This is a genomic window from Streptomyces sp. NPDC048566 (assembly GCF_043199735.1).
Taxonomy (GTDB): Bacteria; Actinomycetota; Actinomycetes; order Streptomycetales; family Streptomycetaceae; genus Streptomyces.
Genome location: NZ_JBICWL010000002.1, coordinates 113,060 through 169,526, shown reverse-complemented (window position 1 = coordinate 169,526; position 56,467 = coordinate 113,060). Strand labels below are relative to the sequence as shown.

Below are 56,467 nucleotides of genomic sequence, written 5' to 3'. Positions count from 1 at the left end.
CACGGCTCGCGCACCGGCGCACGCGCCACCTCGACACCGGCGGCCACCAGCTCCGTGTGGACGGCGGCCACGTCCGCCACCTGGAGCCACAGCTTCAGGGCGGGGGAGGGGGGTGCCGCGGACCGGCCGGCGACCTCCAGGAAGCCGCCGCCGAGGAAGTACACGGTGCCGCGCTCGGGCCCCGTACCGAACTCGCGGTAGACGGCCAGACCGAGGGTGCCGCCGTAGAAGGCGCGGGACCGCTCCGGGTCGGTGGGGCGCAGGAGGATGCGGCTGCTCAGTACATGCACCATGCGGCGGCATCATAGGCGCGGGTTACGCTCGGGCGTGCACGAGCCGCGCCACCGAACGGAGAACCGCTCCATGGAGACCGCCGCCACCGGCCTGACCTTCCGCGACGCCGAGGACGCCGACGTGGACGTCCTGGTCGCGCTGATCGAGTCGGCGTACCGAGGCGACGCCAGCCGCGCCGGCTGGACCACGGAGGCCGACATCCTGGAGGGACAGCGGATCGACCCCGAGGGCGTCCGTGCCGTCATCACGGCCCCCGGCAGCCGGCTGCTGACGGTCGAGCGGGACGGCGCGGTCGTCGCCTGCTGCCAGCTGGAGCACCGCGGTGACCACGCCTATTTCGGCATGTTCGCGGTCAGCCCGGCTCTCCAGGGCGGCGGTCTCGGCAAGATGATCATCGCCGAGGCGGAGCGTGCCGTCCGCGCGACCTGGGGCGTCGACGCGATGCACATGACCGTCATATCGGTACGCGAGGACCTCATCGCCTGGTACGAGCGCCGCGGCTACCGCCGTACGGGACGGATGACGCCCTTCCCGTACGGCGACGAGCGTTTCGGCATCCCGCAGCGCGACGACCTGCGCTTCGAGCTGCTGGTCAAGCCGCTCGGCTAGGGCGGGTCGCGAACGTCCCGACCGCCGGCCGGACCGTCGCGGCACGCACCGGGCCCGGCCGGTGCGGCGGGCCCGTGCGTCACCGGCCGCGGGTCACGCGGTGAAGCGGCCGGTGCGTTTGATCTCGGGGTAGTCGGTCGTCGCGCCGTCCAGCTCCAGCGCACGCACCAGTCGCAGGTGGTCCTGGGTGTTCACGACCCAGCCGATGATCCTGAGTTCCGCCTCGCGCGCCTTCTCGACGACCTCCAGGGTCAGCCGGCGGATGTCGAGGCACACCGACTCCGCACCGACCTCCACCGCGCGCTCCACGACGTCCACGCCGAACCGGCCGGCGATGAGCGCGGTGCGGACGCCCGGGACCAGCCGGGAGATCTCGGCGACCGCCTCGTCGTGGAACGACGACACCTCCACCCGGCCCACCAGGTCGCGCCGGTGCATGACCTCGGCGAGCGCCCGGGCCGCCGCGACGTCCTTGATCTCGGCCTGCAACGGGCAGGAGACGGCGTCCAGGACCTCCTCGAAGACCGGAACGCGCTCGCCGCGCCCGGCGTCCAGGGCGCGCAGCTCCGCGAGGGTCTTCTCCGCGACCGGCCCCGAACCGTCCGTCGTACGGTCCACGTCGGCGTCGTGCATGACGACGAGAGCGCCGTCCTTGCTCAGATGCAGGTCGAGTTCGATCACGTCGAGGCCGGCGTTCTGCGCGGCGGTGAAGGACCGGAGGGTGTTCTCGGGCTCGACGCCCATCACTCCGCGGTGACCGATGGTGAGGAAGTTCAAGACGCGACTCGCTTCCGTCGACGGCGGCTCGGCTCGCGCGTGGGTGCGGCGGAGCCGGCCACGCGGCAGGGCCGCAGCCTAACGGCCCGGGGGTGCGATGTACCCGCTCCTACGCCGGGCAAAGAGGATGTCGCACGGGGAGGATCCGCCCCGCGCCGCCGCGCGGGACACCGGGCGGCGGGGAGTCCGCCGTGGCGAAGCCCACGTTCCGCGAGCGCGCCGGGTCGGGGTGCCGCGACGGCCTCGTGCGGGCCGCGCTTCTCGGCGCCGCGTCCCCCGATTCCCTTGTTCTGCGGCGGAGTTGGCTTCCGGAGCGACCCCGCCCGGACGGTCCGCGCGCGGGTGCGGAGAGGGGCTTCGGTGGCTTGCCCGGCGTCGCCTACCCCATGTCACCGTCTTCACTCCCTCCGACAGGAAAAAGAGCGGTGAACGAGAGGGTGCGCAGGATAATCTCTCGGATCCCCTCTTGCGGGAAGGAACCTCGTATACATACGGTGTGCATACGCGAGGTTCTCCTGTGGAGGGTGGGACATGACGGAAATGCTTGTGCAGGTGGGTACGGAGGATCGGATTCCTCCCGTTGCCAGGGTGGTGGAGCACCCGGCATGGCCCGTGCTCAAGGATGCCGTCGAGGAGATCCGGCCCTGGCAGTCGAAGGACGGCTCCATCGACTTCGAGGCCGACGGCGCCCCGGACGCCTCCGACGTCGACCTCGCGGTCCGCCGCGCGATAGACGCCGTCGAGCGCCTCTCGCCGCTGCTGCCGCACGACGCGGCCTACCACGAGGCCCTGGTGAAGGACCTGCGCCGCTGGGCCGACACCGGCTACCGCGTGCCGGACTTCCTGGACTCGCTGCTGGCCTTCCAGCCCGCGGCCCGTCGCGAGGACGGCCTGCAGCACCTGGTCGTCTTCCCCATGTACACGCAGAACGGCAACCCGGACCGCAACTTCGAGGCGGTCGTCCTGCGCATGGTGTGGCCCGACTGGCTGGCCGAGCTGGAGCGCACGCGGTACGACAACCCGCTGTTCTGCGGCATCACCTTCGAGGACTTCACCGCGGGCTACGACACGAACTCGGCGGTGCTCTTCCCGGAGACCATCGCGGTCCGCGAGGCCCCCGAGCGCTTCTCCTGGGGCGGCATCTTCTGCGACCGCGAGGCCGCGCGCTTCCGGGCCGTCACCCACGCCGCCGTGGACACCCTGGGCCTGGAACTGCCCGAGGACATCGCCGCGATGGTCGACGACCAGGCGCGCTGCGAGCAGGCCTTCGTCCTGTGGGACATGGTCCACGACCGCACCCACAGCCACGGGGACCTGCCCTTCGACCCCTTCATGATCAAGCAGCGCCAGCCGTTCTGGATGTACGGCCTGGAGGAGCTGCGCTGCGACCTCACCGCCTTCAAGGAGGCCGTGAAGCTGGAGGCCGAGGGCAACGCGCACGGCCGTGACGTGCAGTACGCGGTGCTGTTCGACCGGATGTTCCGCTTCCCCGTCACCGGCGACCGCGTCCGCAACTACGACGGTCTGGGCGGCCAGCTCCTCTTCGCCTACCTGCACAAGCACGACGTCGTCCGCTGGACCGACAACAAGCTGCACATCGACTGGCAGCGCGCCCCCCAGGTCACCAACGAGCTGTGCGGGGAGATCGAGGACCTGTACCGGGCCGGCATCGACCGCCCCAAGCTGGTCCACTGGTTCAAGGCCTACGAGCTCGTCTCCACCTACCTCGCCCCGCACCCCGGGTCGCGCTGGGCCAAGGGCCCGGACGCCCTCGACCTGTCCCTGCCGCCGCGCAAACTGGTGGACGACGTGCTTCCGGACGAGTTTCCCCTGAGCATGTTCTATGAGGCGCTCGCCAAGAAGCTGAAGAACGTGATCGCCTCCACCAAGGGCATCACGGCGGCGGACTCCGAGCGGATCGCCGCGTGACCGACCGCGGTACCGAGATCATTGCTCAGGAGGCGAAGACCATGGGGAACGGGGCTCTCAGCGGTGCGGTGATCGCGGTGGCCGGAGCGGGTGGACCCGCCGGCCGCGCGGCGCTGCTGCGGCTCGCCGAGGCGGGCGCGACCGTCATCGGCGCGGACAACGACCCGGAGCGGCTGGCGGAGGCCGTCGACGCGGCCCGCTACGCGCACGGCGGCTCCACCGTCGTCGGCGACACCGTCGACCTGCTCGACCTGCAGTCCACCCGGGACTGGGCCGAGCGCATCGAGAAGGACTTCGGCCACGTGGACGGCCTGGTCCACCTCGTCGGCGGCTGGCGCGGCAGCGAGACCTTCACCAAGACCGTCCTGGACGACTGGGACCTGCTCGAACTGCTGCTCATCCGTACCGTGCAGCACACCACCCTCGCCTTCCACGAGGCGCTGCAGAAGAGCGAGCGCGGCCGGTACGTGCTGATCAGCGCCGCCGGCGCCAGCAAGCCGACCGCCGGGAACGCCGCCTACTCCGCCGCCAAGGCCGCGGCCGAGGCGTGGACCCTGGCCATGGCCGACTACTTCCGCAAGGCCGGGATCGCCGAGGGAGCCGACGGCGCCACCTCCGCTGCTGCCATCCTGGTGGTGAAGGCGTTGGTGCACGACGCGATGCGCGCCGAGCGACCGAACGCGAAGTTCGCGGGCTTCACGGACGTCAAGGATCTCGCCGAGTCCATCGTCGACGTCTGGGACCGGCCCGCCGGTGAAGTGAACGGAAACCGTCTGTGGCTGACCGAGAAGCCGTGAACCCTCCGAAGACCGACGCCCGGCGCCATCACGACCCGGCCGTCCGCGGCTTCGCCAGCGACAACTACGCGGGGGCCCACCCCGAGGTGCTCGCCGCCCTGGCCCTGGCCAATGGCGGGCACCAGGTCGCGTACGGCGAGGACGACTACACGGAGAATCTCCAAGGCGTCGTCCGCAGCCACTTCGGCGCGGGTGCGGAGGCCTTCCCCGTCTTCAACGGCACCGGCGCGAACGTGGTCGCCCTCCAGGCGGTCACCGACCGCTGGGGCGCGGTGATCTGCGCGGAGAGCGCGCACATCAACGTCGACGAGGGCGGCGCCCCCGAGCGCATGGGCGGCCTCAAACTGCTCACCGTGCCCACCCCGGACGGCAAGCTCACCCCCGACCTCATCGACCGGCAGGCGTACGGCTGGGACGACGAGCACCGCGCCATGCCGCAGGTCGTCTCGATCACCCAGAGCACCGAACTGGGCACGCTGTACACGCCCGAGGAGATCCGCGCGATCTGCGAGCACGCCCACGGGCACGGGATGCGGGTGCACCTGGACGGGTCCCGGATATCCAACGCGGCCGCGTCGCTGGACGTGCCCATGCGCACCTTCACCAACGCGGTCGGAGTGGACATCCTCTCGCTCGGCGGCACGAAGAACGGCGCGCTGTTCGGCGAGGCGGTCGTCGTCATCAACCAGGACGCCGTCCGTCACATGAAGCACCTGCGCAAGCTGTCGATGCAGCTCGCCTCGAAGATGCGCTTCGTCTCGGTGCAGCTCGAAGCGCTGCTCGCCAAGGACCTGTGGCTGCGCAACGCCCGGCACGCCAACGAGATGGCGCAGCGGCTCGCCGAGGGAGTCCGCGCGGTGCACGGCGTGGAGATCCTCCACCCCGTGCAGGCCAACGCGGTCTTCGCGCGGCTGCCGCACGACGTGACCGAGCGGCTCCAGAAGCGCTACCGCTTCTACTTCTGGGACGAGGCCGCGGGCGACGTCCGCTGGATGTGCGCCTTCGACACCTCGGAGGACGACGTCGACGGCTTCGTCGCCGCGCTCAAGGAGGAGATGGCCCAGCGCTAGCAGGGCAGCCCTCCGCCCCGCACGGCATCAGGCGGTCATCCGGGAGTCCACGGACTCCCGGATGACCGCTTCGCTCTGCCCTCCCGCAGTCCGCAGTCCGCAGTCCCTGTGCCCGTACGTCCGGTGGGCGAGGGAAACAGGGGAAGCCGCCCCGAAGAGTCCAATGGGCTGGACCCTGTGGTGCGGTAGGCTGAACGGCACCCGGCCGCACTCGCCGTCCGCTCCGCCGTCGACCGGCCGTCCCCGTGGGAGACGCCTCCCATCCGCACACCCCGAGGCGAGGCAGACGATGACCCTCACGCTCACCGTGTCCGACGAGGTCCGCGCGCTCGCGCCCGGCTTCACCCAGGTCGCCGTCGAGGCGGACGGGCTGGTGAACGGGCCGAGCAGCGATGCCACGTCGGCCCTCCTGGACGACGCCGCGCACCGGCTCGCGCAGCGTCTGGGGGGCCGGGCTCCGCACGAGGACCCGCACATGGCGGCCTGGCGCGCGACGTACACGGCGTTCGGTTCCAAGCCCTCCCGGACCCGCAACTCCGCCGAGGCGCTGGCCCGGCGCGCCCTCACCGGCGCGGGCCTCCCGCGGATCAACGTGCTCGTGGACGTCTACAACGCGATCAGCGTGGCCCACCTGATTCCCGTCGGCGGCGAGGACACCGACCGCATCCAGGGGGCGATGCGCCTCGTCCGCGCCCGAGGCGAGGAGGAGTTCGTGACGGTCGCGGGCGGCGAGCAGGTCGTCGAACACCCCGAGGCCGGCGAGGTGGTGTGGCGCGACGACGCCGGTGTCACCTGCCGGCGGTGGAACTGGCGCCAGGGGCCCCGTACACGGCTCACGGAGGAATCCACCGCGGCGCTCTTCCTGCTGGAGAGCCTCGCGCCGATGCCCGTCGCGGACGTCGAGCGCGCCGGAGCCGAACTCGCCGAACTGCTCGAGAAGTTCAGCCCCGGGGCGCGCATCACGGTGCACGCCCCGCGCTGAGCCGGGGCGCGCGGTGCGGACGGGAGGGCGCTCAGCGTGCCTCGGCCGCGCGCACCTCTTCCGGAGTCGGCGCGCTGCCGCCGAGATGGGCGGGCAGCCACCAGGTGTCGTCCGGACCCTTGGGTCGCACCGGGTAGGCGCGCTGTGCGGCCTCCAGCAGTTCCTGGACCCGCTCGCGCAGCCGCCGGGTGATGGCGCCCGCGTACTGGTCCTGCGGCGCCTCCACCGGCTCGCCGACCCGGATGGTGATGGGGGTGTGGCTGCGCTTGAAGTTGCGCGGGTGCCCCTTCGTCCACAGGCGCTGCGTACCCCACAGAGCCATCGGGACCAGCGGCACACCGGCCTCCTGGGCCATGCGTGCGGCGCCCGACTTGAAGCTCTTCAGGGTGAACGACTGGGAGATGGTCGCCTCGGGGAAGACGCCGACGATCTCACCGGAGCGCAACGACTCCAGCGCGTGCTGGTAGGCCGTCTCGCCCTGCTTGCGGTCCACGGGGATGTGCTTCATGCCGCGCATCAGCGGACCGGAGATCCGGTGGCGGAACACGGACTCCTTCGCCATGAAGCGCACCAGGCGCTTCTGCGGCAGGGCGGCCAGGCCGTCGAAGATGAAGTCCAGGTAGCTGATGTGGTTGCTGACCAGCACGGCGCCGCCCGAGCGCGGAATGTTCTCCGATCCCTGACAGTCGATCTTGAGGTCCCAGGCCTTGAACAGGGTCTGGGCGAAGGCGACGACGGGACGGTAGACAAGCTCTGCCATGGACGGAGTGGACCCTTCTCTCTGCCTGGGAAGGGGTCTCCCGGCGGGAAAGTTACGCAGCCGTAGGTTTACGGCATTGCGCAGATCGTGCCCGAAGAACGGACGGGTGGCCAGTCCTGGTGCCGTGGAACGGCGAGATCCTTGTCACGTCGCCCACCTGATCCACCTCGGGCTTTTAATCTTCCTTTACGTCGTATGCATCGTGACGCACCGCGCGAGCAGGTACATCTCGCACCCCAGGCAGTACCCGAACGCCGTACGGGGAAACGCCGCCGCGGGCCCGCCCGTGGGGTGGATCGGCCGGCCGCGGGGTTGAACGGCGGGCCGCCCGCCCGCGGTCCCGGACGCCGCGTGCCGGTCCGCGGCCGGCGCCGGGAATCTTCGGGGTCGCCCGAACGCTGGTGCAGGGGACGAGGGCGTACGGAGGGAGAGCGGGACGGTGGCGGTGGGCGGGCGCGACGGCGGCAGGCTGCTGGGTGCGGCGGAGTTGGGGGAGGAGCTGGGTCCACGGGCCACGCTGGTGCAGTTCTCCAGCGCGTTCTGCTCGCCCTGCCGGGCGACCCGGCGGGTGCTCGGCGAGGTGGCCGGCATGGTGCCCGGCGTCTTCCATGTGGAGATCGACGCGGAGGACCGCCTCGACCTCGTGCGCGATCTCGGCATCCTCAAGACGCCGACCGTGCTCGTCCTCGACGCGGACGGCCGGATCGTGCGGCGGGCCGCGGGGCAGCCGCGCAAGGCGGATGTCATCGCCGCGCTGGGCGAGGCCGTCCGAACGGGACGATCATGGTGAGTCATCTCGCAGAACCCCGTACGCACTTGACTGCGCGCACCACCTATCGTCAGCCTGACCGTATGCCCCCGGAACCCCTTGTCGACGAGCGCCCGTCCGCGGAAGCCGCGCCCACCCCGCACACGGACCGTCCGGGCCGTTGAGCAGCCAAGGACCCCTCGCCGCCCCCGGCCCGGCCCGGGCGGGAGGTCTTCCGCACCAGCCCTCGCAGAAGGACGGCTCCATGTCGTTCGTGCCCGCCCTCGGCACCGCGCGGCCGGCCTCTCCCGACCTGCTGCGGTCGGTCTTCCGGCGGCACGCGGCCGGAGTGGCCGTGATCACGGCCGCCGGTCCGGCCGGGCCCGTCGGATTCACCGCCACCTCGCTCACCTCCGTGTCGGCCGAGCCCCCGGTGGTCTCCTTCGGGATCGGCACCGGCGCGTCCAGCTGGCCCGCCATCGCCGAGTGCACCCACGTCGGCGTCCACGTGCTCGGTGCGCACCAGCAGGACCTCGCGGCCACCTTCGCGCTGAGCGGGGCCGACCGGTTCGGCTCGCCCACCCGTTGGAGTAAGGGCCCCGAGGAAGTTCCGGTCCTCGACGACGTGCTCGCCTGGCTGGTGTGCCGGGTCGTGGCGCGGGTACCGGCAGGGGACCACCGGATCGTCCTGGCGGAGGTCGAGCTCGGGGACTCCTCGGGTGTGGGCGGTCCGCTGCTGTACCACCAGGGGCGGTTCAACCGCCTGCGCGACTGAGCGGTAGGCGGCCGGCGTCAGAGGCCGCCGGTTACGCAGCGTTGCGAAGGTCACAGTTCAAAGCGCTTGCTTAGCGGGCACCCAATGGTTGTACTGGCGAGTAATATTTCGTTCGGAGCGCGGGCCGCCCCGACCGGGATCGCCCGCTTCAGGCGCCTATGCTGCCTGGAAGAAGGCAGCCCAGAAATGACGATGCAGTAGGAGAGCCGGCGTGAGCTTGAGGATCGTTGTCACTGTGAAGTACGTGCCCGACGCCACCGGCGACCGGCACTTCGCCGATGACCTGACCGTCGACCGTGACGACGTGGACGGCCTGCTGTCCGAGCTCGACGAGTACGCCGTCGAGCAGGCGCTGCAGATCGCCGACGAGGCGGACGACGCCGAGATCACCGTGCTGACCGTCGGCCCCGAGGACGCCAAGGACGCCCTGCGCAAGGCGCTGTCCATGGGTGCCGACAAGGCCATCCACGTGGAGGACGACGACCTCCACGGCACCGACGCCGTCGGCACCTCGCTGGTGCTGGCCAAGGCCATCGAGAAGGCCGGTTACGACCTGGTCGTCTCCGGCATGGCCTCGACCGACGGCACCATGGGTGTCGTGCCGGCCCTGCTGGCCGAGCGCCTCGGTGTTCCCCAGGTCACGCTGCTCTCCGAGATCTCCGTGGCGGACGGTGTGGTCAAGGGGCGCCGCGACGGCGACACCGCCTCCGAGTCGCTGGAGGCGTCCCTGCCCGCCGTCGTGTCGGTGACCGACCAGTCGGGCGAGGCCCGCTACCCGTCGTTCAAGGGCATCATGGCCGCCAAGAAGAAGCCGGTGGAGTCCTGGGACCTGGAGGACCTGGGCATCGAGGCGGGCGAGGTCGGCCTCGAAGGCGCCTGGACCAAGGTCGACGCCGCCACCGAGCGCCCCGCGCGGACCGCGGGCACGATCGTCAAGGACGAGGGCGAGGGCGGCAAGCAGCTCGCCGAGTTCCTCGCGGGCCAGAAGTTCATCTAGCCGCCGCGGGTCCGGGGCGCGTCCCCGGGCCGGCACAGCGGCCGAGGCCCACCCCGCTTACCGCCCCTCAGACTTCGCAATCCGCAGGAGAGCATTCCCATGGCTGAAGTTCTCGTCTACGTCGACCACGTGGACGGCGCCGTCCGCAAGCCCACCCTGGAACTGCTGACGCTGGCCCGCCGCATCGGCGAGCCCGTCGCCGTCGCGCTCGGCTCCGGTGCCGAGAGCACCGCCGCCGCGCTCGCCGAGCACGGCGCGGTGAAGGTCCTCGCGCACGACGCCTCCGAGTACGCCGACTACCTGGTCGTACCGAAGGTCGACGCCCTCCAGGCGGCCGTCGAGGCCGTCTCCCCGGCCGCCGTGCTCGTGCCGTCCTCCGCCGAGGGCAAGGAGATCGCGGCCCGGCTGGCGCTGCGCATCGGTTCGGGCATCGTCACCGACGCCGTCGACCTGGAGGCCGGGGCCGAGGGTCCGGTCGCCACGCAGTCGGCGTTCGCCGCGTCGTACACCACCAAGTCCCGCATCTCCAAGGGCACCCCGGTCATCACGGTCAAGCCGAACTCGGCCGCCGTGGAGGCCGCCCCGGCCGCCGGCGCGGTCGAGGCCCTCGCCGTGACCTTCTCCGCCGCGGCGACGGGCACCAAGGTGACCTCCCGCACGCCGCGCGAGTCCACCGGCCGCCCCGAGCTGACCGAGGCCGCGATCGTCGTCTCCGGCGGCCGCGGCGTCAACGGTGCCGAGAACTTCTCGGTCATCGAGGGTCTCGCCGACTCGCTCGGCGCCGCCGTGGGCGCCTCGCGTGCCGCCGTGGACGCCGGCTGGTACCCGCACACCAACCAGGTCGGCCAGACCGGCAAGTCCGTCTCGCCGCAGCTGTACATCGCCTCCGGCATCTCCGGAGCGATCCAGCACCGCGCCGGCATGCAGACGTCGAAGACGATCGTGGCGATCAACAAGGACGCCGAGGCGCCGATCTTCGACCTGGTCGACTACGGCGTGGTCGGCGACCTCTTCGAGGTCGTCCCCCAGCTCACCGAGGAGATCAAGTCCCGCAAGGGCTGATCGCCCGGCGCCGTACGAGGCCCCCGTGACCGCGAGCCGGTCACGGGGGCCTCGGTGCATCCTGGGGAGGCCGGTCGCGCGGGGCGGCCGGACCGTCCCACGATCCAAGCGGGTGTTGACCCGCGAGAAGTCCGCCGGATAACTTCGCACTACGGATTGTTGATTCCGTACTGTGGAAAACAGGAGGGTGTGGAATGGGTCAGGGCCAGCAGGAGACGGTGGCGACGAGCCTCGCGGGAGCCGTCGGCGAGGAGATCAGCGCCTCCCTCGCCCCGGTCGACGCCGAACTGGAGCGCCGCTACCCCGGAGACCCCGGCACCCGCCAGCCCGTCCACACCGTGTACGTCCCCGGCGACGCCTTCGCCGCCGGCACCCTGCGGGCCTGGGGCGACCGCGCACTCGACGCCCTCGACGAACACGCACCCGACGCGGCCTCCTTCGCCGCGGTCCTCGGCCTCGCGGACGAACTCGCGGAACCGGTGTACGACCGCGTCCGCGCCAAACTCGAACGCGAGCCCGTCGAGGACCTGCGCGTCGACTTCGAGGACGGGTACGGGCCCCGCCCGGACGCCGAGGAGGACGAGGCGGCGGCCCGCGCGGCCCGGCTGATCGCCGAGGCCTACCGGAACGGCACCGCCGCCCCCTACATGGGCATCCGCATGAAGTGCATGGAGGCGCCGGTACGCGACCGGGGCATCCGGACGCTCGACATCTTCCTGACCGGCCTGATGGAGGCCGGCGGCCTGCCCGACGGGCTGGTGCTCACCCTGCCCAAGGTGACGTACCCCGAGCAGGTCACCGCCATGGTCCGGCTCCTGGAGCACTTCGAGAAGGCGCGCGGCCTGGAGCCCGGCCGGATCGGCTTCGAGATCCAGATCGAGACCAGCCAGTCCATCCTCGCCACCGACGGTACCGCGACCGTCGCCCGGATGATCCAGGCCGCCGAGGGCCGCGCCACCGGCCTGCACTACGGCACCTTCGACTACAGCGCCTGCCTCGGCGTGTCCGCCGCCTACCAGGCGAGCGACCACCCGGCCGCCGACCACGCCAAGGCGGTCATGCAGGTCGCCGCCGCCGGTACGGGCGTCCGCGTCTCGGACGGCTCCACCAACGTGCTGCCCGTCGGCCCCACCGGGAAGGTGCACGACGCCTGGCGCCTGCACTACGGCCTCACCCGGCGCGCCCTGGCCCGCGCCTACTACCAGGGCTGGGACATGCACCCCGGTCACATCCCGACCCGTTACGCCGCCGTGTTCGCCTTCTACCGCGAGGGCTTCGAGCAGGCCGCCGCGCGCCTCGCCCGCTACGCCAACCGGACGGGCGGCGACGTCATGGACGAGCCCGCCACCGCCAAGGCGCTCAGCGGCTACCTGCTGCGCGGCCTCGACTGCGGCGCCCTCGACATCGCCGAGGTCGCCCGCGCCAGCGGCCAGACCCGGGCCGACCTGGAGGCGTTCGCCTCGCCCCGCCGCGGTGACCTGACGGTCTCCGGCCGGTAGACGCCCACCACCGGCCCTCCCCGTCGCACCGTCCCGTATGCCCGTGCGGCAGGGAGGGCCGATGGTCCGGGGTCCCGCGCCACCGGAGCCGTCGCCGCGAGACGCGGCTGGGGGCCGGCGGCGCTGCCGCGCGGACCCGCTGAGCCGGTCCGGGGCACGCCCCCGCTCCACGGGCCGGCACGGCCGGACCCGCCGGCCGAACCGCGGGCCGCCGGTCCTGGCCGCCTCCCCCGGCGACGGCCCGGCGGGCTCGGTCGCGACGCGTCTCGGGGCGCGCGCCCCGCCCTGCCGGGCCGTGCCTGCGTCCGTCAGTCCGCCGGGCGCAGTTCCCCCGACCCGCGGGTGATGAGGCGGGTCGGGAGTTCGATGCGCTCGGGGGCGATCTGGGTGCCGTCGAGCTGGCGGAAGAGACGTTCGGCGGCGGTCCGGCCGAGCGCGGCGGCGTCCTGGGCGACCACCGTCACACCCGGTTCCAGCAGGTCGGCGAGTTCGATGTCGTCGAAGCCGACGAGAGCCACCGGCCGGCCGCGTTCGGCGATCACCCGGACCACGGTGACGGTGACGCGGTTGTTGCCGGCGAAGACCGCGGTCACGGGGGAGGGTCCGGAGAGCATCCGCTCGGCCGCCTCACGGACCCGCTGCGGGTCGGTCACGCCGAGGGACATCCAGCCGTCCTCGACGACTATGCCGGCGTCCTCCATCGCCGCCCGGTAGCCGCGCAGCCGCTCGGCGGCCGTGTGGATGCGCGGCATGTCGCCGATGAAGCCGATGCGCCGGTGCCCGTGCGCGATGAGATGGGCCACTCCGTCCCGGGCACCGCCGAAGCTGTCGGACAGGACGGCGTCGGCGTCGATCCGGCCGGCCGGCCGGTCCACGAAGACCGTGGCGACGCCCGCCTTTATCTCCGGCTCCAGGTAGCGGTGGTCGTCTCCGGCCGGGATGACCACCAGGCCGTCCACGCGCCGCGCGCACAGGGCGAGGACCAGCTCCTGCTCGCGGTCCGGGTCCTCCGCGCTGGAACCGTTGATCAGCAGGGCGCCGTGCGCCCGCGCCACCTCCTCGACCGCGCGGCTCAGCGGCCCGTAGAAGGGGTCGGCCAGGTCCTCCAGCACCAGGCCGATACTGGCGGTGCGGCCCTTGCGCAGCACACGCGCGCTGTCGTTGCGGCGGAAGCCCAGGGCGTCGATGGCCTCCTGGACGCGCCGCTCGGTGTCCGGGGTGACCCCGGGCTCGCCGTTGACCACGCGGGAGACCGTCTTCAGGCCGACTCCCGCACGCGCCGCGACGTCCTTCATGGTCGGACGGTTTCCGTAGCGGTTCTCGGATCGGCGAGCGGTCTCGGCCACGATGTGCTGTCCTGTCCTGTCGTCCACGGGGATGCGTAGGTCCATGGGGTTGTATGAGGATGTGGCGTCGAGCATAGAGCCTGGACAACGTTGTCAGATGCGGGAGACACTGTCCACGCCAATCTCCGGCCTGCGTCGTCCCCAGGGCGCAGCGGTCGAGGGCGTCCGCGGACGCCCTCCGAACGGTGGACGACGGGACCCGATCGGGTCCCGTTTTCGGCCGTTCCCCGACCGGAGGCACCCCGGACCCCCGGCGCGGCGGGCCCGTCACGACACCCCATGGGAGACCTGACTCTGATGCACACCGACCTCGTGGCCGCGCTCGACATCGGCGGCACCAAGATCGCCGGAGCGCTGGTGGACGGCCACGGCCGGATCCTGTCCCGCGCGCAGCGCGCGACGCCCGCGCGGGAGGACGGCGACACCGTGATGCGAGCCGTCGAGGACGTGATCGGCGATCTGTGCGAGTCCCCGCTGTGGGGCAGGGCCAGCGCCGTCGGCATCGGCAGCGCGGGCCCCGTCGACGCCTCGGCCGGCACGGTGAGCCCGGTGAACGTGCCCGGCTGGCGCGGCTACCCGCTGGTGGAGCGGGTCGCCAAGGCCGCCGGCGGGCTGCCCGTCGAGCTGATCGGCGACGGTGTGGCCATCACGGCGGCCGAGCACTGGCAGGGAGCGGCCCGCGGCCACGACAACGCCCTGTGCATGGTGGTGTCGACCGGCGTGGGGGGCGGCCTGGTGCTGGACGGACGGCTGCACCCCGGTCCCACCGGCAACGCGGGCCACATCGGGCACATCAGCGTCGACCTGGACGGGGACCTCTGCCCCTGCGGGTCCCGTGGCTGCGTCGAGCGGATCGCCAGCGGCCCGAACATCGCGCGCCGGGCGATCGAGGGCGGCTGGCGTCCCGGTCCCGACGGCGACACCTCCGCCGCCGCCGTGGCCCAGGCCGCCCGCGCGGGTGATCCGGTGGCCGTGGCGTCCTTCGAGCGCGCCGCACGCGCCCTCGCGGCGGGCATCGCGGCCACCGCGACCCTGGTGGAGATCGACATCGCGGTGATCGGCGGCGGCGTCGGCAAGGCCGGCGACGTGCTGTTCACCCCGCTGCGCCGGGCCCTGGCCGACTACGCGACGCTCTCCTTCGTCCGGCGGCTGACGGTCGCGCCCGCGCTCATGGGCACGGACGCCGGCCTGGTCGGTGCCGCGTCGGCCGCCCTGACCCGCCGGGCGGACGCCTCGACGGCCGGCGTCTGACCGCCGGGACACCCGCGCGTCGCGCCGGGGCCGCACCACCGGTTCCGCCTCCGACCGGAGAAACGATTCCGCCCGGAGCGCGAACCGGTGGAGCGGCCCGCCGGAGCGAAGGAAGGGAACTCCGGCGCACTCCCCGCGCACCAGGGGCGCGGGCGATCGGTCCGTGAGCCGGCGGCGCGGGCCGCGTCCCGGTGGCGGGAGGAGGTTCGCGATCGACCCGTGACCCCGTCACGTCTTCGCAGTTGAACGGGGCATGAAGAAGCGCAGCATGCTCGCCATCGCCTCCCTCGCCACCGGGTTCGTCGTCGCGGCGATCACCCCGTCGCACGCCCTGGACGCGGACGCCCTGGGCGACCTCAACGTCAACGACACGCTCAGCAGCGTCGACCACACCGTCGGCAGCGACAGCCTGGCGGTCGACGAAGGGGCCCTGGGCGGCCTGAACAGCTGACCGTCCCGCGTATCCGGCGCCGGTGCCCCCGTCCCAGGGGACACCGGCGCCGCGCCGTCCGGGCCCCTCATCAGGGGCTGGTTTCCGTGGCAGGGTGGAGCGGGCAAGCCCAAGGGGGCCAACAGAAGAGGGGGAATCGTGATCGTCTGGATCAACGGTGCGTTCGGTGCGGGGAAGACCGCCACCGCACGGGAACTGATCGAGCTGATCCCGAACAGCACGCTCTTCGACCCCGAGATCGTCGGGGGCGCACTGACGCACCTGCTCCCCGCAAAGCACCTCGCCGAGGCCGGCGACCCGCACGACCTGCCGATCTGGCGCCGGCTCGTGGTCGACACGGCCGCCGCGATGCTCGCCGAACTCGGCGGCGTCCTCGTCGTCCCCGCGACCCTGCTCCGCCAGGAGCACCGCGACGAGATCTTCGGCGGTCTCGCCGCGCGGCGGATTCCGGTGCACCATGTGCTCCTCGCCCCGGCGGAAACGATCCTGCGCGAGCGAATAGCCGAGCGCGGTCCCGCTCCGGAGGCCGACGGCCCGCCACGGGCGCGCCAGTGGTCCGCCGACACCATCGAGCCCTACCGCGCCGCCCTCGGCTGGCTCACCGCCGACGCCCACACCGTGGACACCAGCGCGCTCACCCCCTACGAGACCGCCGTCCTGATCGCCGCCGCGGTACGCACCGGGGACGCGCCCGTGTGCGAGATCGTGCAGACCCCGGAGCCCACCGCCGAGACGGTCGCCGCCGGCGTGCTGCTCTTCGACGACCGCGACCGCTTCCTGCTCGTCGACCCCACCTACAAGGCGGGCTGGGAGTTCCCCGGCGGCGTCGTCGAGGCGGGGGAGGCCCCCGCCCGCGCCGGGATGCGCGAGGTGGCGGAGGAGACCGGGCTCACCCTGGAGGAGGTGCCCACCCTTCTCGTCGTCGACTGGGAGTCGCCCGCACCCCCCGGCTTCGGCGGCCTGCGGCTCCTCTTCGACGGGGGCCGACTCGACGCACACGCCGTCCGGGGACTGCTGTTGCCCGGACCCGAGCTGCGCGGCTGGCGCTTCGTCACCGAACGGGAGGCCGCCGATCTGCTGCCGCCGGTCCGCTACGAACGGCTCCGGTGGGCCCTGCGCGCACGCGAGCGCGGCGCCGCCCTCTACCTGGAGGCCGGCATCCCCCTCGGCTGAATCCGCCCACCCGGTCCGGCCTGTGGGGACGGGAGGGCGCCACGGGCCGGGGCCCGGCGGGCGGGCGTCACGGGCCGGGGCCCGGCGGGAGGCGGCCCCGCACCGCCCTGCGGCGGGAAGTGCGCGAAGGGGTGCACCACGGCACTCCCGAGCCGGCAGGGTGACCGGGTGTACCCGTGTGACGGCTGTGGCCGGCCGTCTGCCGTGCGTGTGCGAACCGGGTGGCCCTAGTGGCCCGCTCGGCACGGTGACCGGATGGACCCGTGTGACGGCGGTCGTCGGCCGTCTGCCGTGCGCGTGCGAACCGTGGTGGCCCTGGTGGCTCGCTCGGCAGGGCGACCGGGTGGACCGGTGTGACGGCGGTCGTCGGCCGTCTGCGCGTGCCGACCGTGGCGGCCCCGGCGGCCCGCACCGGCAGGGCGCGGGCCGCCGGGGCCGGCGGGCAGGTGCGGCGATCCGGTCAGCTCGCCGCGTAGTTCCTCAGGAACAGGGCCTCGGCGACCGAGAGGCGCTCCAACTCGTCGGGGGAGACGCTCTCGTTCACCGCGTGGATCTGCGCCTCCGGCTCGCTCAGACCGATGAGCAGGATCTCCGTCTCCGGGTAGAGCGAGGCGAGGGTGTTGCACAGCGGGATCGAGCCGCCCATGCCCGCGGCCTGCATCTCCTGGCCCGGATAGGCCACCGCCATCGCCTCGGCCATGGACGCGTACGCCGGGCTGGAGGTGTCCGCCCGGAACGCCTGGCCCTGGCCGATCTGCTCGGTGGTGACCCGCGCTCCCCACGGCGTGTGCGCCTCGAGGTGCGCCCGGAGCAGCCCGGTGGCCTCGCCCGCGTCCACGCCCGGCGGCACCCGCAGGCTGACCAGGGCCCGGGCCCCCGCGTGCACCGACGGCGTCGCGCCGACGACCGGCGGGCAGTCGATCCCGAGGACGGTCACCGCCGGCCGCGCCCACACCCGGTCGGCGACGGTGCCGGAACCGATCAGCTCCACCCCGTCCAGCACCTTGGCGTCCTCGCGGAACGCCTCTTCCTCGTACTGCAGTCCGTCCCACGCGGAATCGCCGTCCAGGCCGTCCACGGTCGTCGAACCGTCCTTGTCCCGCAGCGAGTCCAGCACTCGGATCAACGCGGCCAGCGCGTCGGGTGCCGCGCCGCCGAACTGGCCGGAGTGCAGGTTCCCCTCCAGGGTGTCCACCTGCACACGCACCAGGGTCATGCCGCGCAGGGTCGCGGTCACCGTGGGCAGCCCGGCGCGGAAGTTGCCCGCGTCGCCGATGACGATGGTGTCGGCGGTCAGCAGCTCCGGGTGCTGCTCGGCGTAGCGCTCCAGACCGCCGGTGCCCTGCTCCTCGGACCCCTCGACGATCATCTTGACGTGCACCGGCACGCCGCCGTTCGCCTTGAGCGCGCGCAGCGCCAGCAGGTGCATGACGACGCCGCCCTTGCAGTCGGCGCTGCCCCGTCCGTACCAGCGGCCGTCGCGCTCCACCAGGTCGAACGGCGGGCTCGCCCAGGCGGCCTCGTCCAGCGGCGGCTGCACGTCGTAGTGCGCGTACAGCAGAACCGTTTTGGCGCCCTCGGGGCCGCGCAGATGGCCGTACACCGACTGGGTGCCGTCCGGCGTGTCCAGCAGCGCCACGTCCTCGAAGCCCTCGGCGCGCAGCGCGTCGGCGATCCAGTTCGCCGCGCCCTCGCTCTCACTCCTCGGATACTGGTCGAAGTCCGCCACCGACTTGAAGGCCACCAGCTCGGTGAGCTCCGCCTTCGCCCGGGGCATGAGCGAGGCGACGGTCTCGGCGACCGGATTCGACGACATGGGCACGCTCCTCGTAGGTGCGACGTTGTACGTCCGTGTACAGGTGACGGTGACGCGCACACGTTCCGGGGTACCGGGACGTGCGCGCTGCCGATCCTCCCACAGCGGCCTGCGGCGACGCCCGCCGTAGGATGCTCGGGACAGGTGCGGCAGACGGCTGGACTGGGAGCAGTAGACCAACGTGAGCAGCGAGAACTCTTCGGCGGACGACGTGCGGCGTACGACGGACGACGAGCAGCGGGTGTGGGACGTCGTGGTCGTCGGTGCGGGGCCCGCGGGTGCTTCGGCCGCCTACGCGGCAGCGGTCGCGGGACGCAGCGTCCTCCTCCTGGAGAAAGCCGAACTGCCCCGCTACAAAACGTGCGGCGGCGGCATCATCGGACCCTCGCGGGACGCTCTGCCACCCGGTTTCGAGCTGCCGTTCAAGGACCGGGTGCACGCGGTCACCTTCTCCATGGAGGGCCGGTTCGCCCGCACCCGCCGGTCCCGGCAGATGCTGTTCGGTCTGATCAACCGGCCCGAGTTCGACCAGCAACTCGTGCAGTACGCGGAGAAGGCCGGCGCCGAACTCCGCACCGGGGCCACGGTCTCCCGCGTCGAGCAGCACGGCTCGGCCGTCCCCGATCGGCGCACGGTCGCCGTGGTCCTCCAGGGCGGCGAGACCGTCCTGGCCCGCGCGGTCGTCGGCGCCGACGGGAGCGCGAGCCGCATAGGGGCGCACGTCGGGGTGAAGCTCGACCAGGTCGATCTGGGCCTGGAGGCCGAGATCCCGGTCCCCGAGACCGTCGCGGAGGACTGGAAGGGCCGCGTCCTGATCGACTGGGGCCCGATGCCCGGCAGTTACGGCTGGGTCTTCCCCAAGGGCGACACCCTCACGGTCGGTGTCATCTCCGCCCGTGGTGAAGGTGCCGCCACCAAGCGGTACCTGGAGGACTTCATCGCCCGGCTCGGCCTCGCCGGATTCGAACCGGCGCTCTCCTCCGGGCACCTGACACGCTGTCGCGCCGACGACTCGCCGCTCTCGCGCGGCCGGGTGCTGGTCTGCGGCGACGCGGCGGGACTGCTCGAACCGTGGACCCGCGAGGGCATCTCGTTCGCGCTGCGCTCCGGCCGGCTGGCGGGGGAGTGGGCCGTGCGGATCGCCGAGGCGCACGACGCCGTCGACGCCCGCCGCCAGGCCCTGAACTACGCGTTCGCGATCAAGGCGGGCCTCGGCGTCGAGATGAGCGTCGGCAAGCGCCTGCTCGCGGTGTTCGAGCGCCGCCCGGGCATGTTCCACGCGGGACTCACCGGCTTCCGCCCCGTGTGGAAGGCCTTCGTGGGAATCACCCGCGGTTCCACCACGCTCGGTGAGCTGATCCGGTCACATCCGATGGCGGGGCGCGCCCTGTCCGCCTTCGACCGGGCGCCGCAGGGCGACAACGCCGGCGAGCCCGGAGCCGGGGACGCCGGGGCCGAGGACACCACGCCGCGAGCCGCCGAACCGCGGGGCGCGGAGGGATAGGACAGACCGGCCGCCGCCTCTGGGCACCGGTCCCCACGACGGGCCGTCGTATTGCGGGCTGCGGGCTGCGGGCTGCGGGCCGGGTCCGGCGAGACCGCCGATGTGCGGTGGCCCCGGACGGTTCGGCGTGCCGGGAGCCGGCGGCGCGTGCCGGTCCCTGACGGAGGTCGGGGAGCCGGGGCCGACGGGCGACAGTCGACGGGGGCCGATCCGGCGGGCCGGTCCCCGCGTCGGCCTTTCGCGGCCGGTTCGCCCTCGGGGCCGTTCCGGCCGGCAGTCCGTTCCGGGCTCGGCCGTCCGCGGTGCTCCGGGAGGCGGCCCGGTCCGCGTCAGCCGGTGACGGTGATGCGGAAGACGGGGTGGTCGGGGGCGATGCGGCGCAGCTCCTCGTCGGAGGAGTCGGGGCCGACCCCGCCGAAGAACACGCCGACCTCGGCCTTCCAGCGCTTGAGGTAGGCGCGCAGCAGCGGGGCCTTCTCGTCGTCGGGGACCTCGACCGCGGTGAAGGCCTCCACCTTCTTGCCCAGGCGCAGCTCCCCACCCCCGGCGGCCCGCATGTTGTGGGTCCACTGGACGTGGCCGCGGGGGGCCACGAGGTACTGCTCGCCGCCCACGGTGAGCAGGTTGACCGGCGTCGTGCGCCACTCGCCGCTCTTGCGGCCGCGGACGGCCAGCACCCGGGAGCCCCAGACGCTGAGGCCGCGCCGGGTCGTCCAGGCCACGGCGCGGTTGAGGACGTTCACGGTGAACCAGCCCGGCTTCTGGACGTGTGTCGACATGGTGACCTTCCGAGATCGCTGGAGGAGCGCCGCTCACTTTTGTGAGCACTGCTCTCGCTTGTTCTGAGTCTGCATGACGGACGGTTGCTGCGCAAGAGCACTGCTCTCGTTTCTGTGCACCGCTCTCGATTTGGAGTGGTGAGTAGTGGTGGTCCTCGTGTGCTCCCCGGTGTGGGAGCGGTCTGCGAGTCGAGCGTCGGGGGCGAGAGCGAGGGGTGGCAACCGGTGCGGGCGGGCCGCGGAGCATCGCTCTGATTGCGGAGCGATGCTCTCGTTTGTGTGCACCGCTCCGAAAACGTGGAAGAATCCTCCGTATGAGCACAGCACGAGGGGCACGCGCCCGAGCCAGGATCGAGGTCACCGCGGCCATCAAGGACGAGGCCCGCAGACAGCTTGCCGCCGACGGCGCGTCCAAACTCTCCCTGCGGGCCGTGGCCCGCGAACTCGGCATGGTGTCCTCGGCGCTCTACCGCTACTTCCCGAGCCGCGACGACCTGCTGACCGCCCTCATCATCGACGCCTACGACTCGCTCGGCGAGGCCGCCGAGTCCGCGCACGCCGACGTGACCGGCGCCGCGCCCCGGGACCGATGGATCGCCGTGTGCCTGGCGGCGCGGCGGTGGGCCCTGGAGCACCCGCACGAGTACGCGCTCATCTACGGCTCACCCGTGCCCGGGTACGTCGCGCCCCAGACCACCGTGCCGGCCGCCGCGCGGGTGGGGCTGCTGCTCATCGGCGTGGTGCGGGACGCCTACGCGGGCCGGGGCGTGGCCCGGACGAGACTGCCCGCCGAGCTGACGGCCGAAGGACGGCGGATGGCCGCGGACATCGCGCCCGATCTGCCTCCCGACGTGGTCGTGCCGCTGGTAGCCGCCTGGGCGCAGCTCTACGGGCTGATCGGGTTCGAGGTGTTCGGCCAGTTCAACCGGGTCGTCGAGGATCGCGAACCCTTCTTCCGGCAGGCGGTGGGGCGGCTCGCGCACGACGTGGGACTGGTGTACCCGGAGCCGGCCGCCACGCCCTGACCCCGACTCCGGACGGCGCCGGCCGGGCCGGGGAAGAGCGCGCCCCGCGGTCCACGACGCGTTGGCCGCGGGGCGCGAGGTGTGAGCCGCGAGGCGTGGGCAGCGAGATATAGGGCGTGGGGCGTGGGCGTATCGGCCGTGGGCCGTGGGCCGATACGCCGTGCGGCAGTGGGGTCCTCGGTGGAGCCCGTGAGGCGTGAGCCGGAGAGGGGCGGCAGGCGGGGCAGGTCCGGGAGCCGGGATCGGTCGGCGGAGTGTCGGCCGGACGTCCGGTGCCGGGTCGGCGCCCAGGACGTCGTTTCTGACGGCTTGCTTCAGGGCCCGGCAGACACATTTCAGCGAGTCATGAACCGGTCCAGCTCGTGGGACTTCCCGCGCAGGTTGGCCGACCACGCGTCATGATCGGAAGGTGGTTGGTTCGAGGTCGAGTTCCAGTCCACCGCAATGCCGGCCCTCTCCGCGAGGACCAGCACCGTGGCGACGAATCCTTCGGACAGGGCGATCACGACGGCGTGGTTGATCTCGCGGTGCCGGACCAGCAGGGCATCGACGAAGGCTTTGAAGTCGGCCGGGTCGATCTGGCACTCGTCGGCTTCCATCGGTCCGATGCCGGAGACCAGATCCAGTTCGGCTTCGTAGAGGGCTACTTGGCGCAGGAACAGCCGAGAGGCGCCGTTGGACGGGTTCCACAGGGTCTGCTCGGCCATCTCGTAGTACTGGCTCACCGGGCCATCTCTTTCCTGGTCACAGGTGCAGCCTAGTCAGCCGGCGGTGGCCGCCTCGGGTTTGTGCCCGTACCCGGCACCGGGGCGAGCGCTGAGCATCCGGTGGCGTGCTCGCCGCCGCGGTCCCGGCCCGGTGCCGTACTTCCTGGGGAGTACGGGTGATCACCTCGCCCGGCGGACGCCCGGCGCGCGCTCGGCCGTCTAGCGTGACGGTCATGGAAGAGCAGCGCACTCCCGCCTCTCCCGCGTGGGGCGGTCCGCCGTGGTGGCGGCACGGGCCGCCCGGCCGGTACCACCGGGGCGACGGGGCGTGCGAGGGGCGATGGCCGTGGCGGTCGACCCTGCTGGTGTCCGCCGTCGTCCTGCTCGGTTCGGGCTTCGCGTCCCACGCCCGCCGGGGTGACCGGGTCGGTCTGGACGTCCTCGCCGTGGTTCTGCTGGTAGCGGGGTGCGGTCTGCTGCTCTGGCGGTGGCGGCATCCGGTGGCGGTCGCGTACGGGACGGCCGCCGTCGCCCTGGTGTACCTCGTCGCCGGCTACCCCTACGGGCCGGTCTTCCTGCCCGTCGCCGTGAGTTGTGCCGGCGCTGTGGTGGCCGGTCACCGCCGTGCGGCCTGGACCGCGATCGGACTGCTCTGGGCAGGGCACCTGCTGGTGTCCCACTGGCTGTACCGCCGGCTGCCGCCGGCCGGAGACGGTCCCGCCCCGTGGACGCAGGAGGCCGCCGTCGCGGCCTGGGTGATGGCCGTCGTGGCACTGTCGGAGCTGATCCGGGTCCGCCGTGAGCAGTGGGCCCGGGACCGGGCCGAGCGGGCGCAGGCCGCCCGCAGGCGGGCCGACGAGGAGCGGCTGAGGATCGCCCGTGAGCTGCACGACGTCCTCGCCCACAGCATCTCGGTGATCAACGTCCAGGCCGGCGTGGGTCTGGCGCTCCTCGACTCGGACCCCGAGCAGGCCAGGGCCGCCCTCACCACCATCAGGGCGGCGAGCAAGGAGGCCCTCGGAGAGGTGCGCCAGGTGCTCGGTGCCCTGCGCGTGCCGGGGGAGGCGCCCCGGACCCCCGCGCCGGGTCTGGGCCGGCTGCCCGAACTGGTCGAGCAGGCGGCGCGGGCCGGTCTGACGGTCGACGTCCGGGGCGCGGCGCCGCGGCCCGCCCCCGGGACCGACCTCGCCGCGTTCCGCATCGTGCAGGAAGCGCTCACCAACGTCGTCCGGCACTCGGGATCGCGGCGGGCGCTCGTGCGGCTGGACCACGCGGAGGGCGTGCTGCGGCTGACCGTCGACGACGACGGCCCGGCGACCGGCGCGGACGCGGGCGGGAGCGGCAACGGACTCGCCGGCATGCGGGAGCGGGCCGCCGCCCTGGGTGGCACGATCGAGGCGGGTCCGCGCGAGGACGGCGGCTTCCGGGTGCGGGCGGTTCTGCCGTGGAAGGGCGGGGAGGGCCGGTGATCCGTGTACTGCTCGCCGACGACCAGTCGTTGGTGCGGGCCGGGTTCAGGGCGCTGCTCGACGCGCAGCCGGACATCGAGGTGGTCGGCGAGGCGCCGGACGGCGAGGAGGCCGTGGCCGCGGTGCGCCGGCTGCACCCGGACGTCGTCCTCATGGACATCCGGATGCCCGTCCTCGACGGCCTCGCCGCGACCCGCGGGATCACCGCCGACGCGGGGCTGCGGGACGTCCGGGTGGTCATGCTCACCACCTTCGAACTCGACGAGTACGTCTTCGAGGCGATCCGTTCCGGCGCCTCGGGTTTCCTCGTCAAGGACACCGAGCCCGAAGAACTCCTGCGCGCCGTCCGGGCGGTGATGGCGGGCGACGCGCTGCTCTCGCCGGGGGTGACGCGGCGGCTGATCGCCGAGTTCGCGGCACGGTCCAGGGCGCCCGAGGTGTCGGCCTCGCTCGCCGGCCTCACCGATCGCGAGCGGGAGGTGATGGCGCTGGTCGGCCTCGGGCTCTCCAACGAGGAGATCGCCCGGCGTCTCGTCGTCAGCCCCCTCACGGCCAAGACCCACGTCAGCCGCACGATGGTGAAGCTGGGCGCCCGGGACCGGGCTCAACTCGTCGTGATCGCCTACGAGTCGGGGCTCGTGCGGCCGGGCTGGCTGGGCTGAGGCACCGCGCCCCGACCCTCGACCGCACCCACACTCCGGTCACCCGGGGTGCCAAGGCGACGGCGGCCGAGGCGCCGTCCGGGGGACGAGTGCTCGCGCGGCGCCCCGGCACCGGCCGGGGAAGGGCGCGGGGCCCGCGGCGGCGCCGGTCGGCGCGGAACGCGGCACGCCCCCGTACTTCTCCGGTCGCGGCCGTGACGGCGTCCGGCTCGGTCCGGGAGCGCCTGAGTCCCGCGTCGCGGACGGTGTCGCCGTGGTGCCGCATCCCCTGTTGCCGCCCCTGCGTCCGGTCGGGAGTCCCGCCGCTGGGCAGTGCAGGGAGTGCGGCGGGAGCGGGGCACCTCGGCCCGTGTCGCCGACGGCGGCCCGCGCCTCTTCCGCGGCGCTCCCTCAACGTCAGGTGATACGCGAGGTCTCCTGCCACAGCGTGGCGAGCGCGGCGTCGCCCGCCACGTTCGGGAACGGCGCCCGGTTCCACAGCGCGCGGTAGAGGGCAGGGGCCGGTCCCGAGAGTTCGCAGTCCGCGGCCGGGGCGTCCGCCGCCGGGTCCGTTCGCCGGCTCACCGGTGCGTCGGCCGACAGCCGAACCGTCCACACGGCTCCCGGCACGTCGGTGGCCGCGACGCGCAGCACCCGGGGCTCCTCGGTACGCACCCGGCTCTGGGGACGCGCGTGGAAGCCCTGGAGCAGTTCGTCGATGCCGTCCACCGCGAACTCCGGTGAGACCGGGTCGGGTTCGCCGCCGAGTGCCGACACGGCGTCCATCCGGTGCACCGCCGTCTCGTGCGCCTGGCGGCGCGCCCAGAAGGCGACTCCGGAGGGCGCCGGGAGGAAGCTCCAGCACGCCAGGTCCCTCGGCGCCCCGGCCAGCGTCTCCACGAGTACGGCGTGCCCCTCGCGGAACCAGGACAGCAGCGCGTCGCCGTCCAGGTCGGGCAGCCCGGCGTCGGGGCGGTAGGACGGAAGGCGCTCGGCGACGAACGCGGTGGCCCAGCGGTGGATCGCGCCGGTGTGCCGTACCAGGTCCCCGATCAGCCAGCCGGGGCAGGTGGCGACGGGGGCGTCGGTACCGGCCGCCTCGGCGGCGGCGAGCAGCAACCCGCCCTCACGGTCCAGCGTTTGCACGTAGTGCTCGATCTTCATGCCGTGAGTGTGCCCGATGGAGGGGCTGGGGTGGGCGAGTATTCCGCGGCGGACGAGGAAGGGCCGGGACGCGCAGGGGGGGGCGTGGCGCCGTCCGCCGGGGAGGGACGGGGCAGGACGGGCACACGGACGCCGGCCGGTGCGACCGCGGCGCGGGGTCGTCGGGTGGGGGAGGGGATGACGGCGGGCGGAGGCGGGGCGAGGCCGCCGGGCGGGAGTGAGCGACGGTCCGGGCCCGGTTCCGGCGAGCGCGGGCGCGGGTCCGGTCACGGCACGGCGGCCCGGCGGGTGGCGACGCCGATCAGCGCCGCCACCGCCGCGAGCACGGCCACGCTGGTCAGTGCTGCCGGCAGCGAGTACCAGTCGGCCATGAACCCGATCGCGGGCGGTCCGAGCAGCATGCCGCCGTAGCCCAGGGTGGAGGCGACGGCGATGCCGTCCGCTCCGGCGAGCGCGCCGGCCCGTTCGATCGCGACGGGGAAGAGGTTGGCCAGCCCGAGGCCGGTGACGGCGAAGCCCGGCAGGGCCGCCCCCACGGACGGGGCGAGCGCGGCGAGCAGCATGCCGAGCGCCGCCGTGGCACCGCCCGCCACGACCGTCCGGGTGCGGCCGAGCCGTTCGAGCAGTGTCGTGCCGCTCAGCCGCCCGATCGTCATGGCGAGGGCGAAGCAGGAGTAGCCGGCCGCGGCGACCCCCGGGTGGGCCGCGAGGTCCTGTTCCAGGTGCAGCGCTCCCCAGTCGGCGAGCGCTCCCTCGCCGTAGGCGGTGCACAGGGCGATCAGCCCGAAGACCACGACGAGTCCCCGGGTGCGGCGCGCCGGGCGTGGAGGTGCCGTCCGGTCGGTGTCGTGGGAAGGGGCGGGCGGCGCCGGTGGCTCGTGCCGCATCAGGGCGCGCCCGGCCGCGACGGTCACGGCCAGCCCGACCAGGGCGAGGGCCAGCAGGTGGCGTGTCGGGGACAGATGGGCGGCGACCAGGCCGCCGAGTCCCGCGCCGGCCATCCCGCCGAGGCTGAACGCCGCGTGGAAGCTCGGCATGACCGGGCGCCCGAGCGCGGTCACGACGTCGACGGCCACGCTGTTCATGGCCACGTTGATCCCGCCGTAGGCCATGCCGAACAGCAGCAGGACGGCGCCGAGCGCGGCGGCCGAGTGGGTGAGGGGCGGAAGGACGACGGCGAGGCAGAGGAGCACGGCGCAGCCGATGGTGACCTGCCGGCTGCCGAGGCGCCGGCAGAGCCGTCCGGTGAGGACCATGGTCACCACGGCCCCGGCGGACACACCGAGCAGGGCCAGCCCGAGCGCGCCGGCCGAGGCGCCCGTCTGCTCCTTGACGGCCGGGATGCGGACGACCCAGCCGGCGAAGACGAATCCGTCGAGGGCGAAGAACGCGGTGATCGCGCCGCGGAGCCCGGTGAGGGAGCGGTCCGGCACGACACTGTGCGGACGGGTTTTGTTTGTTGACGGCACAAACTCACGTTAGGCCGGTGCCCGGCTCGGGGCAAGGGGCGGGGGAGGAGGCCGGCGGGGGCCGGAACCGCGTGCCGCCGGGCGGAGGCCGTGCGGCGCTCCGGACCCCGGTCCGCCTGCCGGAACCCCGGTGGTGGGCCGCCCGCCGCTTGGACGGCGCGGCCCACCCCGGGTCCTTGCCGACGTCAGGCCGCGGGAGCCGGGTACGTCGGGTACTCGACGCCGGAGACGTGCTGTACGACGCGGATGACCTGGCAGGAGTAGCCGAACTCGTTGTCGTACCAGAGGTAGAGGATCGCGTTGTCTCCGTCGACCTTGGTGGCACCCGCGTCGACGATGGAGGCGTGGCGCGAGCCGATGAAGTCGCTCGACACCGCGTCGGGTGCGCTGGTGAAGTCGATCTGGCGCTTGAGCGGCGAGGTCAGGGAGACGTCGCGCAGGTGGTCCAGGACCTCCTCGCGGGTGGTGTCGCGGCCCAGGCGCAGGCTGAGGATCGCGATCGACACGTCCGGTACCGGCACCCGGATCGAGCTGCCGGTGATCGGCGCGTCGAGGTCCGGCAGCGCCTTGGCGACGGCGGAGGCCGCGCCCGTCTCGGTGATGACCATGTTGAGCGGCGCGGAGCGGCCGCGGCGGTCGGAGCTGTGGTAGTTGTCCAGCAGGTTCTGGTCGTTGGTGAACGAGTGCACCGTCTCCACGTGGCCCCGCAGGACGCCGTACTCGTCCGCCATCGCCTTCAGCGGCGGCACGATCGCGTTGGTCGTGCAGGACGCGCAGGACAGGATCTGCTCGTCCGGCTTGATCGTGTCGTGGTTCACGCCGTGCACGATGTTCGGCACGTCGCCCTTGCCGGGCGCCGTCAGCACGACCTTGTCGATGCCGGGGCGCAGGTGGTTCGACAGGCCCTCGCGGTCGCGCCACTTGCCGGTGTTGTCGATGAGGATGGCGTCGCGGATGCCGTGGACGGTGTAGTCGACCTGGGACGGGTCGTCGGCGTAGATGACCTTGATCTCGTTGCCGTTGGCGATGATCGTGCTGTTCGCCTCGTCGACGGTGATCGTGCCCTGGAACTGGCCGTGGATGGAGTCGCGGCGCAGCAGCGAGGCCCGCTTGACGAGGTCCCCGGCGCCGCCGCGGCGGACGACGACGGCGCGCAGTCGCAGGCCGTTGCCCGAGCCCGTCTTCTCGATGAGCAGGCGGGCGAGGAGGCGGCCGATGCGGCCGAAGCCGTAGAGGACGACGTCGCGTCCCTCGCGGCGCTCGATCTTGTTCTCGCCGGTGGCGCCGGACACCGCCTCGGCGGTGAACTCCTCCACGGACAGGCCGCGGTCGTCCGCCCGGTAGGTCGCCGCGAGCATCCCGAGGTCGATCTGCGAGGGGCCGAGGTCCAGCGTGCTGAGGGTACGCAGGAACGGGAGCGTGTCGGTGACCGAGAGCTCCTCCCCGGCGATCTGCCGGGCGAAGCGGTGGGTCTTGAGAATGCTGACCACTGACTTGTTCACCAGGGAGCGGCTGTGCAGGAGGATCGTGACGTCCTGCTCCCGGTGCAGCCGGCCGATGATCGGGATCATCGACTCCGCTATCTCTTCGCGAGTCTTCCAGTTGGTGAACGCGTCGTCGTTGACAGTCACAGAATCATCTTTCGAGCTAGGTGGCGCTCATATGCTAACCCGCTCCCCGACGGTGATCGTTCACGCGGTGGCCACCTGGCCCCCGACCCGGGGCCCCGGCTGCGGCGGGGGGCGCGCCGGGGCCGCCCTCCCGCGGTGTGACCGCGGCTGTGGCCCGCGCGCCGAAAGCCGCCCGGCATTCCGGTGCGGGCCCGGCGCAGCCGCCCCCCGGGGGCGCGCCGGGGTGGCCGTGAGCGACCGGGGCCACCCTCGCCCAAAAGTCCCCGACCTCCGCTCTCGACCTCTTCGGTGCGGTAGGCACCCTTGACAGCGTGCGTACTGTTTCGCGACGTTTGAGCCCCGCCAATTGCCGCGGGTCTCGACGCTCGACCGGGGGGGCGGGTCGCGGTGCGGCGCGGATCGGCAGACATCGGAGAAGTGGCAGGACGCGGACAGCGCGTCACGGGGGGAGCTGTCGCCCATGCGGTCCATCAACGACGATCCACACGCCTCGACGGCCCGGGTCGAGCCCGGGCGTCCCACGCGGCACCCGCGGAAGGGCGGTCGGTCCGAGGTGGAGATCACCCACCACGCGCTCGACGGGCTGAGCGCCCCGTTGCGCGATGCCTGGCACCGGGCGATGGACGAGTCGCCCGAGTACGCCAACCCCTTCCTGGCGCCGGAGTTCGCCACCGGCGTCGCCCGCTTCCGGAGCGGGGCCCGGGTCGCCGTGCTGCACGGCGGCGGCGGGCCCGTCGGCTTCCTCCCCTACGAACGCAACGCCCTCGGCGTCGGCAGAGCCATCGGCCTCGGTCTGTCCGACTGCCAGGCGCTGGTGCACAGACCCGGGGTCACCTGGGAGCCCCGGCAACTGCTGCGCGCCTGCGGGCTGTCGGTCTTCGAGTTCGACCATCTCGTCGAGGGGCAAAGGCCGTTCGGCCCCTGGGTTACGGGGACGTTCGCCTCCCCGGTGGTCGACCTGAAGCCGGGGGACGGCGGCTACCCGGAGTGGCTGCGCGGCGCGTACCCGGGGCAGGCGAAGACGACGCTCAAGAAGGAACGCAGGCTCGCCCGGGACGTCGGCGCGGTGCGCTTCGTCTTCGACGAGCGCGACCCCCGGATGCTGCGCACGCTCATGCGGTGGAAGTCCGCCCAGTACCGCAGGACCGGACGGATGGACCGCTTCGCGCGCCCCTGGATCGTGGATCTGGTGGACCACCTCTTCGCGGTCCGCGAGGAGCACTTCACCGGCGTCCTGTCCGTCCTCTACGCCGGTGACCGGCCGGTCGCCGCACACTTCGGCCCCCGGTCCCGCAGCGTCCTCGCGGCCTGGTTCACGGCCTACGATCCGGCGTACCACCGGTACTCGCCCGGGCTGATGATGCACCTGCGCACCGCCGAGGCGGCGGGCCGCAACGGTGTGAGCGTCCTGGACCTCGGGCGGGGCGACAAGGAGTACAAGGACTGGCTGAAGACCCGCGAGCTGCGCGTGGCCGAGGGCTTCGCCCATCGCCCCCACCCCGTCGCGGCGGCCCACCGGCTGTGGCGCCGTCCCGTGCGCGGTCTGCGCAACACGGTCCTGGCCCATCCCGAACTGCGCGAACCCGCCGACCGGCTCCTGCGGACGGTGGGCAACCTGCGCGCGGCGGGCGGCGCGCGCATCGGAGCGGGGCCCCGCACCCGGGAGCAGGCACCGGGCGCGCACGTCGCCGGCGCCCCCGCCGGCGGAGCGGACCCCCGCCCGGACGGGACGGGGCCACGCGCGGGCGGACCGGGCTGACGGACCGGCGGATGCCGTGCGGCGTGCGCCCCGGCCGGCGCGCGGAAGGCCAGGGCGGGGCGGGGCGAGTGGCGCGGGGGAGCCGGGTGGGCCGGGTGGGCCGTCAGGCCGTGACGACCTCCACCCCCGCCTCCTCGAACCGCCGCGCCGTGGCCGAGGGCACCTCCGTGTCGGTGACCAGGGTGCCGACGCTCTCGGCGGCGCAGATCCGGGCGAACGCGCGCCGTCCGAGCTTGCTGGAGTCGGCCGCCACGATCACGCGTTCGGCGCGGTCGCACAGCAGGCGGTTGACCGCGGCCTCCGCCTCGTCGTGGGCGGCGGCACCGTGCTCCGCGTCGAAGGCGACCACGCCCAGCACCGCGACATCGAGGGTGACCTGCCCGAGCACGCCGTCCGCGAGCGGACCGATCAGCTCGTAGGACTGCGGCCTGGCGACCCCGCCGGTGACCACGATCTTGAACTGCGGGCGCACCGCCAGCTCGTTGGCGATGTTCAGGGCGTTCGTGACCACGGTCAGGGCGGGAGAGCCCGACGCCAGGTCCGGCCGCACCGCCAGGGCGCGGGCCACCTCCGTCGTCGTCGTGCCCCCGGTGAGGCCGACCGCCTCGCCGGGAGCCAGGAGGCCGGCCACGGCCGCGGCGATGCGCTGCTTCTCGGAGGCGTGCCGGGCGGTCTTGTAGCGCAGCGGCAACTCGTACGAGACGCCGTGCACCACCGCCCCGCCCCGGGTGCGGACCAGCATCTGCTGGTCCGCGAGCTGGTCGAAGTCCCGCCGGATCGTCGCCGCCGACACCTCCAGCCGAGCCGCCGCCTCCTCGACGTCGAGGCGGCCCCGCTCCACCAGCAGTTCCAGCAGCGCCTTCCACCGGGCGTCGCGCGACATCCGCCTCTCCCTTGCTCGATCACGGTGACCCTAGCGCACCCCGATGAGCATGCAATGCTTGATTGTGCTCGAAAGTTCGCTATATCTTGCACGAACGAGCATCCGTGGGAGGGGTACGGCATGACACATGTCGAGGACGAGCTGACCAGCCAGCCAGAGTGCTGGGTCCGCGCCGCCGACGAGGCCGCGGGGCACCGCAGGGTGCTGCCCGCGGCGGGGGAGCGAGTGGCGATCGTGGGATGTGGCACCTCGCTGTTCATGGCGCAGGCCGCGGCCGCGCTGCGCGAGGGCTCCGGGCAGGGGGAGACGGACGCGTTCGCGGCCTCGGAGTACCCCGAGGGCCGGGCGTACGACCGCGTGGTCGCGCTCACCCGCTCCGGGACGACCACCGAGGTCCTGCACCTGCTCGCGCGGCTGCGCGGGCGGACCCGTACGACCGCCGTCACCGCCGACCCGCACACCCCCGTGGCGGAGCACGCGGACGACCTCGTCGTGCTCGACCACGCCGACGAGCGCTCGGTCGTGCAGACCCGGTTCGCCACGACCGCGCTCACCCTGCTCCGGGCCCACCTCGGCCTGCACACCGACGCCGCCGTCGCCGACGCCCGCACCGCCCTCGACACGCCGCTGCCCGAAGGGCTCGTCGAGGACGCGCAGTTCACCTTCCTCGGCCGGGGCTGGACCGTCGGCCTGGCGAACGAGGCCGCCCTGAAGATGCGCGAGGCGTCCCTGTCCTGGGCCGAGGCCTACCCGGCGATGGAATACCGCCACGGACCCGTCAGCGTCACCACGCGCGGCACCGCCACCTGGATGCTCGGCGAGGCGCCCGAGGGACTCGCCGAGCAGGTCCGCGGGACCGGAGCCCGGTGGATCGCCGGCGGCCTCGACCCGCTCGCCGAACTCGTGCGCGCCCAGCGCCTCGCCGTGGCCGTCGCCGAGGCCAGGGGCCTCGATCCCGACGCGCCCCGCCACCTCACCCGCTCGGTGATCCTGGACCGCTGACTGGCCCGACCCCTACGGACAAGGAGAAAGGAGCCGGTCGTGCCCCTCGCGTCAACCGGTGAGCTGGTCGCCCGGGCCGCGGCGCGGCGTACCGCCGTCGCCGCGTTCAACGTCATCACCCTGGAGCACGTCGAAGCCGTCGTCGCCGGGGCGGAGACCGCCGCCGCGCCCGTCGTCCTCCAGGTCAGCGAGAACGCCGTCGCCTACCGCCGCGGCCGGCTGCTCCCGCTGGCCCGGGCCGCCCGCGCCGCCGCCGAACGCGCGGCGGTGCCCGTCGCGTTGCACCTCGACCACGTTCGGCGCGACGACCTGCTGCGGCAGGCGCCGGCCGCCGGATTCAGCTCGGTGATGTACGACGCCTCCCGCCTGCCGTACGAGGCAAACCTCGCCGCCACACGCGCCGCCGCCGACTGGGCACACGCCCAGGGACTGTGGATCGAGGCCGAGTTGGGGGAGGTCGGAGGCAAGAACGGCGAGCCGCCGCGTGACGCGCACGCCCCCGGAGCGCGCACCGTACCCGGCGAGGCGCGCGCGTTCGTCGCCGACTCCGGGGTGGACGCCCTCGCCGTGGCCGTCGGCAGTTCGCACGCGATGACCTCCCGGACCGCCGTCCTCGACCACGCCCTGCTCAAACGGCTGACCGCCGCGCTCGACGTGCCGCTCGTGCTGCACGGCTCCTCCGGCGTGCCCGACGACGCGTTGCGGGCGGCCGTCGAGGGCGGCATCGCCAAGGTCAACGTCGGCACCGCGCTGAACATCGCGATGACCCGCGCCGTCCGGGAGTTCCTCACCGCGCGTCCCGACGCCGTCGACGCGCGCGGGTACCTCGACGCGGGGCGGCAGGCCATGGCGGAGACGGTGGCCGGATTCATCGGTGTGCTGCGGGGCCCGGGCTCCTCGCCCTAGCGCCGTGACCGGAAGGGTGCGCCGGACGGCTCGCGGCGTCCGGTGCGGTGCTGCGCACGGCGGAGCGTCGACCGCGCATGGAATCCACTCGGGTGATGCGACGACGCGGTGAGAGGCCGTGCCGGGCGCCGCGAGCCGGTGAACCCTTCCGGTCAGGGCACCAGCCGCGCCGTCCTGCGTGGCCGTTCCCCTCGCGGGCCGCAGGCGGCGACCGCCGCCGCGACGGGCCGCGGCGGGAGGGACGCGCGGCGCGGCGGACGTCCCGGGTCCGCGGGACGTTGCCCGCGGCCGTCGCAGCCCGATCCCCACGCCGCCGACGGGGTGTGCCGGCGAGCCGGCGCCCCGCGGGGGAGGGCGGACGGCGCTACCGGCCGGCGTCCTTCCGCACGGCCCGCAGGATGACGAACTTCGCGTCGCTCGCGACCAGTTCACTGTTGCCGAAGAGGCGCCGCAGCTTCAGGTGGTACCCCAGGTGACGGTTGCCGATCACCCAGAGTTCCCCGCCGGGCCGCAGCGCGGCCCGCGCGCCGGAGAACATCCGCCAGGCGGTCGAGTCCGTCGTCGCCTGATGGGAGTGGAACGGCGGGTTGGTCACCACGAGATCGACGCTCCCGTCCGGCACGCCCGCCAGACCGTCCGCGACCCGGAACCCGGCCGTGCCCGCGACGTTCGCCCGGTACGTCGCCTCCGCGGAGGCGACCGCCTGGAACGACTCGTCGACGAACAGCACGTCGGCCTCCGGATCGGACAGCGCCATCGCCGTTCCGACCACGCCGTTCCCGCACCCGAGGTCGACCACGCGCTGTGCGCCCCGCACGCGCGGCAGATGCCCGAGGAGGAACCGGGTGCCGATGTCGAGGCGGTCGGCGCAGAACACGCCCGCGTGGTTGACGACCGTGCGCCCGGACATGACGCCGATGCCGTCGGGCAGCCGGTAGGTGAGCGGCCAGGGGTTCGCCTCCCGCACGATCCCGGGGGCCGGGGTGCAGAAGACGAGCCGGGCCTTCTTCTCGGCCAGTGACGTGCGGGTCGGCCCGATGATCCGCTCGAACAGCCGCAGCGTCGAGGTGTGGATCTCCTTGACCATCCCGGTGCCGACCACCACGGTCCGCTCGTGCACGGCGGGCGCCAGCCGGTTCAGCTGGTCCTCCAGCAGGGCCAGGCTCTTGGGGACCCTGACCAGCAGCACGTCGATCCGCTCCGGCGGCGGGTCCTGGGTGGTGAGCAGCCGTACCGCCGATGCGTCGGCACCGGCCCGCGCCAGGTTCGCGCCGGTCGCCTGCCGGGTGAGGTGGGAGTCGGTGATCTGCACCGGTCCTGCCGCCGACAGCGCGGTGGTGAGCGCGCCCCACCGGTCGCCGACGATCACCACCGACCCCTCCAGGGGGATCGCGTCGTCCGCGAGGTGCCGCAGCAGGTAGGTGTCGGCGGCGTCCCACGCGCGCAGCCGGTCGCGCGGGTCCTCCGGGAATCGGGTGAGCCGGTGCTCGCCCCAGGGGCTGGTCATACGGTCGGTCATCGTGGGTCAAGGCTAAGGGACGCGGTTCGGCGGGGTGCGCGAGGATGGAGGCATGCCGATGGACGCGGAACTCTTCCCCCGCAGCCGCCGGGAGATCGCCCCCGGCGCGGTCCACCTCCCGGACTGGCTGGACGCGGACGTCCAGCGGCGACTCCTCGCGGACTGCCGCTCCTGGGCCCGGCCGCCGGCCGGCCTGCGCACGGTCCGCACCCCCGGCGGCGGCACCATGACCTCCCGGCAGGTCTGCCTGGGCCTGCACTGGTACCCCTACGGCTACGCCCGCACCGTCGTCGACGGGGACGGATCGCCGGTCAAGCCGTTCCCCGCGGCACTCGGCGAGCTGGGCCGGGCGGCGGCGCGGGACGCTCTGGGCGACGACGCCGCGCGGGACGGCGGACCCGCGTACGACATCGCGCTGATCAACTTCTACGACGCCGACGCCCGCATGGGCATGCACCGCGACAGCGACGAGCGGTCGGACGCCCCGGTGGTCTCCCTCAGCCTCGGGGACACCTGCGTGTTCCGGTTCGGGAACACCGAGTCGCGGACCCGCCCCTACACCGACGTCGAGCTGCGCAGCGGCGACCTGTTCGTCTTCGGCGGCCCGGCACGGCTCGCCTTCCACGGTGTGCCACGGGTGTACGGGGGCACGGCGCCACCGGAGTTGGGACTGACGGGACGGCTGAACGTCACCCTGCGCGTGGGTGGCTTCCAGGGCGTGTGAACGTCCCGTCCGCCGCGCGACGCCGTGCCCGCCCTCACCCGCACCGAGCGAAAGCCCCGCACGTCCACGCACGCGCCGGGAACGCGCCGGCCGGCGCCGCCCGGGCGCGTCCCGGCGGGCGCCGCCCGACTCCCGCACGGACCCGGCCCGGTCGCGTCGGGACCGCTCCCACCGCAAGGCCGCCCGCAGGAGCGGATCATGGGAGACTCACCCACATGAACGGCAAGGAGGGCTCCCGGACGGCGGGGGACGGGACCACGCGGACACGGCTCGACCGGGGGCGCGGCGCGCTCGGACCGGCCCTGGAACTCGTGCACACCGGACGCGCGCCGACGCGTGCCGTACTCACCGCCGAACTGGGCGTCACCCGCGCGACCGCGGGCGCCGTGGCCGCTGAGCTGGAGGCCCTGGGGCTCATTCGGGTCGACGCCCGGCCCGGTGCCGCCGCCGGTTCCCAGGGGAGGCCCTCGCACCGGCTCGAGGTCGCCGAGGACGGGCCGGTCGCCCTCGCCGCGCAGGTGCACGCCGACGGGTTCCGCGCGGCTCTGGTCGGCCTCGGCGGGCGGATCGTGGCGACCGCCCCGGGCTGCGAGGCGGTCGACGCCGATCCGGCCAAGGTGCTGGGCTCGGTCGTCGACGCCGGCGCCGACCTGCTGCGGTCCACCGGCCGCCGCTGCGTGGGCGCCGGGCTCGCCGTGCCCTCGGCGGTCGCCGAACCGGAGGGGCTCGCCCTCAATCCGCTGCACCTGGCCTGGCCGGCGGGCGCCCCGGTGCGGCAGATCTTCGCCGAGCGGGTGCGCGCGGCCGGGATCACGGGCCCCGCCTTCGCAGCCAACGACGTCAACCTCGCCGCACTCGCCGAACACCGGCACGGCGCGGGCCGCGGCGCGCGCGACCTGCTGTGCGTGGCCACCGGGCATCGCGGCGTGGGCGGCGCGCTCGTGCTCGACGGCCGTCTGCACACGGGCAGTTCGGGACTCGCCCTGGAAGTCGGACACCTCACCGTGAACCCCGAGGGCCGCCCCTGCCACTGCGGCAGCCGCGGGTGCCTGGACGTCGAGGCCGACCCGCTGGCCTTCCTGACCGCCGCCGGCCGCACGCCCGGCCCGGAGATGTCGCTGCTCCAGCAGTCGAACGAGCTGATCCGCGACGCGTACGCCGACCCCTCCGTCCGCCGGGCCACCGAGGCGCTGATCGACCGCCTGGGCTTCGGACTGGCGGGCCTCGTCAACATCCTCAACCCGGACCGCATCATCCTCGGCGGACTGCACCGCGCCCTGCTGGACGCCGACCCGGACCGGCTGCGCGCCGTCGTCGCCGACCGCAGCCTGTGGGGACGCAGCGGCGGCGTGCCGATCCTGGCGTGCACCCTGGACCACAACAGTCTGGTGGGAGCGGCCGAACTCGCCTGGCAGCCGGTGCTGGACGATCCGCTGACGGCGCCGGCCGCCTGACCGCGCCGCGCCCCCCGCGGCCGCTTTCGCCCTGTCGGGAACGGGGCCGCCGCGGAGCGGACGCCCGAAACCCGTCCCCGGGCCGACGCCGCCGGGGGCCGACGGTGGAAGCAGACGCGGGAGCAGCCCCTACCTCCCGCGACGTAGGCGCACGGCCGCCGGGCGTACGACGACCCGGCCTCCTCTCCGGGGCGATGCTCGAAGCATCACCGGAACCCGCGCGGCAGAGCGCGGCCCACCGAGGAGATGACCGAGATGCAGACCCTGGCGCACTGGGACGGCGGACCCGGCCCGTGGATCCTGTTCCTCCCGTTGATCTGGGCGGCCGTCGTCGTCGGCGTCGTGACCGTCCTGCGGCGTACCGCACCCCGCGGGCGGCCCGGCCCGTGGCGGGCCGGCGCCCTCGGCGGCGACCCCCGTCCGGCGGGCGACGCACCGGTCGCCGTGCTCGGTCGGCGCTTCGCCTCCGGGGAGATCGACGAGGACGAGTACTGGCGGCGGCTCTCCGTGCTGGACGAGCACTTCGGTTCCGCCGGCCGGGGCGGACCGGGGTGAGGACCGCGGCCCTCGCCCGCGACGCCGTCCCGGTCACGGGGCGGTGCGCGACCGGCGCTGCGGGCGCCCGGGGCGGCGGGTCGACCCCGCCGAGAAGGACACCGGCGAGGCATCGTCGGGGCACCGGGAGGCGGGGTGCGGCCGGAGCCCCGGCCGCCCGTGCCGGCCGGCCGACCAGCCGGGCCGGTGGGCGAGTTGGCGATCGGAGCGCTGCCGCCACCCGGTCGTGGACTCGTGGGACGCCGGCTCCCGGCCGGCACCGGTCCGCAACGACCCGGGCCCGCCCTCGGCGACACGATCGGCCGGCTCGCTCTCTCGCCGGTAGCGCGGGAGGTGAGGAGCAGGGGACCGCGCGGGCGGGGCGCGAGGACGCGGCCGGCGCTGCGGCGGGTGCCCCGGGCGGGCCCGGCCGTCCCGCCCGTCCTCGCCGCCGGGCGATCCCGTCGCCCCCGTACCGCACGTGGACCCGTCCCGGGCACGTGCCGCAGGTCACCGCCCGGTCAGCCAGCAACGGCCGACCGGGCGGGAGCGGGTTCCGCCCTGAGGACGTCGACGGTCTGCAGCAGTGAGGGCTCGCAGGAGATGTCGTACGGAGTGCGGAGCGTGGACGCCACGACGGGGGCCGTGGCCGGGAGCGTGAACCAGACGACCTTGCCCGACTCGCCGTCCGGCCGGACGCCCCAGCTCTCGCTCATCGCGGCGACCATCGCCAGGCCGCGCCCGCAGGTGGCCGCGGCGTCCGCCGCCCGGATCTCGGGCAGGCGCGGGTCGTGGTCGTGCACCGAGACGGTGAGCGTGTCGAGCAGCAACTCGATCCGCACGGTGCACTGTTTGTCGGGCCGGGCGTGCAGATGCACATTGGTCAGCAACTCGGTCACGCCGAGCGCGGCCCGGTCTATCAAGGGGTCCAGATGCCAGTAGCGCAACTGCGCAGAGACGATTCTGCGGACCTGGCCGATCCGCGACGGCAGGGCTTGGAGCTCCACCGCGCAATGCCTGCTTGGCTGGCTGATCACGGCTGCGACTCCCCGAATTGAGGTCCGGAAGAAGACGAGATCGGATCCAGCAGAGCGGCTCAGGGGAACGCCGCCTGCTGCGGTGACCGGCGGGCTGGTTCGCAGCGTTATCGCCGGTAGACCCAGAGTAGTGAAGTGACATCAGAGTGACGCAGGGGGCGCCGTCCTGCAACTCGCGGTGCCTCGCCGGCCGTGGCCGACCGCCTCAGCGGCCGTGTCCCGCCGCTCTGCGGACCGCCTCCACGAACCGGCGGGCCGAGGGCGGCCCCGGCGTGCCCGGGGCCGGATCGTGCTCGCCGAGAACGAGCGAGTAGCGGGTGCCGTTGACGTCGGCAGACGCCCGGTCCTCGTGCCCGAACCACGACCGCGACGCGCGCACCGCCCGGACCGGGGCGCTGTCGATCTCCGTGCCGTAGCTGGTGAGCAACTGCAGCCTGCCGTCGCTGATCCGGACCTGTCCGGCCCGGGTGAGCGAGCGCAGCCGCTTCCCGATCCGCACGCCCGTGGCCGTGAACTCCGGCTCCGCCATGCCGCTCCGCCCCCTTGCGCCCCGGCTCTGTCCTGTGCTGGTTCACGGCGACCGCGTCCTGGGCGATCGCCCCGAGTGGCAGTCTGCCCGCAGGCGGCGCCCAGCACCAGTGCGCACGGCGAGGCGCTCGGGGCGCCGGGAGCAAAGGCCGGTATGCGCCCCCTCGGCGCACGCCCCGGTGGCGGACCCAGCGGGGCCTTTGAGGTGCTCAAAGGTGTGTTTATGCAGGTGAGAAGCGTGCGGAAGGTGTTTATGATCGAAGCGGCCGACCAGTCCCGGCGGCGTCGGTGCCAGGCGTGAGGAGCCCAGCCGTGAGTACACCCGAGCAGATCCGGACCGGTCGAACCCTTGATGTCGACCGTACCGACGAGGCCTACCGGGGCTGGCTCAAAGACGCCGTCCGCAAGGTGCAGGCGGACGCCAACCGTTCCGCGGACACCCATCTGCTGCGCTTCCCGCTGCCCGAGGCGTGGGGCATCGATCTGTACCTGAAGGACGAGTCGACCCACCCGACCGGCAGTCTGAAGCACCGCCTGGCCCGCTCCCTCTTCCTGTACGGCCTGTGCAACGGATGGATCCGCCCCGACCGCCCGGTGATCGAGGCGTCGAGCGGTTCCACCGCCGTCTCCGAGGCCTATTTCGCGGACCTCGTCGGCGTGCCCTTCATCGCCGTCATGCCCCGCACCACGAGCCCGGAGAAGTGCCGCCTGATCGAGTTCCACGGCGGCCGGTGCCACTTCGTGGACGACTCGCGGCGGATGTACGAGGAAGCCGCGGCGCTCGCGGTCGAGACCGGCGGCCACTACATGGACCAGTTCACCTACGCGGAACGCGCCACGGACTGGCGCGGGAACAACAACATCGCCGAATCCATCTTCCGCCAGCTGGAGTTGGAGCGGTTCCCGGAGCCGGCGTGGATCGTCGCCACGGCCGGGACCGGCGGCACCTCGGCCACCCTCGCCCGCTATGTCCACTACATGCAGGCGGACACCCGCATCTGCGTCGCCGATCCGGAGAACTCGTGCTTCTTCGAGGGCTGGACCACCGGCGATCCGGACGTCACCTGCGACTGCGGATCGCGGATCGAGGGCATCGGCCGGCCGCGCATGGAGCCCAGCTTCGTACCCGGGGCCGTCGACCGCATGATGAAGGTCCCGGACGCTGCCAGCGTCGCGGCCGTGCGGGCCCTGGAACAGGCCATCGGGCGCAAGGCGGGCGGTTCCACCGGGACCGGTCTGTGGAGCGCGCTCAAGATCGTCGCCGAGATGGTGGCCGAGGGGCGCACGGGCAGCGTGGTGACCCTGCTGTGCGACCCGGGCGACCGCTATCTCGACAAGTACTACTCGGACGCGTGGCTGGCCGGTCAGGGTCTGGACATCGCCCCGTACGCGGAGGCGATCCGCTCCCTGCTGCAGACGGGCGTCTGGCCGGAGTGAGCCGCGGTCCGGCCGCTCGTGCCGGTCCCGCGTGAGCGCGAGGCGGTGATGGTCCCGGGCCGTCACCGCCACGCGGAAGCCGCGGCCCGGCCGGTCCCCGGGCAGACGCGCCGGCGCACAGGCGTCGCGCCGCCGTCGGGGCCTCCGGGCCCGTGTCCCCGGCCGGCGGGCGCCGGTCGCGCCTCCTCGGCGAGCGCCCGCGTCCCGGGGGTGCGCGGCACGTCCACCCGGCGGGACCGCGCCGGGACCGCTGCGACGGGCGGGACCTTCTCCGCGCGTAGGGCGCCGCCTGCGGCGGGACCCCGGCCGGCTCGGCCGGTGACGCAGGCGTGCCGGATTCCGACGGGCCGTCAGATGTCGGTGTCGTCCTCGGGCTCACCGGCCACGATCAGCCGCCGCAGGTGCTCCGAGATCTCGGCGCGGGCATCGGCCGGCAGCCCGGCGTCGGTCACGAGCGTGTCGATCTGCTCCAGTGCGGCGAACGAACTCAGGCCCACCGTGCCCCACTTGGTGTGGTCGGCGACCACGACGACCCGCCGCGCGGACTGCACCAGCCGCCGATTGGTCTCCGCCTCCGCCAGGTTCGGCGTCGACAGCCCGGCCTCCGGCGAAATGCCGTGCACCCCGAGGAAGAGGACGTCGAAGTGCAGCGTCGCGATGGCCTGGTCGGCCACCGGACCCACCAGCGAGTCCGACGGCGTGCGGACACCGCCGGTGAGGACCACCGTGGCACCCCCCTGGCGCTGGCCCGCGGTGCGCTGCGCGGAGTGGAAGACGTCCGCCACCCGCACCGAGTTGGTGACCACCGTCAGATCCGCCACGTCCAGCAGCCGGTGGGCCAGCGCGTACGTCGTCGTGCCGCCGGACAGCGCGATCGCCGAACCCGGCACGACCAGTTCGGCCGCGGCCCGCGCGATGTCCTCCTTGGCGGTCAGTTCCAGACCCGACTTGGCCTCGAAGCCCGGCTCGTGCGTGCTCGCCTCGGCCACCGGGACCGCGCCGCCGTGCACCTTCTCCACGGCACCCTGACGGGCCAGCGCGTCCAGATCACGCCGGACCGTCATGTCGGACACGCCGAGCCGGCGCGTCAGTTCGTTGACCCGGACACCGCCGCGGCGGCGCACCTCGTCGAGGATCAGGGCGCGGCGCTGCTCCGCGAGGAGGTTCTGATTCTCACTCACGACCGCACGGGTCCTTTCGCCGCTGCCTGCCCGACACTCCGTCCGAACCCACTCCCACGTGGACGTTCTCCTTGCCCGAGGGTGGAGGGGTCCCATCCTCGCACGGGACGCCGAGGGCCGCGCCACTGCCCGCACGCCCGCCGGCACCCCCGCCGCGGCGGCGCATTCACACGTATCGGGGAGATTCGGCGCGTTCCTCTGTCCACGGCGCGAGCCGGCCGCGATCCTTGTTCCTGGACATGACACGCAGGGCACGCACGAACCGGGGGTGCCGGCCATGGAACGCGCACCGGAACGCAACGCCGGCGATGGGCCCGCCAGACCCTTACCGGGGCCCCCGGCGGCGGACATCGCCCTGGAGCTCCTCGTCCACGGGGTGGGCGGCGCCACGCCCGAGGCCATGCTGAAAGACCCCCGGACCGTCCGCGTCACCGGCGACGCGACGGCGGCCGTCTTCCGCCGCGCGGCCGACGTCCACGCCGAGGAGCACCCCGAGGCCCACCGCGGCGCACCCGTCCGCGAGGCGTACGTGTGGTGCAACCTCACCTCCGGCAACGGCGCCCGCGCCCTGTGGCTCCTGCTGCTGCCCTTCATGGTGGTCAACCTCGCCCACTGGATGCGCCCGGCCTCCCACCGGCACCCGCGCACCGTCCGCCTCTACGGCCTGCTCGTCCGCCTCGCCGGACTCACCCTCACCGTCCTGTTCGTCGCGGCCGCCTGCGAGGTGGCCCTGGACCTCGCCGCCTGGCAGTGCGCCGGCACCCGCGTCTGCGTCCGCAACCACTCCTGGCTCGGATTCCTCTCCCCGGACCGGCCCGACGCCGGATGGTGGAGCGCGCCGGGACGGCGCCTGGCGCTGGCCGCCCTGGTCCCCGCCGCGCTCACCGCCCTGCTCTGGTACCTCTCCCACCGCACCTGGAGCGCCTACGAGTCCCAGCAGCCGATGTCCCGCCCGGCCGAGCCCGAGGAGGAGACCGACGGCACCGGGCTGGGCCGTCCCGGGTTCTGGTACGGGCGGCGCCTGGTGGCCAGGCTGCGCGCCGCGCACACCGCCGCGGGATTCCTCACCGTCGCCGCCGCCGTGGCGGCCCCGGCCACCCGCCACGATCACGCCCCGGGCGGCCCCGCCCCGCTGGACGCCCTCGCCACCCTCCTCGACGCGGCGCTCGTACTGGGCGCGGCCGTCGTGCTGTGGGTGGTCTGCCGCCGAGGCCGCAGCGAGAACCGCATCGACCGGGGACGCGACGTGACCCTCGTCCGCCTGCTGCCCCAGGGCGCGATCGTCCTCCTCGTCCTCACCCTCGTGTACGCGGGCTGGTCACGCCCCGGCTGGCAGGCGACCGGGCGCCTCGCCGGGGACGCGACGTTCGGCGGCCTCGCCCTCGTCCAGGGACTGCTCGTCGTCGCCCTCGGCGTCGTCGCCCACGTCCTGTACCGCACGAACCCCGGCACCCGGACCGCGGCCGGAGAGCCCGCGGGGCCCGCCGACCCCCGCACCGCGATGCGCGGCCTCGCCGGCCCCGCCGTCGCGATGCTCGCCTGCGCGCTGGGCGGTGTGATGTCCGGCGGCGTCTCCGGGCGGGTCGCGGACTGGCTCGACGGCACCCGGCACTCCATCCCCGGCCCGCCCGTCCTGCTGACCTGGCAGGCGTCCGCCATCCCGCCCCTGCTGCTGATCCTGCTGGCCGTCCTCGCCCGCCTCTCCCGGCGCACCCTGCGGCTGCGCCGCCGCGAGATGAGCGCCGTCGAACGGGACTACCCCGGCGAACCCAAGGACACCACCCGCACCCGGCGCATCGCGAGCACCCGCGTGATGGCCGGGCTCACCGACCGTGCGCCGTTCGTCGTCGGCGTGCTGTCGTTCGCGACACTGCTCCTCGGAGCGGGCGCGGTGGCCGGGGCGTTCGCCACCGGCGCCACCCCGAGCGCCGCCGCGCGCGGCCGTCACGCGCTCGTGCACGGCGGGGCCGAGACGGCGCAGGCACTCGGCTCATGGCTCATCGGACTCGGCTTCATACTCTTCGTCACCTGGGGCCGCCGCGCCTACAAGGACCCCGCGGCCCGCCGCACGATCGGCATCCTGTGGGACGTCGGCACGTTCTGGCCGCGCGCCGCCCACCCCTTCGCACCGCCCTGCTACGCCGAGCGGGCGGTGCCCGACCTCACCTGGCGGATGGCGACCTGGACCCGGGCCACCGGCGGCCGGCTCGTGCTCTCCGGACATTCCCAGGGCAGTGTGCTGGCCGCCGCCGCGGCCTGGCAGCTGCGGCCCGAAACCCGCGGCCGGATCGCGCTGCTCACCTACGGTTCACCGCTGGAGCGCCTCTACGGACGGTGGTTCCCCGCCCACTTCGGGCCCGCCGCCCTGGCCGCACTGCACCGGGAGATCGCCTGCTGGCGCAACCTGTACCGGCCGACCGACCCCATCGGCGGTCCCGTCCGGCTGCCCGGCGACTGCGGACCGGAGGTCGACCACGCGCCCCTGAAGGACCCGCTGGCCTACGGCCGCACCGAACGGCAGCCGCTCCCCGCTCCCGTCCTCGGCCACTCCGACTACCAGGCGGACCCGGCCTTCGCCGCCGAGCGCGAACTGCTGCTGGCCCGGCTGCGCACCGAGGTGCCCGCCCAGCGACCGCACGAGCAGGGCCCTCAGGACGGCTCCGGGAGATCCTCCGGGTAGAGCAGGGTCAGGTCGTCCGTGCTGGGCTCCGCCAGCTGCGCGACCCGGCCCGCGTGCCGCTCCACCATGGCCTCGAACGTCTGGCGGGCGGTGCGGCCGTTGCCGAACGCCGCGCCCCTCGGGATCGCCGAGAAGTACTTCAGCAGTGCCTCGGCCGTGCCCGGGCCGAGGCGGTACTCGTGCTCCTCGGCCTGCTGCTCGACGATGCGCAGCAACTCGTCCGGCAGGTAGTCCTGGAAGGTGATGGTCCGTGAGAAACGGGACGCCACACCGGGGTTGACCGACAGGAACCGCTCCATCTCGGCGGTGTAGCCGGCGACGATCACGACCACCGCCTCGCGGTGGTCCTCCATCAGCTTCACCAGCGTGTCGATGGCCTCCCGGCCGAAGTCGCGGCCCGAGTCCTCCGGCGACAGCGCGTACGCCTCGTCGATGAACAGCACACCGCCGCGCGCCCGGTCGAACGCCTCCTGGGTGCGGATGGCGGTCGATCCGATGTGCTCACCGACCAGGTCCACCCGGGACACCTCCACGAGATGGCCCTGCTCCAGCACGCCCAGTGAGGCGAGGATCTCGCCGTAGAGCCGGGCGACGGTCGTCTTGCCGGTGCCGGGGGAGCCGGTGAAGACCAGATGCCGCCGGGCGGAGGCCGCCTTCAGCCCCGCCTCACGGCGCCGCCGGCCCACCTCGATCATGTCGGTCAGGGCCCGCACCTCGCGCTTGACGTTCTCCAGGCCCACCAGCGCGTCCAGTTCGCCGAGGACGTCCTGCGAGGCGCGGGCCTGCGGGGCGGGCTCCGGCTGGGCGGCGGGCGGCTCGGGGTCGGCGAGGCGCCGGCCGGGGATCGTTCCGAGCAGGCCCGCGGACGGGCCGGAGGTCTCGACGGCCCGCTCGTGCGCCGGGGCGTGCAGCCCCGTGCTCTCGTCGCTCGCGCAGTCCTCGACGCTCGGACCGGCACCGGGTGCCGCTCCGTCCGCGAACTCGTAGCCCCCGCGGGCACATCGCTCCGTGCGGCACTTGCGCAGGGTGGCGCGGCAGCCGTCGATCACATGGAAGCCGTAGCCCCCGCTGTCCGCCACCCGGCAGTCGACGAAGCTGCCCCGGCCGTCGGCCGACACGTAGAAGCCGGCCTCGGCGGGCGAGGTGACCGTGCAGCGCTCGATGCTCGGGTCCGCGCCCTTGGTGACGATCACACCGGTCTGCGTGCCGTCGACGACGCAGCCGGACAGGGTGCCCCCGCTGCCGTGATCGCGGAACCACGCCCCGGTCGCGGCGTCCCGGATGCGGCAGTCGTCGAGTTGCGCGGTGGCGCCGTCGCTCACCGAGACGGCCGTGTTGCGCACCTGGGAGATGTCGCTGTCCACCACGTCCGCGCGCGATCCGCGGTCCAGGACGAACAGCGCGTCCGGCACGTCGTGCACGCGGCACGAGTCCAGCACCGCCGTCGCGCCGTCGCTCACCCACACCGCGGGGTAGTCGCCCGTGCTGTCGAAGATCTCGCACTGGTTGGCGTCGACCCGGGTGCCCGGGTCCCAGACCGACAGCCCGTTGCGGCCGAACTGCCGCACGGTGGTGCGCGTCAGGGTCAGGACGGAACGGGAGCGCAGGTCGACCGCGTTCTCCGGGATGTCGTGGATACGGCAGTCGGCGAGCGTGAGCACCGCGTCCGTGTCCAGGGTGACGCCGTCCGCGGTCGTACGGTGCACGTCGCAGTCCGTGAGGTGGGCCGTGGCGCGCGACGTGATCTGCACACCGGAACCCCTGACCTCGTACACCTCGCACCCCACCGCCTCCAGCGACGCGTTGTCCCCGGTCGCCGACAGGCCCGCGCCGGAGGTGTGGTGCACGCGGCAGCGCTCCAGGCGCGGGCGCGCGCCCCCGCGGACGAGGACGCCCGACTGGCCGGCCGCGACGACCTCGCACTCCTCGAACACCCCGCCTCCGCCGTCCAGTACGGCGATGCCGACGCCCCCGGGATTGTCGACCGTGCAGCGGCGCACAGTGGGGCGGGCGCCCCCGCGCACCTCGATCCCGGCCGAGGAGCGCGTCACGATCCGCACGTCCAGCAGTTCGGGCGTCCCCTCCTCGACGAGCAGTGCGGGGGCGGCGGAGTCCTGGCCCTCCACATGCAGGTCCTGGACGACGGCCGAGGCCCGCACCGTCAGCGGCACACCGTCCACCGGCGCGATGCGCACGGAACCGGGCGAACCCTCCGGGCCGCGCAGGGTCACCGAGCGCTGCACGACGAGGTTCTCCCGGTACGTGCCGGGAGCGACCGTGAGGACGTCGCCCTCGGCCGCCGCCTCCAGGGCGGCGGCCAGCGATGCGTACTCACCCGTGCGGCGCCGCCACCGCGAGGTTCCGGTGTGCGTCACCTGGACCGTGCCCTGTGCCATGGCGCTGTCGTGCCCCCACCTCGTCGTACGCGGGTCCTGCGAGGCCGTGCTGATACCCCGTCGGAGGGGGATCCGGCCTCTGCCGGACAGCCTCTCACGACGGTGCGGGTCGGCGCGGCCGGTCCACCGTAGCGTGCGCGGACGGGGCCGGCCGACCGCGGCGGGCGGGCCGTCAGCTGCCGGTGCCCGCCTTGCCCCAGTCGGGCCCCGCCTTGTCCCAGGCGCGGTCCCAGCACGCGTAGCGCCTGCGCACGAGCTGCCACAGGATCAGCCGACGTCCGCACTCCACGCATCCCGCCGTCAGCACGGCCGCGCCGAATCCCGCCAGAACGGCGTGCGTGGTGGCGGTGGCGTGGTCCAGCGGGCGTCCTACGGGGTGGCCGTGACGGTCGGTCCAGAGCCGGAAGCGGGAACCCGGGTGCGGCGATGCGAGCCCGGTGGCGACGACGCCGTGCCGGGGGGTGCCGCCGGGGCTCCTCCAGTGGGCCAGGACGCGGGTGCGGACGCCGCGCGCCGTGGAGCTCTCGGGGTCGCTGCGCGCGGGGTCCTGCCCGAGCGTCCTGACGACGGTCGCCGCCACCGGGTGGCGGTCGGTCCGCTGGTGCCGCACGGCCCGCTGCAGGGCGCCGTCGGCCGCGACACCCGTCGCCGTCCCGGCCAGGGGTGCCCCGAGGACGACGATCAGGAGGGTGACCAGGGCCAGCCATGCCTCGACGAGGTCCGTGGCACGGCGCAGCGGGTTGTGCCGCCAGCGCCAGAGCCCGACGACCGAACGCAATGTCCCGCACCCCCTTCCGCAACCCCGCCGGCCCCTCGCCGGCACGCCCCCGGAGACCGGGGAACCCGCAGCGCCGTCGCCCCGCCCGTCTTCCCCGGGCGACCCGACGGCTCCAACGAACCGGCCCGCCGCGGGGGTTCCCCCCCCGGGCGGGTCAGCCGAGGACCGTGACCGGGTCGCCGAGGCGCAGCGTGCCGCGGGACTCGGGCACCAGATTCTGCCCGAAGACCAGCTTCCCGGCGAGGCGGCGCCGGCGGGCGAGCGTGCGCAGCGGCTCCTTGCCGCGCAGCGCGGTGTCCTGGTCGGTCGTGGTGACGACACATCTGCCGCACGGGCCGGCGACGCGGAAGACGACCTCGCCGACCGCGACACGATTCCATCCGTCCTCGGCCCACGCCTCGGTGCCGGCGACCACGGCGTTCGGCCGGAAGCGGCTCATCGGCACGGGACCCTCGCCGGAGTGATCGCCCTCCGCGATCGCGGAGTTGAGCGCGTCGAGCGAGCCCAGCGTGGTGAGCAGGAGCGGCCGGCCGTCGGCGAAACTCACGGTCCCGCCCGCCGGCCCGGCCCGCGCGTCCATCGGCCGGCTCACGGCGGGGTCGTCCATGTGGGCCAGCCGCACCTCGGTGCCGAGATAGGCGCTGCACCACGCGTGGGCCTCGGCGTCGGCGAGCACCGCCGGCACCCTGTCGCCGAAGATGTCCACGGTCGTCGCGGCCCCGGGGCCGGGAGCGGGGACGGCGACGTCCACCGGGGAGACCGTCCCGGCGGACAGGCGAAGGCCGCCGCCCGGAAGTGTCCCGGCGGCGGCCAGCGCCAGACGCGGCTGCTCTCGCTGCGTGACGACCTTTCCCCCGTCGTCGATCAGGACCCAGCGCCGGTCTCCGGCCAGCCCCCAGGGCTCCACCTCGGCCTCCCGGAGCGACTGGGCCCGGAACGCCTTGACCGGATGGACGTGGATCGAGTGCAGTACCGCGTTCCCCATGGCCGCCATGGTGCCAGCAGGCACCCGTGGTGCGGCGCGAAGGGGTCAGTACCCGCGGTACTGCTGACCGTTGTACTGCTCCTGGTACGCGGCCGGGGCGGGGCGGGGTGCGGCCGGCCGCATCGCCTCGTAACCGGTGTTGGCCGCCATGGGGCGGGGTACCTGCTGCTGCGGGCCGGGGTAGCCGCGCGGCGCGCCCGCCTGCTGGGGGATGTACGGAGCCGGCGCCTGGTGCAGCGGTGCGGGCTGCGGGGCCTGCTGGTAGCCGTACGAGGCGGCCTGGTGCGAGGGTCCGGCCGGCAGCGCGGGGAGCGCGGACGGCAGGGCCGGGAGATGGCTGCCCGAGTCGTAGGCGGAGGGGACGCGGATCGGGGCGATCTGAGGGGTGCCCCGCTCGGCGACGAGCGAGTCGTAGATCGGGGTGTCCTGGAAGGCGGAGTAGTAACCGCCGCCATAGGTGGAGCGGGGGGAGGTCATGGCACATAAGTTAAGCCCACGATGTGCTGGTTGGGGAGACCGATAAGAGGGTTGTTTTCCGTGCCCGCGGTGACCTGGGATCCCCAATGCGAGCGAACTTGGGAAAAAAGGACGCCGAGGCGGGTTCTGATCGTGTAAAGGCCGAGTTCCTTGCGGGTTACCGCGGGTCCGCCGCCGATCTTCCCGCCCGGCCCGGAGCGCCCGGGCCACCCGGGGGATTAGGTTGGGGCGGGAAGGAGCCGGCGTTCCGCGCGGGACCCGGTTCCGGTCTTCGGACACGCGATGGGGGCGCCAATGACCATGTCCAAGGGAGCGAATGTTCCCGTCCCGGCGAGCGCGCTGCGCGTCGAGCTGAGCCGGCGGTCCGGCCCCGGCGTGCCCGACGCGGACGCCTCCGCCCTGCTGCTCGCCGGCGGGAGGGTCCGCTCCGACGACGACTTCGTGTTCTACAACCAGACGGCGCACCCGTCGGGCGCGGTGCGCCACGAGGGGAAGCGGACCGCGGGCGGCGAGGTGACCGACGTCCTGTTCGTCGACCTGCCCCGGGTGGAGTCCGTGATCGACAACGTGGTGCTGGCCGCCTCCGCGGACGGGGGCACCTTCGGACGCGTTCCCGGGCTGCGCATCCGGGTCCTCGACGCGGCGTCGGGCGCGGAGATCGCCCGGTTCGACAGCACCGACGCCACGGTCGAGACCGCCTTCGTGCTCGGCGAGTTCTACCGTCGCCAGGGCTCCTGGAAGTTCCGGGCCGTGGGTCAGGGCTACGACAGCGGCCTCGCGGGGCTGGCCACCGACTACGGCATCACCGTGGACGAGCCGCGACCCGCGGCCCCCGCCGCCCCGCGGGTGCAGGCACCGCCGCCGCCCGCCGCCCCGCCGCCCGTCACCGCTCCCCGGCAGCCCGCGGCCCCACCGGCGCCCGTCCGCCTGTCCAAGGTGACCCTCACCAAGGACGCGCCCTCCGTCTCCCTGAGCAAGCAGGGCGGCACCGGCGGTTCCCTGCGCGTGAACCTCAACTGGCAGGTGCGCAAGCAGTTCTCGGGGTGGGGCAGCAAGCGGGGCCGGGCCGCCGCGATGCACGCCGACCTCGATCTCGACCTGTGCGCCCTGTACGAACTCGGCGACGGCCGCAAGGGAGTGGTCCAGGCCCTCGGCAACGCGTTCGGCTCCGTGCACCAGCCGCCGTACATCCACCTCGACGGCGACGACCGCACCGGTGCCGTGGACACCGGCGAGAACCTCACCATCAACCTGGACCACAAAAGCGACTTCCGGCGCATCCTCATCTTCGTGACCATCTACGAGGGCGCGCGTTCCTTCGCCGACCTGCACGCCACCGTGACCCTCCAGCCACTCCACGGCGCCCCGATCGACTTCTCCCTCGACGAGTGCACCGTCCCCTCCACCGTTTGCGCGCTCGCCCTCCTCACCGGCAACGGCACCGACCTGGTCGTGCAGCGCGAGGCCCGCTACCTGGTCCCCGAACGGGGCGTGAGCCCCCAGCGCACCGTCGACCACGCCTACGGCTGGGGCATGAACTGGACGCCCGGCAGGAAGTGACCCGCCGTGCCGCCGTCGCTCACCCCTCGTCGACGGCGGCGCCGGGCCGGGCGTACGTCCGGCCCTTCCAGGCGGCCCCGCGCCCCCGGTGGTGCTGCACGGCGGAGTCCACCGTCATCAGGAGGTAGAGGAAGGCCGTGAGCGGCAGCAGGGGAGCGAGCCACCGGGGCTGCCCGTAGTAGCGGAGCATCGGCAGGTACGTCGCCGCCATCAGCGACCAGGCGAGCCCGCCCGCGACCGCCGCGCCCGGGTCGCCCCCGGCGAGCCCGGCCGCCAGCGCGACGGGCGGCACGAGATAGACGAGGACGATGCCGGCGACCGTCCCGGCGAGCAGCGCGAGACTGTGCCGCAACTGGGCGTACGCGCTGCGTGCGACCATCCGCCACAGGTCGCGCAGCCGCGGGGAGGGGCGCACGCTGTCCACCCGGTCGGCCAGCCCGAGCCAGATCCGGCCGCCGGCGCGCTTGACCGCCCGCCCGAGGGCCACGTCGTCGATGACCGCGTGCCGGATCGCGTCCGGGACGCGCGCCCGCTCGGCGGCGTCGGCACGCAGCAGCACGCAGCCGCCCGCCGCGGCGGCCGTCCGCGCGCCGTCCACCGCGATCCGGCGGAAGGGGTAGAGCTGCGCGAAGAAGTACACGAACGCCGGCACCACGAGGCGCTCCCATCCAGTGCGCACCCGCAGCCGCGCCATCAGGGAGACCAGGTCGAAACCGCCGGTGCGGGCCGCCGCCACCAACTCGCGCAGGCTGCCCGGCCCGTGCGCGATGTCGGCGTCCGTGAGCAGCAGGTACTCGGGCGCCCGCTCGCGGGCGAGGCGGATGCCGTGGCGCACGGCCCACAGCTTGCCCGTCCAGCCCGCCGGCGGCTCGCCGGGCGAGGCCACGGTGAGCGGCAGGCCGCCGTGCGTCCGCGCAAGTTCCCGCGCCAGTTCCCCGGTGCCGTCCGAACTGCCGTCGTCCACGAGGAAGATCTCGGCCGGTCCCGGATAGTCCTGGGCGAGCAGCGAGGGCAGACTCAGCGGCAGCACGGGGGCCTCGTCGCGGGCGGGCACCACGACACAGACGCGCGGCCACCGCGGCGGGTCCTCGCGGCGGGGCAGCCGCACGTCGGTGCGCCAGAAGAAGCCCTGGCACAGCAGCAGCCACAGCCACGCGGCGAGTGATCCGACGGCGGTCCAGGCGAGGGCGCTCACCCGCCGCAGTCTGCCCCACGGCGGCGGGCCGCCGGGGCGGATCGTCTATGGTGACCGGGTGAAGATCGCGCTCATGGACTCCGGAATCGGACTGCTCGCCGCCGCCGCCGCGGTGCGCCGACTGCGGCCGGACGCCGATCTCGTCCTCTCCTCGGACCCCGGCAGCATGCCCTGGGGACCGCGCACCCCGGAGGACGTCACCGCGCGGGCCCTGGCCGTGGCCGAGGCCGCCGCGGGCCACCGGCCCGACGCCCTGATCGTCGCGTGCAACACCGCCTCCGTACGGGCCCTGCCCGCCCTGCGCGCCCGGCTGGAACCCGACGTGCCGGTCGTCGGCACGGTCCCGGCGATCAAGCCGGCCGCCGCGGGCGGCGGTCCCGTCGCGATCTGGGCCACGCCCGCGACCACCGGGAGCCCCTACCAGCGCGGGCTGATCGAGGAGTTCGCCGGGGACGTCCGGGTGACCGAGGTCGCCTGCCCCGGACTCGCCGACGCCGTCGAGCACGCCGACGAGGCCGCGATCGACGCGGCGGTCGCCGCCGCCGCGGCGCGCACCCCCGAGGACGTCCGGGCCGTCGTCCTCGGCTGCACCCACTACGAACTCGTCGCCGAACGCATCCGCGCCGCCGTGCAGCGCCCCGGCCTCCCGCCGCTCGTCCTGCACGGGTCGGCCGGCGCGGTCGCCGCTCAGGCGCTGCGCCGGATCGGGGCGGGGCCCGACCCCGCCGCGCCGGACGCCGGTACCGTCGCGGTGCTGCTCGCGGGAGAGCCGGGCTCGCTGCCCGCCACCGCCCTCACCTACGCGGAGGGCCGCCTGCTCGCGGCCGTCAGCCCGGCGCGGTAGCGACGAGCGGGCCCGCACCGGACGCCGTCCCGCGCGCCGCCGGACCGGGCGACCGGCGAACCCCTATACGGCCCCGGCCATGCCTACGCGGGGGTGCACCACCGGTGTCCGGGCGGCCACCCCCGGTACGGGTACGCGCCGTCACCGTGACGATGCCCCGGCGGGCCGGTCCACGTCGCGCCGGTGTCACGCTCCGCGACCCCGTGCCCGCTCAGCGGAACCTGAGTAGTCTCATAGGTATGAGGGACCACCCCCACGGCGAGACCGTCCCGCGGCCGGAGCTCTGGACCGGCCGCGCGAGAAACCGCGTCCAGTGGCTGCCCGCGCTCGGCGGCGCCGCCTGCCTGGGGCTCGGGATCGAGCTGGCCGTCGACTCCGGCTGGACGTCGGGCACGGCTCCGCTGATCATGTCCGTGGTCGGCTGCATCGCGGCCGGCCTGCTCATCCTGTTCGGCACGCTGGCGTTCGTGCACGTGGCGGTGAAGGTGGACCAGGACTGCCTGGAGGTGCGCTGCGGCCACATCGGGCTGCCGCGCCGCCGCATCCCGCTCTCGACCGTCGTCGGCGCCGACTTCGCGCCCCGGGTCACCCCGCGCCAGTGGGGCGGATGGGGCTACCGGTGGCGGCCCGAACAGGGCACCGCCGTCATCGTCCGCCGAGGCGAGGGCGTGGTCCTGCGGCTGGGCGACGGGCACACGTTCACCATCACCGTGGACAACGCCGAGACCGCCGTCCAGGTCATCCGCGACCACCTGCGGCCGCGGCCCGGCGCGGTGAACTGACCCGCCGGCGCCGGCTCAGGGACTCCGCTCACCGGCGGGGCGCGGCAACCGATCGCCGGCTTCCGGCGGCTGCCCCGTGCTCAGCGGGCGGGCCGTCGCCAGCCCCGCGAGCAGCCCCGCCCCCGCGGTCACCGTCATGAAGCTGAGCGCGTTGCCAATCGAGGCGATGACGGCCAGAGCCGTGAGTGTGGCGCCGGCGGTCAGCGCGACCGGTGTGGAGCGCGGGCTGCGCAATAGCGCGTAGAGCATCCAGCAGAACGCCGCCGCGAGCAGCGCGGCCCCGATCACTCCCTGTTCGGCCGCCTGCTGGAGCGGCGCGGAGTGGGGCTTTCCGTCCGACACCAGCGACTGCGCCAGCGTGGGGCTCAGCTCGCCGTACCGGCCGGGGCCGACGCCCAGGGCAGGGTCGGCCCGGGTCAGGTGCAGTGCGTCGTGCCAGAGCAGGAGCCGGTGCGGGGTGAGCCGTCCCTCCAGGGAGGCCGTCAGCCCGCCGGGCAGCGCGTCCTCGGCGATCGCCCACACGCCGGCGGCCACCCCGGCCGCTCCTGCGGCGAGGGCGGCCAGAGCGGTGCCGCGGCGGCCCACCCGTGCCGCGGCGAGCGAGCACAGCAGGACGCCGGCGCAGGTGACCAGGGCGGTGACCGACCCGAGGACCGCCGCCGTCGCCGCGATCGCCACGGCCAGCAGGCGCAGCGCGAGCCGGAGGGCGGGCGGCCGGCCCGCCGCCGCCCACGCGGCGCAGCACGCGGCACCGCAGGAGAGGGTCAGCAGGGCCGCCGTCGCCCCGGTGTGACCGAGGTGCGGGCTGATCTGCGGGCCGGGGGTGAGGACGGCCAGCGACAGACCCGCCACGGCTCCGGCGCAGGGCGCGGCCACGGGCAGGAGGACGCCGAGGATCCTGCCCGCGGCGTACCCCGCGGTCACGGCGAGAACCGCGAGCAGGACGCCTTCGGGCCGGCCGTCGTGCGTGGTCGCGGTCACCAGCGCCCAGGCCGCGCAGGCCGTGAGCACCACGCCTCCCGCGGCGTCGGCCGGACTGCGCCGCTCGCCCGTGGCGGAGAGATCCTCGGCAGCGGACGCCGTACCCGTCGAACCCACCCCGTCGCCCTCCGACTTCGCCGGACCCCGGGCGCCGTCCCCACGACAGGCCGCACGTCACAGGCTCGGGCACACCGTAACGGGTGATCTGCCGTTTTGGGGAGAAGTTGTGCAGGAACGTTGCTGCCGGGGTCCGCCGACCCGGGCCCGGCCGCGCCGCCGGCACCCGCGGCGGGACCGGCCGAGCTGTCGGTCCGCAGGTCAGCCGCCGTACACTCCCCGGGTGACCGCCACCGCAACCACCGTAGACGAGCCGGAACAGCTCGACCCCCGGAACGGGCCCGCCTCCCGCGGCGCCGCTCTGGTCCGCCGTCTCGTCCCGGCCGCCGCCGCGGCGCTCTCCGGACTGCTGCTCTACGTCAGCTTCCCGCCGCGCACCCTGTGGTGGCTGGCGCTGCCCGCCTTCGCGATCCTCGGGTGGACGCTGCGCGGCCGTTCCTGGAAGGCCGGTCTGGGCCTGGGGTACCTCTTCGGCCTCGGATTCCTGCTGCCGCTGCTGGTGTGGACGGGCGTCGAGGTCGGCCCCGGACCGTGGATCGCGCTCGTCGTGGTCGAGGCGGTCTGCGTGGCGCTGGTCGGCGCCGGGATCGCCCTGGTCTCCCGGCTGCCGGGATGGCCGCTGTGGGCGGCGGCCCTGTGGATCGCCGGCGAGGCGGCCCGCGCACGGGCCCCCTTCGGGGGCTTCCCCTGGGGCAAGGTCGCGTTCGGGCAGGCCGACGGCGTCTTCCTCCCGCTCGCCGCGCTGGGCGGCACCCCGGTCCTCGGCCTCGCCGTCGTGCTGTGCGGATTCGGCCTGTACGACGTCGTCCGGCTCGCCGTCGCAGCGCGCGGTACCGGCCTTCCGCGCCGGGGCGCCGCCGCTGCCGCGCTGCTCGCGCTCGCCGTCCCCGTGGCCGGAGCGCTCGCCGCACGCACTCTGGTCAGCGACCGGGCCGAGGACGGCACGGCGACCGTCGCGGTCATCCAGGGCAACGTGCCGCGCGCGGGCCTGGACTTCAACGCGCAGCGGCGGGCGGTACTCGACCACCACGTCCGGGAGACGGAGCGACTGGCCGCCGAGGTCGCGGCGGGCAAGGCGGCCCGCCCCGATCTGGTCCTGTGGCCCGAGAACTCCTCCGACATCGACCCGTTCGCCAACGCGGACGCCCGTGCGGTGATCGACCGGGCGGCCCGCGCGATCGGCGCCCCCATCTCCGTCGGCGGCGTGGTCGAACGGGACGGCAGGCTCTACAACGAGCAGATCCTGTGGGACCCCGACAAGGGTCCGGTCGATACCTACGACAAGCGGCAGATCCAGCCCTTCGGCGAGTACCTGCCGATGCGCTCCCTGCTCGGCGCCGTCAACAAGACCTGGACGACGATGGTGCGCCAGGACTTCAGCCGGGGCAGCGAAGCGGGCGTCTTCACCATGAACGGCACCCGGGTCGGCCTGGTGACCTGCTACGAGGCCGCCTTCGACTGGGCGGTGCGCAGCACCGTCACGGACGGCGCGCAGATCATCTCCGTGCCCAGCAACAACGCCACCTTCGACCGCAGCGAGATGACCTACCAGCAGCTCGCGATGTCCCGCGTCCGCGCGGTCGAGCACAGCCGCACCGTCACGGTGCCCGTCACCAGCGGGGTCAGCGCCGTGATCATGCCGGACGGCCGGATCACGCAGAAGACGGGCATGTTCGTCGCCGACTCGCTCGTGCAGAAGGTTCCGCTGCGCTCCTCCCGGACCCCGGCCACCGAGCTGGGCATCCTGCCGGAGATGCTGATCGTGCTGGTCGCCGCCTGCGGCCTCGGCGGCGCCGGTGCGACCGCGCTGCGCGCCCGGCGGAACAGCGCACCGTAGGGCGGGCGCCCGGGCCGCTGCCGGGGGCCCGCGGACGCGCGGCTAGGGTCGGCCCATGGCTACCCCCGACTTCATCCTCGACATCCGCGCCTCCGCGGGCCACCAGCTGCTGTGGCTCCCCGGAGTGAGCGCCGTCGTCCTCGACG

The 56,467-nt window shown here is 74.0% G+C and carries 51 protein-coding genes (2 of these 51 cut by a window edge); 30 read left to right on the top strand and 21 right to left on the bottom strand.

What is annotated here, in order from left to right; all coding sequences use genetic code 11:
• Positions 1-293, bottom strand: the 5' portion of a protein-coding gene (locus ACGFS9_RS04570; protein WP_393250810.1) for a VOC family protein. The gene continues 94 nt to the left of window position 1, outside the view; the window shows 293 of its 387 coding nt (coding positions 1-293); it begins with the start codon at positions 291-293; its stop codon lies off the left edge, out of view.
• Positions 294-363: 70 nt separating this feature from the next.
• On the opposite strand from ACGFS9_RS04570, the gene ACGFS9_RS04565 reads away from it, so the two are divergent.
• Positions 364-903 (top strand): GNAT family N-acetyltransferase, encoded by a 540-nt coding sequence (locus tag ACGFS9_RS04565; RefSeq protein ID WP_393251262.1) that lies wholly within the window; start codon positions 364-366, stop codon positions 901-903.
• 93 nt (positions 904-996) lie between these two features.
• Here ACGFS9_RS04565 and ACGFS9_RS04560 read toward each other — a convergent pair whose 3' ends face one another.
• Positions 997-1,680 (bottom strand): glycerophosphodiester phosphodiesterase, encoded by a 684-nt coding sequence (locus tag ACGFS9_RS04560; protein ID WP_393250808.1) that lies wholly within the window; start codon positions 1,678-1,680, stop codon positions 997-999.
• A gap of 531 nt (positions 1,681-2,211) precedes the next feature.
• Between ACGFS9_RS04560 and ACGFS9_RS04555 the strand changes: the two genes are divergently transcribed.
• The 4 genes from ACGFS9_RS04555 (at position 2,212) to ACGFS9_RS04540 (ending at position 6,458) form a co-directional block, all read left to right on the top strand.
• Entirely contained in the window at positions 2,212-3,609 is a 1,398-nt protein-coding gene (locus ACGFS9_RS04555) for a DUF6421 family protein (protein ID WP_393250806.1), read from the top strand.
• Positions 3,610-3,650: 41 nt separating this feature from the next.
• Complete coding sequence (locus ACGFS9_RS04550) at positions 3,651-4,406, top strand: SDR family NAD(P)-dependent oxidoreductase (protein WP_393251261.1); 756 nt, start codon at positions 3,651-3,653, stop codon at positions 4,404-4,406.
• Positions 4,403-5,476 (top strand): threonine aldolase family protein, encoded by a 1,074-nt coding sequence (locus ACGFS9_RS04545; RefSeq protein WP_393250804.1) that lies wholly within the window; start codon positions 4,403-4,405, stop codon positions 5,474-5,476. Before ACGFS9_RS04550 ends, ACGFS9_RS04545 begins: the two co-directional genes overlap by 4 nt.
• A gap of 289 nt (positions 5,477-5,765) precedes the next feature.
• Entirely contained in the window at positions 5,766-6,458 is a 693-nt protein-coding gene (locus ACGFS9_RS04540) for a B3/4 domain-containing protein (protein WP_393250802.1), read from the top strand.
• Between the two features lie 31 nt (positions 6,459-6,489).
• Here the strand turns inward: ACGFS9_RS04540 and ACGFS9_RS04535 are convergent, their stop codons facing one another.
• Positions 6,490-7,218, bottom strand: coding sequence for a lysophospholipid acyltransferase family protein (locus ACGFS9_RS04535; protein ID WP_393250800.1), 729 nt, complete (start codon positions 7,216-7,218; stop codon positions 6,490-6,492).
• A gap of 439 nt (positions 7,219-7,657) precedes the next feature.
• On the opposite strand from ACGFS9_RS04535, the gene ACGFS9_RS04530 reads away from it, so the two are divergent.
• The 5 genes from ACGFS9_RS04530 (at position 7,658) to ACGFS9_RS04510 (ending at position 12,299) form a co-directional block, all read left to right on the top strand.
• Entirely contained in the window at positions 7,658-8,008 is a 351-nt protein-coding gene (locus tag ACGFS9_RS04530) for a TlpA family protein disulfide reductase (RefSeq protein WP_393250798.1), read from the top strand.
• A 223-nt stretch (positions 8,009-8,231) separates the two neighbouring features.
• Positions 8,232-8,741 carry a flavin reductase family protein gene (locus ACGFS9_RS04525; RefSeq protein ID WP_393251260.1) on the top strand — a complete coding sequence of 170 codons (510 nt, stop codon included), beginning with the start codon at positions 8,232-8,234 and terminating at the stop codon, positions 8,739-8,741.
• Between the two features lie 211 nt (positions 8,742-8,952).
• On the top strand, positions 8,953-9,738 hold the full coding sequence (locus tag ACGFS9_RS04520; RefSeq protein ID WP_393250796.1) for an electron transfer flavoprotein subunit beta/FixA family protein: 786 nt from the start codon (positions 8,953-8,955) through the stop codon (positions 9,736-9,738).
• 99 nt (positions 9,739-9,837) lie between these two features.
• On the top strand, positions 9,838-10,800 hold the full coding sequence (locus ACGFS9_RS04515) for an electron transfer flavoprotein subunit alpha/FixB family protein (RefSeq protein WP_393250794.1): 963 nt from the start codon (positions 9,838-9,840) through the stop codon (positions 10,798-10,800).
• Positions 10,801-10,994: 194 nt separating this feature from the next.
• Positions 10,995-12,299, top strand: a complete 1,305-nt coding sequence (locus ACGFS9_RS04510) for a DUF6986 family protein (RefSeq protein WP_393250792.1) — start codon at positions 10,995-10,997, stop codon at positions 12,297-12,299.
• Positions 12,300-12,607: 308 nt separating this feature from the next.
• Here ACGFS9_RS04510 and ACGFS9_RS04505 read toward each other — a convergent pair whose 3' ends face one another.
• Entirely contained in the window at positions 12,608-13,690 is a 1,083-nt protein-coding gene (locus ACGFS9_RS04505) for a LacI family DNA-binding transcriptional regulator (protein ID WP_393250790.1), read from the bottom strand.
• A 252-nt stretch (positions 13,691-13,942) separates the two neighbouring features.
• Between ACGFS9_RS04505 and ACGFS9_RS04500 the strand changes: the two genes are divergently transcribed.
• From ACGFS9_RS04500 to ACGFS9_RS04490, 3 genes are all read left to right on the top strand, one after another.
• Complete coding sequence (locus tag ACGFS9_RS04500) at positions 13,943-14,896, top strand: ROK family protein (RefSeq protein WP_393251259.1); 954 nt, start codon at positions 13,943-13,945, stop codon at positions 14,894-14,896.
• Positions 14,897-15,149: 253 nt separating this feature from the next.
• Entirely contained in the window at positions 15,150-15,347 is a 198-nt protein-coding gene (locus tag ACGFS9_RS04495; protein ID WP_393250788.1) for a hypothetical protein, read from the top strand.
• A gap of 135 nt (positions 15,348-15,482) precedes the next feature.
• On the top strand, positions 15,483-16,520 hold the full coding sequence (locus tag ACGFS9_RS04490; RefSeq protein WP_393251258.1) for an NUDIX domain-containing protein: 1,038 nt from the start codon (positions 15,483-15,485) through the stop codon (positions 16,518-16,520).
• 460 nt (positions 16,521-16,980) lie between these two features.
• On the opposite strand, the gene ACGFS9_RS04485 is transcribed toward ACGFS9_RS04490, so the two are convergent.
• Positions 16,981-18,336, bottom strand: coding sequence for a dipeptidase (locus tag ACGFS9_RS04485; RefSeq protein ID WP_393250786.1), 1,356 nt, complete (start codon positions 18,334-18,336; stop codon positions 16,981-16,983).
• A gap of 181 nt (positions 18,337-18,517) precedes the next feature.
• On the opposite strand from ACGFS9_RS04485, the gene ACGFS9_RS04480 reads away from it, so the two are divergent.
• On the top strand, positions 18,518-19,840 hold the full coding sequence (locus ACGFS9_RS04480; protein WP_393250784.1) for a geranylgeranyl reductase family protein: 1,323 nt from the start codon (positions 18,518-18,520) through the stop codon (positions 19,838-19,840).
• A gap of 329 nt (positions 19,841-20,169) precedes the next feature.
• Here the strand turns inward: ACGFS9_RS04480 and ACGFS9_RS04475 are convergent, their stop codons facing one another.
• Positions 20,170-20,619 (bottom strand): nitroreductase family deazaflavin-dependent oxidoreductase, encoded by a 450-nt coding sequence (locus ACGFS9_RS04475; protein WP_393250782.1) that lies wholly within the window; start codon positions 20,617-20,619, stop codon positions 20,170-20,172.
• Between the two features lie 314 nt (positions 20,620-20,933).
• On the opposite strand from ACGFS9_RS04475, the gene ACGFS9_RS04470 reads away from it, so the two are divergent.
• A complete protein-coding gene (locus ACGFS9_RS04470; protein WP_393250780.1) occupies positions 20,934-21,644 on the top strand; it encodes a TetR/AcrR family transcriptional regulator in 711 nt (236 codons plus the stop codon).
• Positions 21,645-21,979: 335 nt separating this feature from the next.
• On the opposite strand, the gene ACGFS9_RS04465 is transcribed toward ACGFS9_RS04470, so the two are convergent.
• Positions 21,980-22,369, bottom strand: a complete 390-nt coding sequence (locus tag ACGFS9_RS04465; RefSeq protein WP_393250778.1) for a DUF6086 family protein — start codon at positions 22,367-22,369, stop codon at positions 21,980-21,982.
• A gap of 215 nt (positions 22,370-22,584) precedes the next feature.
• On the opposite strand from ACGFS9_RS04465, the gene ACGFS9_RS04460 reads away from it, so the two are divergent.
• Together ACGFS9_RS04460 and ACGFS9_RS04455 are read left to right on the top strand one after the other, a co-directional pair.
• Entirely contained in the window at positions 22,585-23,820 is a 1,236-nt protein-coding gene (locus ACGFS9_RS04460; RefSeq protein ID WP_393250776.1) for a sensor histidine kinase, read from the top strand.
• Positions 23,817-24,482, top strand: a complete 666-nt coding sequence (locus ACGFS9_RS04455) for a response regulator (protein WP_393250774.1) — start codon at positions 23,817-23,819, stop codon at positions 24,480-24,482. Before ACGFS9_RS04460 ends, ACGFS9_RS04455 begins: the two co-directional genes overlap by 4 nt.
• Positions 24,483-24,878: 396 nt before the next feature.
• On the opposite strand, the gene ACGFS9_RS04450 is transcribed toward ACGFS9_RS04455, so the two are convergent.
• The 3 genes from ACGFS9_RS04450 to ACGFS9_RS04440 all read right to left on the bottom strand — a co-directional run bounded on the left by ACGFS9_RS04450 (position 24,879) and on the right by ACGFS9_RS04440 (position 28,725).
• On the bottom strand, positions 24,879-25,625 hold the full coding sequence (locus ACGFS9_RS04450) for a maleylpyruvate isomerase family mycothiol-dependent enzyme (RefSeq protein WP_393250772.1): 747 nt from the start codon (positions 25,623-25,625) through the stop codon (positions 24,879-24,881).
• A 266-nt stretch (positions 25,626-25,891) separates the two neighbouring features.
• A complete protein-coding gene (locus ACGFS9_RS04445) occupies positions 25,892-27,058 on the bottom strand; it encodes an MFS transporter (RefSeq protein ID WP_393250770.1) in 1,167 nt (388 codons plus the stop codon).
• A 221-nt stretch (positions 27,059-27,279) separates the two neighbouring features.
• Entirely contained in the window at positions 27,280-28,725 is a 1,446-nt protein-coding gene (locus tag ACGFS9_RS04440) for a glyceraldehyde-3-phosphate dehydrogenase (RefSeq protein ID WP_393250768.1), read from the bottom strand.
• A gap of 553 nt (positions 28,726-29,278) precedes the next feature.
• Between ACGFS9_RS04440 and ACGFS9_RS04435 the strand changes: the two genes are divergently transcribed.
• The gene (locus ACGFS9_RS04435; protein WP_393251257.1) at positions 29,279-30,484 is read left to right on the top strand and encodes a GNAT family N-acetyltransferase; all 1,206 of its coding nucleotides are present in this window, start codon (positions 29,279-29,281) and stop codon (positions 30,482-30,484) included.
• Positions 30,485-30,587: 103 nt separating this feature from the next.
• On the opposite strand, the gene ACGFS9_RS04430 is transcribed toward ACGFS9_RS04435, so the two are convergent.
• Positions 30,588-31,367 carry a DeoR/GlpR family DNA-binding transcription regulator gene (locus ACGFS9_RS04430; protein ID WP_393250766.1) on the bottom strand — a complete coding sequence of 260 codons (780 nt, stop codon included), beginning with the start codon at positions 31,365-31,367 and terminating at the stop codon, positions 30,588-30,590.
• Between the two features lie 120 nt (positions 31,368-31,487).
• On the opposite strand from ACGFS9_RS04430, the gene ACGFS9_RS04425 reads away from it, so the two are divergent.
• On the top strand, positions 31,488-32,369 hold the full coding sequence (locus ACGFS9_RS04425; RefSeq protein WP_393250764.1) for an SIS domain-containing protein: 882 nt from the start codon (positions 31,488-31,490) through the stop codon (positions 32,367-32,369).
• A 39-nt stretch (positions 32,370-32,408) separates the two neighbouring features.
• Positions 32,409-33,275, top strand: a complete 867-nt coding sequence (locus tag ACGFS9_RS04420; RefSeq protein WP_393250762.1) for a ketose-bisphosphate aldolase — start codon at positions 32,409-32,411, stop codon at positions 33,273-33,275.
• A 364-nt stretch (positions 33,276-33,639) separates the two neighbouring features.
• Here ACGFS9_RS04420 and ACGFS9_RS04415 read toward each other — a convergent pair whose 3' ends face one another.
• Complete coding sequence (locus tag ACGFS9_RS04415) at positions 33,640-34,794, bottom strand: methyltransferase (protein ID WP_393250760.1); 1,155 nt, start codon at positions 34,792-34,794, stop codon at positions 33,640-33,642.
• A 58-nt stretch (positions 34,795-34,852) separates the two neighbouring features.
• On the opposite strand from ACGFS9_RS04415, the gene ACGFS9_RS04410 reads away from it, so the two are divergent.
• The 3 genes from ACGFS9_RS04410 (at position 34,853) to ACGFS9_RS04400 (ending at position 37,527) form a co-directional block, all read left to right on the top strand.
• The gene (locus ACGFS9_RS04410; protein ID WP_393251256.1) at positions 34,853-35,518 is read left to right on the top strand and encodes an alpha-ketoglutarate-dependent dioxygenase AlkB family protein; all 666 of its coding nucleotides are present in this window, start codon (positions 34,853-34,855) and stop codon (positions 35,516-35,518) included.
• A gap of 215 nt (positions 35,519-35,733) precedes the next feature.
• Entirely contained in the window at positions 35,734-36,972 is a 1,239-nt protein-coding gene (locus ACGFS9_RS04405; protein WP_393250758.1) for an ROK family protein, read from the top strand.
• A 255-nt stretch (positions 36,973-37,227) separates the two neighbouring features.
• Positions 37,228-37,527, top strand: a complete 300-nt coding sequence (locus ACGFS9_RS04400) for an SHOCT domain-containing protein (RefSeq protein ID WP_393251255.1) — start codon at positions 37,228-37,230, stop codon at positions 37,525-37,527.
• A gap of 500 nt (positions 37,528-38,027) precedes the next feature.
• Here ACGFS9_RS04400 and ACGFS9_RS04395 read toward each other — a convergent pair whose 3' ends face one another.
• Together ACGFS9_RS04395 and ACGFS9_RS04390 are read right to left on the bottom strand one after the other, a co-directional pair.
• Positions 38,028-38,543, bottom strand: coding sequence for an ATP-binding protein (locus ACGFS9_RS04395; RefSeq protein WP_393250756.1), 516 nt, complete (start codon positions 38,541-38,543; stop codon positions 38,028-38,030).
• 205 nt (positions 38,544-38,748) lie between these two features.
• A complete protein-coding gene (locus tag ACGFS9_RS04390; protein WP_393250754.1) occupies positions 38,749-39,072 on the bottom strand; it encodes a hypothetical protein in 324 nt (107 codons plus the stop codon).
• A 311-nt stretch (positions 39,073-39,383) separates the two neighbouring features.
• On the opposite strand from ACGFS9_RS04390, the gene ACGFS9_RS04385 reads away from it, so the two are divergent.
• On the top strand, positions 39,384-40,508 hold the full coding sequence (locus ACGFS9_RS04385; RefSeq protein ID WP_393250752.1) for a PLP-dependent cysteine synthase family protein: 1,125 nt from the start codon (positions 39,384-39,386) through the stop codon (positions 40,506-40,508).
• 350 nt (positions 40,509-40,858) lie between these two features.
• Here ACGFS9_RS04385 and ACGFS9_RS04380 read toward each other — a convergent pair whose 3' ends face one another.
• A complete protein-coding gene (locus ACGFS9_RS04380; protein WP_393250750.1) occupies positions 40,859-41,689 on the bottom strand; it encodes a DeoR/GlpR family DNA-binding transcription regulator in 831 nt (276 codons plus the stop codon).
• A gap of 277 nt (positions 41,690-41,966) precedes the next feature.
• On the opposite strand from ACGFS9_RS04380, the gene ACGFS9_RS04375 reads away from it, so the two are divergent.
• A complete protein-coding gene (locus tag ACGFS9_RS04375) occupies positions 41,967-44,369 on the top strand; it encodes a hypothetical protein (protein WP_393250748.1) in 2,403 nt (800 codons plus the stop codon).
• Here the strand turns inward: ACGFS9_RS04375 and ACGFS9_RS04370 are convergent.
• From ACGFS9_RS04370 to ACGFS9_RS04355, 4 genes are all read right to left on the bottom strand, one after another.
• A complete protein-coding gene (locus ACGFS9_RS04370; protein ID WP_393250746.1) occupies positions 44,339-46,765 on the bottom strand; it encodes a right-handed parallel beta-helix repeat-containing protein in 2,427 nt (808 codons plus the stop codon). The two genes, ACGFS9_RS04375 and ACGFS9_RS04370, sit on opposite strands and share 31 nt — an antisense overlap.
• Positions 46,766-46,937: 172 nt before the next feature.
• Positions 46,938-47,543: a hypothetical protein gene (locus ACGFS9_RS04365; protein ID WP_393250744.1), complete on the bottom strand. Its 606-nt coding sequence runs from the start codon at positions 47,541-47,543 to the stop codon at positions 46,938-46,940.
• A 154-nt stretch (positions 47,544-47,697) separates the two neighbouring features.
• A complete protein-coding gene (locus ACGFS9_RS04360) occupies positions 47,698-48,528 on the bottom strand; it encodes an MOSC domain-containing protein (RefSeq protein WP_393250743.1) in 831 nt (276 codons plus the stop codon).
• A 45-nt stretch (positions 48,529-48,573) separates the two neighbouring features.
• Positions 48,574-49,005, bottom strand: a complete 432-nt coding sequence (locus tag ACGFS9_RS04355) for a DUF6643 family protein (RefSeq protein ID WP_393250741.1) — start codon at positions 49,003-49,005, stop codon at positions 48,574-48,576.
• Positions 49,006-49,299: 294 nt separating this feature from the next.
• Here ACGFS9_RS04355 and ACGFS9_RS04350 point away from each other — a divergent pair, with 294 nt between their 5' ends.
• A complete protein-coding gene (locus ACGFS9_RS04350; protein WP_393250739.1) occupies positions 49,300-50,565 on the top strand; it encodes a TerD family protein in 1,266 nt (421 codons plus the stop codon).
• Positions 50,566-50,584: 19 nt separating this feature from the next.
• Here the strand turns inward: ACGFS9_RS04350 and ACGFS9_RS04345 are convergent, their stop codons facing one another.
• Positions 50,585-51,760, bottom strand: coding sequence for a glycosyltransferase (locus tag ACGFS9_RS04345; protein WP_393250737.1), 1,176 nt, complete (start codon positions 51,758-51,760; stop codon positions 50,585-50,587).
• 58 nt (positions 51,761-51,818) lie between these two features.
• Between ACGFS9_RS04345 and ACGFS9_RS04340 the strand changes: the two genes are divergently transcribed.
• Both ACGFS9_RS04340 and ACGFS9_RS04335 read left to right on the top strand, forming a co-directional pair.
• A complete protein-coding gene (locus ACGFS9_RS04340; protein ID WP_393250735.1) occupies positions 51,819-52,604 on the top strand; it encodes a glutamate racemase in 786 nt (261 codons plus the stop codon).
• Positions 52,605-52,843: 239 nt separating this feature from the next.
• A complete protein-coding gene (locus ACGFS9_RS04335) occupies positions 52,844-53,386 on the top strand; it encodes a hypothetical protein (RefSeq protein WP_393250733.1) in 543 nt (180 codons plus the stop codon).
• Positions 53,387-53,401: 15 nt separating this feature from the next.
• Here the strand turns inward: ACGFS9_RS04335 and ACGFS9_RS04330 are convergent, their stop codons facing one another.
• A complete protein-coding gene (locus ACGFS9_RS04330; RefSeq protein WP_393250731.1) occupies positions 53,402-54,484 on the bottom strand; it encodes an O-antigen ligase family protein in 1,083 nt (360 codons plus the stop codon).
• Positions 54,485-54,707: 223 nt separating this feature from the next.
• Here ACGFS9_RS04330 and lnt point away from each other — a divergent pair, with 223 nt between their 5' ends.
• Both lnt and ACGFS9_RS04320 read left to right on the top strand, forming a co-directional pair.
• A complete protein-coding gene (gene lnt / locus ACGFS9_RS04325) occupies positions 54,708-56,321 on the top strand; it encodes an apolipoprotein N-acyltransferase (protein WP_393250729.1) in 1,614 nt (537 codons plus the stop codon).
• Positions 56,322-56,376: 55 nt separating this feature from the next.
• On the top strand, positions 56,377-56,467 hold the 5' portion of the coding sequence (locus tag ACGFS9_RS04320) for an NUDIX domain-containing protein (protein WP_393250727.1). The gene runs 383 nt beyond the window's last position; only the first 91 of its 474 coding nucleotides appear in the window; its start codon is at positions 56,377-56,379; its stop codon lies off the right edge, out of view.

Excerpts from the sequence above, each read along its gene's own strand:
- ACGFS9_RS04565 (WP_393251262.1), top strand. The coding sequence starts at position 364 with ATGGAGACCGCCGCCACCGGCCTGACCTTCCGCGACGCCGAGGACGCC.
- ACGFS9_RS04555 (WP_393250806.1), top strand. The coding sequence starts at position 2,212 with ATGACGGAAATGCTTGTGCAGGTGGGTACGGAGGATCGGATTCCTCCC.
- ACGFS9_RS04550 (WP_393251261.1), top strand. The coding sequence starts at position 3,651 with ATGGGGAACGGGGCTCTCAGCGGTGCGGTGATCGCGGTGGCCGGAGCG.
- ACGFS9_RS04540 (WP_393250802.1), top strand. The coding sequence starts at position 5,766 with ATGACCCTCACGCTCACCGTGTCCGACGAGGTCCGCGCGCTCGCGCCC.
- ACGFS9_RS04535 (WP_393250800.1), bottom strand. The coding sequence starts at position 7,218 with ATGGCAGAGCTTGTCTACCGTCCCGTCGTCGCCTTCGCCCAGACCCTG.
- ACGFS9_RS04525 (WP_393251260.1), top strand. The coding sequence starts at position 8,232 with ATGTCGTTCGTGCCCGCCCTCGGCACCGCGCGGCCGGCCTCTCCCGAC.
- ACGFS9_RS04515 (WP_393250794.1), top strand. The coding sequence starts at position 9,838 with ATGGCTGAAGTTCTCGTCTACGTCGACCACGTGGACGGCGCCGTCCGC.
- ACGFS9_RS04510 (WP_393250792.1), top strand. The coding sequence starts at position 10,995 with ATGGGTCAGGGCCAGCAGGAGACGGTGGCGACGAGCCTCGCGGGAGCC.
- ACGFS9_RS04505 (WP_393250790.1), bottom strand. The coding sequence starts at position 13,690 with ATGGACCTACGCATCCCCGTGGACGACAGGACAGGACAGCACATCGTG.
- ACGFS9_RS04500 (WP_393251259.1), top strand. The coding sequence starts at position 13,943 with ATGCACACCGACCTCGTGGCCGCGCTCGACATCGGCGGCACCAAGATC.
- ACGFS9_RS04495 (WP_393250788.1), top strand. The coding sequence starts at position 15,150 with ATGAAGAAGCGCAGCATGCTCGCCATCGCCTCCCTCGCCACCGGGTTC.
- ACGFS9_RS04485 (WP_393250786.1), bottom strand. The coding sequence starts at position 18,336 with ATGTCGTCGAATCCGGTCGCCGAGACCGTCGCCTCGCTCATGCCCCGG.
- ACGFS9_RS04475 (WP_393250782.1), bottom strand. The coding sequence starts at position 20,619 with ATGTCGACACACGTCCAGAAGCCGGGCTGGTTCACCGTGAACGTCCTC.
- ACGFS9_RS04470 (WP_393250780.1), top strand. The coding sequence starts at position 20,934 with ATGAGCACAGCACGAGGGGCACGCGCCCGAGCCAGGATCGAGGTCACC.
- ACGFS9_RS04460 (WP_393250776.1), top strand. The coding sequence starts at position 22,585 with ATGGAAGAGCAGCGCACTCCCGCCTCTCCCGCGTGGGGCGGTCCGCCG.
- ACGFS9_RS04450 (WP_393250772.1), bottom strand. The coding sequence starts at position 25,625 with ATGAAGATCGAGCACTACGTGCAAACGCTGGACCGTGAGGGCGGGTTG.
- ACGFS9_RS04430 (WP_393250766.1), bottom strand. The coding sequence starts at position 31,367 with ATGTCGCGCGACGCCCGGTGGAAGGCGCTGCTGGAACTGCTGGTGGAG.
- ACGFS9_RS04425 (WP_393250764.1), top strand. The coding sequence starts at position 31,488 with ATGACACATGTCGAGGACGAGCTGACCAGCCAGCCAGAGTGCTGGGTC.
- ACGFS9_RS04415 (WP_393250760.1), bottom strand. The coding sequence starts at position 34,794 with ATGACCGACCGTATGACCAGCCCCTGGGGCGAGCACCGGCTCACCCGA.
- ACGFS9_RS04410 (WP_393251256.1), top strand. The coding sequence starts at position 34,853 with ATGGACGCGGAACTCTTCCCCCGCAGCCGCCGGGAGATCGCCCCCGGC.
- ACGFS9_RS04405 (WP_393250758.1), top strand. The coding sequence starts at position 35,734 with ATGAACGGCAAGGAGGGCTCCCGGACGGCGGGGGACGGGACCACGCGG.
- ACGFS9_RS04400 (WP_393251255.1), top strand. The coding sequence starts at position 37,228 with ATGCAGACCCTGGCGCACTGGGACGGCGGACCCGGCCCGTGGATCCTG.
- ACGFS9_RS04390 (WP_393250754.1), bottom strand. The coding sequence starts at position 39,072 with ATGGCGGAGCCGGAGTTCACGGCCACGGGCGTGCGGATCGGGAAGCGG.
- ACGFS9_RS04375 (WP_393250748.1), top strand. The coding sequence starts at position 41,967 with ATGGAACGCGCACCGGAACGCAACGCCGGCGATGGGCCCGCCAGACCC.
- ACGFS9_RS04370 (WP_393250746.1), bottom strand. The coding sequence starts at position 46,765 with ATGGCACAGGGCACGGTCCAGGTGACGCACACCGGAACCTCGCGGTGG.
- ACGFS9_RS04360 (WP_393250743.1), bottom strand. The coding sequence starts at position 48,528 with ATGGGGAACGCGGTACTGCACTCGATCCACGTCCATCCGGTCAAGGCG.
- ACGFS9_RS04355 (WP_393250741.1), bottom strand. The coding sequence starts at position 49,005 with ATGACCTCCCCCCGCTCCACCTATGGCGGCGGTTACTACTCCGCCTTC.
- ACGFS9_RS04350 (WP_393250739.1), top strand. The coding sequence starts at position 49,300 with ATGACCATGTCCAAGGGAGCGAATGTTCCCGTCCCGGCGAGCGCGCTG.
- ACGFS9_RS04335 (WP_393250733.1), top strand. The coding sequence starts at position 52,844 with ATGAGGGACCACCCCCACGGCGAGACCGTCCCGCGGCCGGAGCTCTGG.